Below are 57,671 nucleotides of genomic sequence, written 5' to 3'. Positions count from 1 at the left end.
GCGACGCTGAACGCCACCGACATGTTCGCTGCCGTGACGCTGCTTTCCATCGTCGGCATCGTGCTGGTCTATGCGGTCACCTGGATTGAGCGCAAACTATTGCACTGGGCGCCCGAATTCCGCGACTGATTCACTCTCGACCATGAACACCCCTGTTGCCTCTCAAGCTTACCTGCAACATTTCTCCCTGGCCGGCCAGGTTGCCCTGATCACGGGATCCGCCCGCGGCCTGGGTCTCTGCATGGCACGCGCCATGGCTGGCTGCGGCGCCCACGTTCTCATCAATGGCCGCAACGCCGAGGCCACCGAAACTGCTGCACAGGCCCTGCGCGCACAGGGCCTGGCCGCATCCGCCCTGGCCTTCGATGTCGCTGATGACAACGCGATGGCACGCGCCTTCGATCACATTGACCGCGAACACGGTCGCCTGGACATCCTGGTCAATAACGTCGGCGCCCGTAACCGCAAGACGCTGCAGGCCATCACCGCCGCAGAAATCCGTGCGCTGATCGACACCGATCTCATCGCCAGCATGTTGCTGTCCAAGTACGCCTCGGAACGCATGGTGCGCCAGGGTTCCGGGCGTCTCATCACCATCACCTCCATCGCCGGCGAGCTCGCGCGCTCGGGCGACGCCGTCTATCCGGCCGCTAAACAGGGACTGACGGGAATGATGCGCGCCCTGGCCGCCGAACTGGGCCCCCTGGGCATCACCAGCAACGCCATCGCCCCCGGAACCTTCGCCACCGAAACCAACGCGGCCATGGTCACCGACCCGGCTGTTTACGAAAAACTAGCCTCACGCAATCCCATGGGACGCTGGGGCCAACCTGAAGAAATCGCCGGCGCCGCCGTCTTTCTGGCGTCCCCCGCAGCCTCCTACATCAATGGTCAAGTACTCGCCGTCGATGGAGGACTATCCATTTTGTTTTAACTGCCCGGTACCCGCATACCCCGGCATTTCTGCAACGACATACTAGAGGCTCATTGGCATGAAGCAGCATTTCATTGACAACCGCTCCGTACCTGGCAACTCGGGTGAAGCCATCCCCGTCATCGATCCATCGACGGGTCAAGAATACGACAGCATCCCGCGCGGCAACGCCGCCGACATCGACCTGGCCGTGCAGGCCGCACGCCGCGCCTACGACGAAGGCGCCTGGGGCAAACTCACGGCAGCCGAACGCGGTCGACTGATGTTGAAACTGTCGCTGAAAATCCTGGATCACATCGACGAGCTGACCGGCATCGAATCGCGCGATTGCGGCAAGCCCACCAAGCAGGCTTGTGCCGACGTCACCGCCATTGCGCGCTATTTCGAATACTACGGTGGCGCCGCGGACAAACTGCACGGCGAAACCCTACCCTACCAAAATGGCTATACCGTACTGACCTTGCGCGAGCCGCACGGCGTGACGGGTCATGTGGTCCCCTGGAACTACCCCTTGCAGATTTTTGGCCGCAGTGTGGGCGGCGCCTTGGCAGCCGGTAACGCGTGCGTCGTCAAACCCGCCGAAGACGCCTGCCTGTCATTGCTGCGCGTCGCCGAGCTGGCGGCAGACGTCGGCTTTCCCCCGGGCGCCATCAACATCATCACGGGCTACGGCCACGAAGCCGGTGATGCCTTGACGCGCCATCCCGGCATCGACCACATCTCGTTCACCGGCTCGCCCCGCATCGGCGTACTCGTCACCCAGACCGCCGCGGAGCGTCACATACCCGTCACGCTAGAACTGGGCGGCAAGTCGCCTCAAATTGTGTTCGGCGACGCCGACCTCGACGCGTTGATTCCCGTCGCCGTCAATGCAATCGTCCAGAACGCCGGCCAAACCTGCTCTGCCGGCAGCCGCCTGCTGATCGAACGCAGCGCCTACGATCGCGTCATGGATCGCCTCTCGCAAGCGTTCTCGGCTCTGCGCGCAGGACCCGCCACCATGGACCTGGACTGCGGCCCGCTCATCCGCAAAACACAGCAAGAACGCGTCCAGGGCTTCCTGCAAGCCGCTGCACAAGACGGCATTACCATGGCAGCCCAAGGAAAAATCGCAGACGGCGCCCCAGCCGAAGGCTATTACCAGGCCCCCACGCTGCTGCACAACGTACCGATCGACCATCGCATCGCCCAAGAAGAAGTCTTCGGCCCGGTATTGGCCGCCATCCCTTTCGATGACGAAGCCGACGCCATCCGCATCGCCAACGCCACAGAATACGGGCTCGCCGCCAGCATCTGGACCCGCGACGGCTCACGCCAATTGCGCCTGGCCCGCAAGGTTCGCAGCGGCCAAGTCTTCATCAACAACTACGGGGCGGGGGGCGGCATCGAACTCCCGTTCGGTGGCGTCAAAGCCAGCGGCCATGGGCGCGAAAAAGGTTTCGAAGCGTTGTACGGATTTACCGTGTTGAAGACTATCTCCATTAAGCACGATTGAGTGCTTAAGACGCCGTTGCGCCGGTGTTAAAGGCNNCGCCGGCGTAATCGCGTCGGCTCGGCCCAACCAGGGGCCTCGGCNCGCGNTGCNCGNGAGCCGAGGCCCCTGGTTGGGCCGAGCCGACGCNANNACGCCGGCGGTGCCTTTAACACCGACGCAACGGCTCACAATGCCTTCAATTCACGGGGGCTTTGAGGCAGGGCTCACTGATACTGGCCATTGCATTGTTGATTGCAACATCGTGACCTATTGCCTTCGGCATGCCACTACTGTGAGTCCCTGTGGCGNGGCNGCGCGTGGAGCCAGCCTNNTNAACCTCGGGCAGTCCCGCGCAGCGGGACCGAGGCCCGTGGTCATGGGCCGAGCCGGGCTGATTACGCCGGCGCGACGCTCAAGCGCGTGACAGGCACGCCGCAATAGAAACACCCGTGGCTAAGACTAAAAGCGAGGCCCAAGACATTGCAGCTACCCCAGCAGCAACGCATCATCCGAGAGCGTCTCCCCCCGCACGCGCTCAAACATCGCCAGCAAATCCGGCACTTCCATGCCCTTGCGCTCGTCGCCAGAAACATCCAGCACGACCTGACCCTGATGCAACATCACCGTGCGGTCACCCACATCCAGCGCCTGTCGCATACTGTGCGTCACCATCATCGTCGTCAGTTTGTTCTCCGCGACAATGCGCGCCGTCAACCGCAGCACAAAATCCGCCGTCCGCGGGTCCAGGGCCGCCGTATGCTCATCCAACAGCAAAATACGCGACGGCTGCAATGCCGCCATCAACAGACTCACCGCCTGCCGCTGCCCGCCTGAAAGCAAACCAATGCGATCGGACAAACGCCCCTCAAGGCCCAGCCCCAACCGCGCGAGCTGTGCCCGGAACCCCTCTCGCATACTGGCCTTGACCGCGCGACCAAAACCCCGGCGCTCGCCACGCAACTGCGCCAGCGCCATGTTCTCTTCGATCGTCAGGTCCTCGCAGGTCCCCGCCATCGGGTCCTGAAACACCCGAGCCACCCGGTCCGCGCGTGCCCAGACCGACTTACCCGTTACGTCCTCGCCATTAATCTCAATGCGCCCCGAATCGATCGGCAGATCGCCAGACACCGCATTCAAAAACGTCGACTTGCCGGCGCCGTTCGAACCAATCACCGTGACAAACTGGCCACTCGGGATCTCCAGCGACAATCCGCGCAGCGCCCGCGTCTCGATCGGCGTACCCGCGTTGAACGTCATATTGATGTCTTGTGCACGCAGCATGATCAGCCCCCCCTCTTGCCGAGCAAACGGCGCTTCAGCATAGGGATCACCAGTGCAACCGTGACCAGCAACGCCGTCACCAGATTCAGGTCTTGCGCCTTCAGGCCGATCAAATCGCTATTGAGCGCCAGCGCAATAAAGAACCGGTAAACCAACGCGCCCAGGACAACTGCCAGTGTCGCCAGGACCAACTTGCGCGACGGCAAAATACTCTCGCCGACAATCACCGCGGCCAGGCCAATCACAATCGTGCCGATACCCATCGAGATATCCGCTCCGCCTTGGGTTTGTGCAAACAGCGCTCCCGCCAGACCGACCATCGCGTTGGACAAGGCCATGCCCGCCAAAATCATGCCACCGGTATTGACGCCCTGAGCACGTGCCATGCGACCGTTCGATCCCGTGGCACGCATTGCCAAACCAGACTGAGTCCCCAGAAACCAATCGAGTGCCAATTTAACGACAAACACCACGCCCACCAAAATCAGCGGGCGCGCCACATAGTCGCTTAGCCACTCAGGCTGCAAAATCGTAAAAACCGTCGGCTCGGTAATCAACGGGACGTTGGGTCGTCCCATGACCCGCAGATTCACGGAATACAGCGCAATCATCATGAGAATGCTGGCCAGCAAATCCATGATGCGCAGCTTCACATTCAACCAACCGGTGATAAACCCCGCCGCAGCCCCGGCAACCGTGGCCGCCACCGTCGCCGAAAACGGATCTGCACCGCCGGAAATCAGCGTTGCCGCCACCGCGCCGCCCAGCGGAAAGCTACCGTCCACCGTCAGATCGGGAAAGCGCAGCAAACGAAAAGAAATAAACACCCCTAGCGCGACCAGACTGAAAATCAGACCAATTTCCAGCGCGCCAAGTAACGAAAATAAAGACATAAATGAAATCCCGCCGGCGATTACTTAATGACTTCGGCGGCGGATTTCACCAGGTCCTCAGGCAATGTGATGCCTTGCGCCTTCGCAGCGCCCGGATTCACAAACAACTGGAGATTCGTGCTGGTTTCCGAGGCAATGGCGCCAGGTTTTTCACCCTTGAGAATGCGCACAACGATTTTGCCCGTTTGCACGCCCAAGTCGTAGTAGTTGATACCCAGCGCCGCGATCGCACCGCGCTTGACGCTGTCGGTATCCGACGCGATCAGCGGAATATCGGCATCGTTGCCCACCTTCACCAGGGACTCGTACGCCGACACCACGTTGTTGTCGGTGTTGGTATAAATGACATCGACCTTGTCGATCAGACTGCGCGCGGCCGATCCGACGTCAACCGAACGCGGCGCGGCGGCTTCGACCAGGCTCATGCCGACCTTGGGCAACAGCGCTTGCAGTTGCTTGACCACCACGACCGAGTTTGCCTCGCCCGGGTTATAGACAATCCCCACCCGCTTGGCGTCGGGTACGATTTTCTTGATGAGCTCGATCTGCTTGTCCAGCGCCAGCAAATCCGATACGCCGGTCACGTTGGTGCCAGAGGGTCCCATGCTGGGCACCAGTTGCGCGGCAACCGGATCCGTCACTGCGGAATACACCACCGGAACATCTTTCGTCGCGGCAACGACAGACTGCGCCGAAGGCGTCGCGATGGCCACAATGGCATCGGGACGGTTACCAATGAACTGACGGGCGATCTGTGCCGCGGTACCGGTATTGCCCTGCGCACTTTGATACTGCCATTTCAGATTTTTACCAGGCTCGTAGCCAGCTTTTTCTAACGCGTCTTTCACGCCGTCGCGCACTGAATCCAGCGCGGGATGCTCAACGATGGCTGTCACGGCCACTGATTTTTGTTTTGCCGCAGCAGGGGTTCCGTAGATAGCCAGCGCCACTGCTACTGCCCCCATCGCCAGAAAATGTTTTTTTCCGATTCGCATTGGGTTTGCTCCTTGCACCGTTTGGGTGTTATTGGTGGTACACACTGGGCATCGTCGGCTTGTTGCCAATCTGCCCGCCCGTGTGTTGCTTAGTTTAATGGTTCGTGTGCCATTAGTTTAAGCTGTGAATATACCGTCTTAAGCCCATCTCCGCCCAGGCAAGAAAACAAAACGGCTGACGTGCGCGACGCGCACGTCAGCCGCACCTACCATCAATCCAGTGTAACGCCGGAGTCCTTGGCGACTTTGCCCCAGCGGATGACTTCGCTATCCACAAACTCACCGAACTTTGCACCGGTGAGATCGGGTGTGGCAGACCCGTTGCCGGCCCAGGTTTGTTTGACCTTGGGGTTGTTCAGCGCCTTGGTGACCTCGGCGATCATTTTGTCCACGATGGGCTGCGGGGTACCTGCGGGCGCCCACATGGCGTACCAGGTCGACACCTCGTAATTGGGCACACCCGCTTCGGCGGCCGTCGGCACATCCGGGAAGGACGGCGAACGCTGTGCGGCCGCCATCGCCAGCGGTTTGATCGTGCCAGAGCGAATGTGCCCGGCCGACGAACCCAAACCGTCAAACGCCATATCGACCTGGCCGCCGATCAATGCCGACAGCATAGGCCCCGCTCCCTGATACGGCACGTCCACGATTTTGATGCCCGTCTGCATGGCGAACATCTCGCCCGCCAGATGGTGAGTACTGCCCTTGCCCGCAGTGCCGAAGTTGATCTCGCCCGGTCGTTTACGCGCATACTCAATGAGCTCTTGCAACGTGTTGACTGGCAGTTTGGACGTATTGATCACCACGACTTGCGGTGGTTGCGCCAACAACGCCACGGGCACGAAGTCCTTTTGGATGTCATAGGTCAGATTTTTATACAAGGCAGGTGCCACCACATGATGGGCGCCACCCATAAAAAAGGTATAGCCATCCGGTTTGGCTTTCGCCGCGACGGACGCACCCACTGTGCCGCCCGCCCCGCCCTTGTTGTCCACCACCACGGTTTGACCGAGCTGCATGCTGAGTTGCTGTGCCAGTGGCCGGGCAAAGGTATCGGTCCCCCCACCCGCCGGAAACGGCACAATGAGGTTAATAGGATGATCGGGCCAATCTGCCATCGCGGCAGTCGGCGCCAGTGCCGCGCAGGCTCCCAGCGCAGTTGCCAAACTCAATGCACGAATCATGGAATGCTTCATTTCGTCTCCTCGATTGAAACAGCGCCGCGGCGCCGCCCGTATTTGTTCTATATGAATGCATCAATACTTCCGCCGCGCGTCCCGGTGTTTCTCACCTCCTGCGAGCGCGGTTGTGGTAGCCATTATCCTGGTAGGGTGCGGGCCTCCTGTCTGGAACAGTTAATCAAAATCNCGCGGCCGTGTATGACTCGCGCAGGACGTTTTTTTGTACTTTACCCATGGTGTTGCGCGGCAGTTGCCCAATCAAATGCAATTGTTTGGGAACCTTGAAATTGGCGATGCGGGTTTTCAATTCATCCTGCATCGCAGCGGTATCCAGCACGGCGCCGTCACGCGCCACCACCACCGCAACGACGGCCTCACCGAAATCGGGATGCGGCACGCCAATGACGGCCGACTCCAGCACACCCGGCATTTCATCGATGATCAACTCGATTTCCTTGGGGTAAACGTTGTAGCCGCCCGAAATAATCAAGTCTTTGCTGCGGCCGACGATAGACAGATAATCGGCAGGGACGTCAGCCCCGCCCGATTCGCCGCCCCAGCGGCCGACGTCTCCGGTGCGGAACCAACCATCCGCGGTGAACTCCTCGCGGGTTTTCTCAGGCATGCGCCAATAGCCGGAAAACACATTCGGGCCACGCACCTGCACATTGCCGATCTCCCCCGCGCCCAGCGTCGCGCCGCGATCATCGACCACGCGCACCTGCACGCCCGGCAACGCCTTGCCCACTGTGCCGCCCCGGCGTTCACCATTGGCCGAATCGTACGGATTCGAGGTGAGCATGACCGTTTCGCTCATGCCATAACGTTCAAGGATCGTGTGGCCGGTACGCTCGCGAAAATCGTCGAACGTTTCCATTAACAGCGGCGCCGAGCCGGAAATAAACAAGCGCATGCGCTGGCACACCTGGCGCGTAAACCGTGCATCGGCCAACAGGCGCACGTAATACGTGGGTACCCCCATCATTACCGTGCAGCGCGGCAGATAACGCAATGCCTGCTCCATATCCAGCTTGGGCAACCAGACCATGCGCGCACCGGCCAGCAAAGCACCATGCGAGGCCACAAATAAGCCGTGTACATGAAAGATCGGCAACATGTGCAACAACACATCATCCGAACGCCAGCCCCAATACTGCTTTAATACCTGCGCATTGGAGGCTAGATTGCCATGCGACAACATGGCGCCCTTGCTGCGGCCCGTGGTCCCCGAGGTATAGAGAATGGCCGCCAGGTCATCGGTCCCGCGTTCCACGGCCTCGAACGACTGGCTCAATCCTGCCGCGGCATCCAGCAAGGACCCCGTACGATTCTCGTCCAGGGTGTATACATGGGCCGTACCGGCCTGCTCGGCCACTTTGCTGACCCAGCCCAGATTTTTACTGGAACACACCACGACGGCCGGCTCGGCATCCCCTAGGAAATAAGCGATTTCCGACTCGCGATAGGCGGTGTTCAAGGGCAGATATACCAGGCCCGCACGCAGCGTGGCCAAATACAGCAGCAGGGCTTCAGGTGACTTTTCAACTTGTACCGCGACGCGTGAGCCATCGGGCAAATCGAGCGAGCTCAACAAATTGGCCAGGCATGCGCTGGCATGATCGATGTCGTCCCAGGTGTAGAGCTGCTCGGGAGTTTCCAGAGCCACTTGACGACGATCCGCGGGAAAACCGCTAGCCAGCACAGTGTACAAATTGGCGTTATTCACCTTATTTAGTCTCCTGTAAATACCGGCGCCCGCCCTGCCAGAAAGGCGGAGACGCCTTCACGGTGGTCCTGGCTTTCGGCGTAAGAAAAAAAATCTTGATAGTGTGATTCTTCCAGCGGCGCGCCTTGCTGCAAATGGCGTGACTGGCGTTTATTAATACGTGCAGCCAACGGGGCGCCGCGCATAATGCGATCCGCGCTGGCGCGAGCCTGAGCGGCCACTTCGGTATCCGGGACGACACGGGTCAGCAAGCCCAGCGACCGGGCTTCGGCAGCGTCGAATACACGCCCCTCCAGCAAAATCGCCAACGTGGTGGCACGCCCTACCAGCGCCAACAATCCCCGCATTTCGTCAGGCGCCATGGGAAAACCCAGTTTGTTAATGGGCACGCCAAAACGCGCTGATTCGCCGGCAATACGCAGATCGCATTGACAGGCGATTTCCAGGCCACCACCCACGCACACCCCGTCGATCTGGGCCACGACAGGATGAGGACAATTGGCGACGGCCATCAGTGCCGGGGCCAGGATATGCTGGTGATAGCGGCGCACCTGTGCCATGTTTCCACGCTGCTGTGCAAACTCACGAATGTCGGCGCCCGCGGCAAACTGCCCCCCCTCTCCACGCACAATGACGCAACGCACGGACGTGTCTGCCGACAAAGCGTCGAACACGCTGCGCAGTTGTTCCCACATGGAAATGGTGATGGCATTCAGACGCCCGGGATGCGATAGCGTCACCCATGCCAAGCCCTCTTCGCGCGTCATGGCGACACTACCCTGCCCGTACCCTTGATCCGGTCCCTGACCCTGGTCAGGGACCGATACGTTCTGTTCGCTCATGACGTCCTTATCCGATACGCGCGATACCGCGACTGATGCGAGGTTTACCCTCGCCTAACCGCACAAGATTCGCGTCCAGTTCTTCCAGTTCATACAGATAGTTGACCATCATGCCGCAAGACTGCGCCAAGCCCTTGGCCGAGATATCCGCGGCCCAATTCAGGCGTTCGATGCGTGCGCCGTTACCCAAGTGAAAGCGGGCAACAGGATCAATCGGTTGGCCGTTTTTCATCGTCAAGAGATACTGCGTCACCAGCCGCATCGCGGCGCGCTGCACAACCTCCGATGGCTTGCCCGTTGCGGCCTTGGTCAGCCGCGCGGCCCAGCGCGCGCCATCAGGCGCCCCGGCGCGTGTGCGTTGCTTATCGCGCACGATAGACTCGACCTCGGCGGCGCTCAGGCGCGATAGCCAATCGACCAGGCCTGGGATAGGCGATAGCGTGGCAAAGGAACGCAGCTTGGGCAATTCCTCGAGCAAGCGATCAATCACGCGCTTGAGCAGGAAGTTGCCAAAACTGATGCCGCGCAGTCCCGGCTGTGTATTCGAAATGGAATAAAAGATCGCCCATCGGGCTTTGTCCAAATCTTGTACCGGCGAGGTGGTGTCCAACAAGACCTGCACGTTGTCGGCCATCTGCGCCGAAAAGGCCACCTCGACAAAAATCAGAGGCACGTCCGGCATTTGCGGATGAAAGTAGGCATAACAGCGGCGATCGGGAGACACGCGATGACGCAAGTCGTCCCACGATTTAATTTCATGCACGGCCTCGTAGATGATCAGCTTTTCCAGCAATGAGGCCGGTGAATCCCAGGTCAAGGGGCGCAGTTCCAGCAAGCCCACATCAAACCAGGCGGACAGCAGGCTTTCCAGGTCTTTGTCCAGGGCCTGCAAACCCGCCACCTGCTTGCGCCAACGCAGCATGTCGGCCCGCAAATCCACCAGAAAGCGCAAGCCATCGGGCAACGCGTTCAAGCGCTTGAAAAGAATCAGACCACGATCTCCGCGCGGCTGCAGTCCGGCATCGACCTGTGCCAACCCGGCCAGCAACTCGCGCCGGCGCTTGCCATCGGCGGCGGTATACGACGCACACCAGGTACGCGCCAGTTTATTGGCCGCCACATCGGTCAGCCGGGCCTGGAACAGCGGCAGAATTTCAGCCGTGCCGGGCAACCGGTCCCGGTCCCACAAGCGACCAAGGCGTGTGATCAGGCTGGCGCTTTCGACGACCGTTTTTTCATCCGACATGGGATCGGCCTCAGGCGGCCGAGCGCCGCGAGCGAGCGGGTTGGAGTCTAGGGCGGGCATGGGTAGTCTCCTGTGTAGCGGACATACTGGGGGACGAAAGTGGATCGACAGGGTTGGCCGCGGCAGTGGCCGCCTCGGCCTGCCGGGCCAGCAAACGCAGCGCATCCAATTGGCGAAGCAAATGTTTGCGGGCCAACGCCTCGGCAGCATCGGGGTCGCGCGCCTTCAGCGCCGCGAAAATAGCCATGTGTTCGGCGCAGGACTCATGAATGCGGCCGGGCACCACCAGACTCTTGTGACGAAACAGGCCGAGCACCTTGCGCAGATTACCCACCATGTCGGATAGCCAGCGGTTATTGGCCAGGGCCTGAACCGCCTCGTGAATTTGCGCATTCGTGTCGTAATACGCGTCGATCTGCCCCGCTGACGCATGGGCTTGCAATGCCTGATGCAGGCCATCCAGGTCGGCCAACTCGCTGCCTGTGGCTTTCAATGTGGCCTCGTATGCACAGCGCCCCTCGAGCATAGCCATCAAGGGGAAAATGTCTTCCAGATCCTGCAGTGACAGCTCATTCACAAAGCAGCCGCGACGCGGCTCCAGACGCACCAGCCCCTCGGTGGCCAATACCTTGAGGGCCTCGCGTAGCGGCGTACGTGAAATGCCCAACTCACGGGTCAGGCGTACCTCGTCGATCCATTCACCGCTGGCCAACGCCTGTGACCGGATCATGCCCCGCAAGCGGTCGGCGACCTCGAGATACAACGCTTGACGAACGATGCGTATAGTCATGGAGAACCCGTTCAGGCTTTCTATAATTCATAATTATAGGAATTCACATCATAGTAGTTATCGCGGCCGTACGAAAGCCTGCCATTACCTAGGGCAATCCCTTAGTCAAGAGAAAATTGCGCGGAGAAACGCCTGCATCAGAAATGCAGAATGCCGTTCACCGTGTGGCGGGTCAGCGCGCGCGCCCAGCGACGAGCGGGCAAGCCATATTGGCTTTCCACCTCTTCCGCCCGGGCAAGGAGTTGCGCCGGGGTGATGCCCAGTGACGGGCCGCTAAAGGCCAACACGATCTGATTGCCGGCGTCAATCTCGGGTAACAGCACGATACGATCGTCAAATGCCACGCGCAGGTTTTCGATATTGCGGTCAAAGCTCTCGTGCTGGCCAAATAGATTGACCGACAGGACCCCGACCTCGCCCAAAACTCGGCGGCAATGTCGATAAAAAGTCACCGAGTCGCGCACCGGACCGCGCGCCGAGGCATCGTACAGGTCCACCATGAGCACGGGGCAGCTCCCCGCGCGTTGCGGATCGGCCACCCAGACCGCCGCATCGTCATGGTGCACGCTCAGGCGCGAGGAGGCAGGCAAGCGAAAGAACATCTGGCACACCGCGGTGACCTGGGGATTCCATTCCACCACGGCCAGGGGGCTGCGCGTGTGCTTCAGACAAAAGCGTGTCAGCGAACCCGCACCCAGACCAAGCAAACCAATCGACTCTTCTTTCGGTGGCGCCAGAAAGAGCAACCAGGCCATCATCTGGGCGGTGTACTCCAGCACCAGCTCGCCGGGCGCCTTGATGCGCATGGCGCCCTGAATCCACTCCGTTCCAAAGTGCAGATACCGGATACCGTCGGATTCGGACAGATTGGGTTGGTCAGCAGCGGCGGGCGTAGTACGGGTGGGCATCAGAATGGCTCAGACAATAACCGCGTGATTGTAGCCAGACCGCAACGATGGCCAGCCCAAACGCCACAACGGCCCGGGTGCCTGAACGAAGTTCAAACACCCGGGCCGTGATGAGGACTTGCTTTAGACGCGCTCGAAGATGGCGGCAATGCCCTGCCCGCCGCCAATGCACATCGTCACCAAGGCATAACGTCCCTGGATACGCTGCAGTTCGTACAGCGCCTTGACGGTAATGATGGCCCCGGTCGCGCCAATGGGGTGCCCCAGGCCGATACCGCTGCCGTTGGGATTGACCTTGGCCGGGTCCAGCCCCAACTCGCGGGCCACTGCGCACGCCTGCGCGGCAAAGGCTTCGTTGGCCTCGATGACGTCCAATTGATCCACCGTAAGACCGGCGCGCTTCAAGACGGCCTGGGTGGCGGGTATCGGCCCAATGCCCATGATGCTGGGGTCAACCCCCGCGTGGGCATAAGCGACCAGCCTCGCCAATGGCTTGACGCCGCGTTTTTCAGCGGTTGCGGCATTCATCAGCACGACTGCACCCGCACCGTCATTCAAGCCCGAGGCGTTACCCGCCGTAACCGTGCCGTTTTCCTTCTGGAACACGGTTTTCAGCCCAGCCAGGTTCTCGACGGTCACATCACGCCGCACGTGCTCGTCCGTATCAAAGACGACATCGCCTTTACGCGTCTTTTGCACAATAGGCACGATTTGGTCGCGGAAATAACCCGCATCGATAGCGGCGGCCGCACGACGATGAGACTCAGCCGCCAGGGCATCCTGATCCTCGCGGCTGATACCGAACTTGGCCGCGACGTTCTCGGCGGTCACACCCATATGGATACCGGCGAACGGATCCGACAACGCGCCCGTCATCATATCCAGCATCTTCGCGTCCCCCATGCGCGCGCCCCAGCGCTGCGCCGGCGCGATATAGGGTGCGCGGCTCATGCTTTCCGCCCCTGCCCCAATGGCGATTTCGGCATCGCCCAGCAAGATCGTCTGTGCCGCCGACACGATGGCCTGCAGCCCCGAGCCGCACAAGCGGTTGACGTTAAACGCAGGCGTTTCTTTGGCAATGCCGGCATTCATGGCGGCGACCCGCGACAAATACATGTCACGTGGTTCGGTATTGATAACGTGGCCCACCGCGACATGGCCGACCTCGTCGCCCCCGACCCCGGCACGCACCAGGGCCTCTTTGATAACGGCGGCCCCCAGATCGATAGGCGGCACGTCTTTCAACGCGCCGCCAAAATCGCCGATGGCAGTCCGGGTAGCAGCAGCGATGATGACTTCGTTCATGCAATATTCTCCTGGAGTCCGGCATGCCGGCACCATACCGGCAACAATAACCTCATCATACCGCCGCACAAGCCGAAGGGTCGGCGCACGACAATTTCGATACGCAATAGATATCAACCAACCTTCAAAAAAATATTAGTAATAGCCGCGCCTAGTAACCATACTTCCTTATTGACCTGTGTACGCATGCTCGACCTGACCGTACATGCGTATCGTTTGCACGCGTATCGGCCACTGCGCCAATCCCCTGGTAAACCCTTATCGCGGAGACTTTTCATGTCGAGTGCTGTACGCATTATCGCCTTGCACGTCCGGCTTGCCACGATCCCTCTTCCACGCCCTCTCAAAACCTCTATCCACGAAATTGCGGACGTCTGCTGCCTGCTGGTTTCTATCGAGACCGATGCGGGTGTCACGGGCGAAGGCTATGGCTTTTGCTTCAATGCACAAAGACTGGAGGCCATCGCACAATTCACTCGATCGCTCGAACCGTTGTTAATAGGTCGTGATCCGCATGATGTCGAGGCACTCTGGACAGACTTTCTTCGTAGTTGCAATTTCTACGGCCAGAGCGGCATAGCCATCCTGGCCTACAACCCGATCGACATTGCGTGCTGGGATTGCATCGGCAAACTGGCGAATCGCCCCTTGTATAAGCTATTCGGCGCACACCGGGACCGCGTCCCCGTGTACGCCAGCGCTGGACTTTGGCTATCGTCCAGCCGCGACGAATTGCGCGCAGAAGCGCGTGCGTTCCTGGACCAGGGATTCAAGGCCATGAAGATGCGGCTGGGTTCGCCCGACTGGAAAGAAGACATCGCCCGCGTCCAGGCCGTGCGTGACGTTATAGGAGATCAGATCACCTTGATGGCAGATGCCAATCAGGGATTGGATCTGAGTCGGGCATTGCGCCTGGGCCGTGAGCTCGCCCCCTACGATTTGGCCTGGTTCGAAGAGCCCGTTCCCACATGGGATGACGACAGCGCCGCCGAGATTGTCCGCCGCCTGCCCATGCCCATCGCCAGCGGCGAAACGGAATATACGCGCTATGGCATTCGCCGCATGGCGCGCGAACGCGCAGCCAGTGTGTTCATGCCCGACCTGCAGCGCATGGGCGGCTATACCGAAATGCTCAAAGCCGTCAGGTATCTCGCTACGCACGATCTCCCTGTTGCACCCCACATTTTCACGGAGCACAGCTTGCATATCGTCGCCGCCGCGGGCAATGCAACGTGGGCCGAACACATGCCGTGGTTCGAACCCCTCTTCCATGAGCGTATGACGGTCGACGCCGACGGCTGCGTGGCGGTCCCCGATCGTCCCGGCACAGGCTTTACCTTCGACTGGGAAAGCATTGACCCCTATCTGATTTCCCCACGCGCGGCCAGCGGCAGCTGAGTGTGGATTCGCACGCGCCGACCGCTCGTGCACAACCTTGCCGAAAAACCCAGGATCAGAACTGGGTAAAAACAGACGGAGACAAACATGATCATTTTCAAGAAACTTGCAGCGCCTATATTTTGCTTGGCCACGATGGCCACGGCCGCTCTGCCCGCTCACGCGGCAGAGGAAAGCGGACCCATCCGGATAGGCTGGCTATCCTCATTGACCGGTCCGCTCTCTTCTGCCGCCATCGCCGAGAACCAGGGCGTGCAATTCGCAGTCGAAGAGATCAATAACGCGGGCGGCATCAACGGCCGTAAACTGGAACTGCTCACCCGTGACACGGCGGGCGACCCCACCAAGGCCGTCAGCTATGCCAAACAACTGGCCTACGACGACAAAGTGTCGTTTATCATCGGGCCGGTCAACTCCGGCGAGTCGCTGGCGACCGTGCCTATCCTGTCAAAAGCCGGCGTGCCCAACCTCATCATCGGGACCGTCGACTCGCTGACCAACGCCAAAAAATATCCCCTGGCTTTTCGGGTGATCAATACGAACGACCAGTGGATTTCCTCTGCCAATAAATACACCCTGGAAACGCTGAAGCTCAAGAAAATCGCCGTGATTGGCGACACCAGCGGCTATGGCGCATCCTCGGCAAAGCGTGCCGCAGCCCTGCTTGAAGAACTGGATATCAAGCCGGTGTACTCCGTCCTGATCGATCCCAATAAGACCAGCGTCACCGACGAAATCCAGAAAGCGCGCGAAGCCGGTGCGGACGTCATCATGCCCTGGTCGGCCGCTACGGGCCTGCTGGCCCGCATCCTCAATGCGCGTGGAAACATGCAGTGGGACGTCCCGGTCGTGGGTCACCCCGCGCTCATGGGCCTGCCCATTCGGGACTTGCTGAACAAGCCCTCGTATTGGGATAACACCTATGGGGCCGGCTATGTCAGCACGACCTACGACGCCTCGGGCAAACTCCCCGAGCGCACGCAAGCGCTGATGGATGCCATGCGACCGAAACTGGGCGGGAAAATTGACTTTACATTCTGGTGGGTCGCGCTCGGCTACGACACCGTCAAGATCATCGAGCACGCAGTCAAAAAGAATGGCAGCACCGATGCCGAGGCCTTTCGCAAGACACTCGAAAGCACGAGCGACTTTCCGGGCGTTTATGCCACCTATACCTGGACGGCAGAAAATCGCAACGGCTTTCCCGACTCCGGCATGGTCATGAATCTGGCGAACACCTTCAAGGATGGCAGCTTCAAGATCGCTCCTCAGTAAGGCGATCCCCAATACATCGAGGAGTTTTCCATGCTGACTGTCCTTGTGACAGGCTTGGCGATCGGCGCGCTCTATGCCGCCGCCGCGCTAGCCTATAACGTGATGTATTCCACCTCCAAGGTGCTGAGCATCACGACCGGCCACATTTTCATGGTGAGCAGCGTCGTAGGCGCCTGGCTGATCGGCGACCTGGGCTTGCCCACCGTGGTCGGTCTGGCGGGCTCAGTGGCGGCGGCCATCGTGTTTGGCCTGGTCACCGAAGCGGTGGCCATCCGGCGCATTCTGGCCCGTTCAGATGAACACCTATGGCTGCTCAGCACGCTGGCGTTGGCGACGATCGTCCAGCAAGCGATCGGGCTATGGTGGGGAACGGAACCGCGCGCCTTTCCGCGCCTGATCCCGCAGGACTACACCGCCGGCATCTGGGATCAAAAATATTGGCTGCCGATCGGCTGCGTGGTATTGCTGGCCCTGGGGCTGGATCTCTTCTACCGGCGCACCCTATTCGGAAAAGTATTCCTGGCTGTCGCCGAGGATGCTTATGCCGCGCGCGCACGCGGCATTTCCACCGAAAGAGTGCGCGCCTTTTCTTACGCACTCTCCGGATTGCTGGGTGGCGTGGTCGGATTTGCCGCGGGCCAATTGACCTTTGCCTACTTTGCCCTCGGACTCACGCTGACACTCTATGGGTTTATCGCGTTGGCCGCGGGTGGCCTGGGCAGCAATGTCGGGGCGATCGTGGGGGGAATTACGTTGGGGCTGCTCAGCACCTTTGCCACCTACTTCTTTGGCGGCGAGTATCAACAGACCATCGCAGTGGGGTTGTTGATGCTCTTTCTCTTAATCAAACCCGAAGGCTTGTTCGGCAATAAGCAGGTGCGGCAAGTATGAAAACCACACAAAAAATCCATTGGCCGCTATTCATCGGCGTGCTCCTGCTCGCAGCACTACCGTTGTTGACCAGCAATGGCTACCACCTGCATGTGGCTACGCTGATCGGCACTTATTGGATCCTGATTGCCAGCCTGAATCTGGTCGTGGGATATACCGGCCTGCTTTCTATCGGGCATGTCGGCCTGCTGGCGATCGGCGCCTATACCTTCGCCATCCTGACAGGAAATTATGCGGTCAGCCCCTGGGCCGCAATGGGCATGTCGGCCGTGCTTTGCGGCGCATGCGGCTTTCTGCTGGGGCTGCCATCGCTGCGCCTGCCCGGGTTTTACTTCGCGATGGCAACCATGGCCTTTGCCCTGATGGTCACGGAGTTCTCGTTGGCCCTGGACGATCTGACGGGCGGCGGCGCTGGTATCAGCGTGGCCTCTTTTGATGCGCCGTTCGATAGCCCTGCCGGCCTATATTGGCTGGTCGCCGCCATCGCTGGTGTCGTCAGTTGGCTGGTATGGAATTTGGCCCGCTTTTCATGGGGACGCGCCATGATCGCGCTGCGCGACAGCACCGTGACGGCAGCTGCGGTCGGGGTACCGATCTTTCGCATCAAACTGGCCATCTATACGTTCAGCGGGGTCACGGCGGGTATTGCGGGCGCGCTCTTTGCCTCATTACAAAGCTACATCACACCAGAGACCTTTGTTTTCGAGCTCAGTCTGTTCTTCTTCGTTTGCATTGTGATTGGCGGACGCGGCGTCATCATGGGGCCGTTTGTCGGGACGCTGGTACTGGCCGCGCTGCCCGAGCTGGTTGCCCCGTTAGCGCGCTGGGGACAATTGTTCTATGGCATCCTGCTGTTGCTTGTCGTCCTATTGGTACCGGAAGGCATCGGCAGTATTGTGCGCGTGATACGCAACAAGCTTGCACCGCGCAAACCCGAAAAGCACGTGGTTTCTCCCGATCTACCGCGCCTGCTGAGCGCTATTCGCGGAGGCCGCCCCTCATGAGTCAACTTTGCGCCAGCACCGTCACCAAACGATTCGGCAGTATTACCGCCGTGGACGATGTCAGCCTTACGCTTGCCGAGGGCGAGATCCACGGGCTCATCGGCCCTAATGGCAGCGGAAAAACCACGCTGCTTAATCTGCTTTCCGGGTATTACCCCACCGATAGCGGCGCACTGACGCTGGACGATGCGCCGATCACTCAGGCGTCGGTACAACGTCGCGCCCTGCAAGGCATTGCCCGTACCTTTCAAAAACCACGTCTGCTGGGCAGCCTGAGCGCTTGGCAAAACGTGATGTTGGGAAGCTGGAAGCAAAGTAACGCGGGCTTTCTGCGCACCGTGCTGTCGCTGCCCGCCATGCGCCGGCGCGAGCGCGAGGCGCGCGACCTGGCCTACGAGATGCTGTGCGGTGTCGGGCTGGAACGCGTCGCCGAACGACCTGCGAACCTGCTGGATCACGCCGAACAACGCTTTCTGGAAATCGCGCGCTGCCTTGCCATGCGACCCCGCTTCATTTTGCTGGATGAACCCGCCGGCGGACTGACTGAACACGAGATCGAGCAATTGGCCCAGATCATTACCGTCCTGCGCCAGGCCGGACTGGGCGTGCTGATCGTTGAGCACCACACCGATTTTGTGTTTCGTTTATGCGATCGCGTGACCACGCTCAATCTGGGACGCATGATCGCGCACGGCACGCCGCAAGAGGTGCGTCACAACGCCGAAGTCATACGCGTCTACCTGGGAGCCTAATCATGCAGAACGATCAACGCACCCATGAATCGGCGCCGATCCTGCTGGACGTCTCGGGCCTACAAGTCGCCTACGGCAAAGCACAAGTCGTGCACGGCGTCGATCTGCGTGTGCATCAAGGCGAGTTTGTCGTCATGCTGGGCCGCAATGGCGCGGGCAAGACGTCCATGCTGCATGCCGTGGCGGGCTTGATTCCCAAGCAGGCTGGCCGCGTTACGTTTCGCGGCCAGGACATTTCCTCAGCCGATGCGCGCACCACGGTACGGGCTGGCATCAACGTCGTGCTGGAAGGGCACCGTGTCTTTACCGGACTCACGGTCGAAGACAATTTGCTGCTGGGCACTTATGCGACCCATCGGCATGGTGACCGTAGCCGCCTGCCTCGTATCTACGAGCTGTTTCCAGAGCTGGCGGAAAAACGCCTACAGCCCGCCTCTCGCTTGAGTGGCGGACAACAACAGATGCTGGCCGTTGCCCAAGGTGTCATCGCGGAACCCGCGCTGCTTATCCTGGACGAGCCCTCCGGCGGACTCGCCCCGATGGTGGTGGATCGCATCCTCACCGTCGCCAAGGATCTGACACGCACCGGCATGGCCGTATTACTGGTCGAGCAACTCGTGAAAGAAGCGCTGCGTTTTGCCGATTATTGCTACCTGGTCGAGACCGGCCACATCGGCGGCGAGGGCACACCCACCCAGGTGCAGGCGGGCGAACTGATTCAGCGCATCTATCTGGGTGGTCACGCCACCCCGCCCCCGTTTGCCGCCACCGGAGCCACATCATGAAGATCACCGCGATCGAGCCCATCGTCGTCTCCATCCCGTACCGGCACGACGGGCCGCTTACCGGTTTTGGCGGGACCGTGTGGTCGAAGCTGAACTATCTCCTCGTCAAGGTCAGCACCGACGATGGCCTGATCGGCTGGGGTGAGGCATTCGGCTACAACGCCATTCCAGCGACCGTGGCGGCCCTGGACAAGATCGTGAGCCCGCTCGCCATCGGCCGTGACGCCAACGACATCGTTCAGCTGATGGAGGACCTGAAGCGGCCCCTGCACATATTTGGCCGCAATGGGCCGGTCATCTATGCACTATCCGGGCTGGATATCGCCCTGTGGGACTTGGCTGGCAAACGCGCGGGTATGCCGGTCTGCCAACTACTGGGCGCAGGGTCGCGCCGTTCGGTAACAGCCTATACCAGCCTGATGCGCTTGCACGAAGCCGACATCATTGCCACGGCCTGCGAGCGCGCGCTGGAACGTGGCTTTCAACGCGTGAAGCTGCACGAAGTCACGATACCCGCGGTCGCCGCAGCCCGTCAGGCGTTGGGAGATGATGTCGAACTGATGCTGGATGTGAACTGCGCCTGGCCCGCGGATGAGGCACTGCGCATGGCGCATCGACTCGAGCCTTATGCACTTAAATGGCTGGAGGAGCCCGTCTGGCCTCCCGAAGACGTCGCGGGCCTGGCACGCTTGCAACGAGAGGCCAACATCCCGCTGGCCGCCGGGGAGAACGTCGGCAATGCCTGGGCGTTTCAGCCGTTGGCTGAATCTGGTGCGCTAGATTACTTTCAGCCCAGCATCACCAAAGTCGGCGGCATTACTGAGTTTCGTGCGGTAGCCGAATTGGCGCGCCGGCACGGCCGGGCTGTGGCCCCTCACTCTCCGTATTTTGGTCCCGGCCTGCTGGCGACACTGCAAATGGCCGCGGTGTATTCACACATCGGCGGTATCGAAATATTCGGTGTGCAACTCGAAGCCGGGTTATTCGGCGATGTCGGTTTACCCGGCCCCGATGGCGAAGTCGACATCCCGCAAAGTCCCGGTCTCGGTTGCGATCCCGACCCAGAAATCGTTGCACGCTACCGCGTCTAAAGACTGCTATGGCAACGAGATTGCTATGATGCCAAACACCCTACACTCTACTGAGCCCAAGCTCGCGTGACTCCTCAGGAACGACCATGCCCATACTGAACATCCAGATCATGCAAGGCCACAGCGCCGCCCAGAAAACCAACTTGTTGAAAAACAGCTCACAAGCTGTGGTCGACAGTATTGCGGCGCCGCTGCCCTCCGTGCGCGTGGTGCTGGAAGAAGTCGCCTCCGATCACGTCATCGTCGCGGGCGAACTCGCCAAACCCATGGCATTGGTACTGGCGCGCCTCATCGAAGGCCGCACCCCCGAAAAGAAAGCCGCGCTGATCGCCGCCCTGAGCCAGGCCATCCACAAAAGCATCGACATTTCGGAGCAAGATGTCCGCGTGATCATCACCGACATTCCCAAGACGGACATGGGTGTGGCCAACGGCATCACCGCGTTGGCAGCGGGACGCTAAGATCATCACACGGTGGCGGGCGCGACGGCCCGCCCACGCATTGCGACACAAAACGCGCTTTATTAACAACGCGATTGCCGCCCAATCTATTTTCTTACCGACAGCATCGTGTCGCGCAGCATCAATACGGGCGCGCACGAGGTATCACGATGCGCGACCAGTGACAACGCCAGCACGTCATGCGCCTCGGCATCCAACAAGTCCACAAAAGCTACATGCGGGTGGGAATATGCACGCGTCACGCCAGGGACCAACGCCACCCCTAAACCACTAGCGACCAGGCTGACGAGCGTCTGGACCTGGATAGCCTCCTGACTGATACGCGGAGAAAAACCCGCTTTGCGGCACAACTCGTGAGTAATCCCGTACAAACCAGGGACATGATCGGGCGCGTACATCACGAACGGTTCCGACTGCACGGCCTGTAAATGCACAGGACCATGCGCCAATGGATGCTCAGCCGGTACCGCAAGAATCAGACTGTCACGCTCGACCACCCACGCCGACAATGAAAAGTCCTCGGACAATGGGCCACGCACCAATCCCGCATCGATTTCATTGGCGCGCAGCATTTCCGCCAGACGTAGGGTGCTGTCTTCGCGCAACGCCAGTTCGACATCGGGGTAACAGCGCCGAAACTCGGGCAGGCAGCGTGGCAACAACATATACGTTGCCGAGCCAACGAATCCCAGACGCAATCGGCCCAGTTCGCCCAAGGCCACGCGCCGGGCAGACTGCCGCGCCTGTTCGGCGTGGAACAAGGCACGACGGGCGTCCGCCATCAATGCCGCGCCCGCAGGGGTCAGCGAGACGCCTTTGGCGCCCCGCTCCAGCAACTGTACGCCCACACCGTGCTCCAGTTTCTGTATCGATACCGACAGTGCCGGCTGAGCAATATGCAATACCTCGGCGGCCCGTCGATAGCTGCCCAGCTCCGCGATAGTGACAAACTGACGTAATTGCCGCAGGTCCATAGCCATAACAAATTCCATATCACGCTATACCAACGCCATATTAGACGTGTATGTCTCTGATCGTTAGCATTTGCCCATGACAGCACCTATCAATCCCGAACACAGCGCCCTGGCGGGCGTACGCGTACTTGACCTGACCACGGTGGTCTTTGGCCCCTACGCCTCATTGATACTGGCCGATTACGGCGCCGATATCATCAAGATCGAGTCGCCCGAGGGCGACTCGACTCGCCGCACGGGGCCTAGGCAAGAGCCCGATCTGGCAGCGATATTCCTGGGCATCAACCGTAACAAGCGCAGTATCGTCCTGAACCTGAAACAAGCCGACGCACGCGATGCGTTGCTGAAACTCGTAGACAGCGCCGATGTCCTCATGCACAGCATGCGTCCGGCCAAAATGGCGAAACTGGGGCTGGATCCGCAAACCTTGTGTGCCCGCAATCCACGCCTGATTTACGCCGGCCTGTATGGCTTTGGAGAAGGCGGTGCCTATGCGGGTCAGCCGGCTTATGACGATATCGTGCAAGGACTGGCCGGTATCGCCGACATTACCCAACGACAAGGCGGAGAACCGCGCTACCTGCCCACGATCGCTGCCGACAAGACCTGCGGCCAAGTCGCCGCCCACGCCATTCTGGCCGCCCTATTTCAACGCGAACGCACCGGACAGGGACAACAACTGGAAGTCCCCATGTTCGAATCCATGGCGTCGTATTTGCTGGTCGAGCATTTCTACGGCCGTCACCTGGAGGACACACCAGGCACTGCCGGGTATCCGCGTGTCCTGGCGCCATGGCGACGCCCCTATCAGACTACCGATGGCTATTTGTGCATGATGCCGTACACCGATGCCCATTGGCAGCGTTTTTTCAACGAGACGGGCCAACCGGAGCTGGCGACGGATGCGCGTTTTGCCGACATTACGGCACGTACCCAACATATCGAAGACCTGTACGCGCAAGTCGGCAGTATCGTCGCGCACCATGACACGGCGCACTGGCTGGCCTTGTGCCAGCGGCTGGAGATCCCGGCAGCACCCGTCAATCAGTTAGAGGACCTCGAACGCGATCCACACCTGCGCAGCGTGGACTTTTTCGTACCCCTGACTAGTGCCGCGGGACATCGTTACCGCTTTACACGCAATCCTGTCCGCCTGCAGCGCTCGGACGTCGCACCTGCCATGCCGCCTCGACTAGGTGAACATACGCGCGAAGTTCTGCAACAGGCGGGGCTATCGGCCGATCAGATCGAACAGCTCCTGGCTCAGGGCGGTGCGCACCAGAGCTCCCCTCCCAACCCATCGCCCCCTTTACCCAAGGAATCCTCATGACGAACAACCAGCCCCTTACCCTGCTTGGCCAAGGCTACTACTGGCAAGACCTGCAGGTCGGCCAACGTTTTCGCACGTTCCGTCGCACAATTACCGAGACGGACATCATCAATTTCATCAGCGCGACCGGCATGCTGGAAACGATTTTTATCGATGCCACCTTCGAGCACGGTGCCATACGCGGCCGCCCCGCCCCCGGCGCACTGACATATGGGTTGATCGAAGGGCTGCTCATGCAGGGCATGGTGCAAGGCACGGGCCTGGCACTGCTAGAGGTACACAAAAAAATGCTGGCGCCCGTCGTCGCGGGAGACACCATCTGGGCCACCGTAGAGGTGACCGGCATCCGCCCGACGTCACAGCACAATCGCGCCGTCGTCCACTCATCCGTCGATGTGCATAATCAGCGTGAACAAACCGTCATGACGTACACCGCCACCCGGTTGCTGGCGGGACGGCCCGACTGACAGGAGGTCTTGCCAGACGCCAAGCGCCTGGCAAGGTATGGTCGTACCGACCGGAACCGGGCCCGCCAGCATCGGCGAGCTCAGCGCACATCCGCAAAACCCCGCCATCACCAGCAGTCCTCAAGCAAACTAGCCGGATCACGCAACCTTGCCGAGTCAGGCCGTCGTTTCGGATTCCTTCTTGCCGACCGCAGAGTCGTCGGTGGAGGATACCGCTTGCGTCGAAGCCGTAGACGGCTCCACGCCGTCTGTTCCCTCTTGCAACGTGGGCGTCACCAAATCCACGACTTTTTTGCGCGACAGCATCCCGATAAACTCGTCATCGTCGCCCGTCACGGCCACCGGTTGATCGCTGTGCACCAGGCGGGCAAGCACTTCATCCAATCCTGCCGTTGCCGGCACCGACGCCAAATCCTCGACATACGCCGACACATCGCGGGCCCCCGCCTCGACGGCGCGCTGCGCATCAGTGGCGGTCAGCACGCCAGCTAAACGCTTGCCGTCAAGCACCGGGGCATATTCAAAGCTCAGCGCCTGCATGCGGTCCAGCGCATGGGTGGGACGCGAACGCATGGTCAGTGTCAGTCGCGGCGGGTTGACCGCGTGTGCCGCGTTGAGCACCTTGGTACGGTTCACATCCTGCAAGAAGGCCTGCACATAATCATTGGCTGGATTCAGCAAGATGTCTTCCGGCGTACCTTCCTGCACGAGCTCACCGTCCTTCAGGATCGCGATACGGTTACCCAGGCGCAGCGCCTCGTCCAGATCGTGCGTGATAAACACGATGGTCTTGTTCAGCTTGGCCTGCAACTGCAGCAGGTTATCTTGCATTTCGCGGCGAATTAGCGGATCCAGGGCCGAAAACGCCTCATCCATCAGCAGGATCTCGGCATCGGTGGCCAGTGCCCGCGCGAGACCCACACGTTGCTGCATCCCACCGGAGAGTTGATGCGGATACTGTTTCTCGAAACCATTAAGACCCACTTGGTCCAGCCAGTGCAGGGCACGCTTTTCGCGCTCGGCCTTGGGAACCCCTTGCACGGTCAAGCCATACGCCGCGTTGTCCAGCACCGTGCGGTGCGGAAACAAGCCAAAGCGCTGAAACACCATGCTCATGGTCTTTTGGCGAAAGACTTCCAGCTCGCGCTTGCCGAGGCTGACCACATCGACACCGTCGACCAGGATCTGGCCCGCGCTCGGTTCGATCAAGCGATTGAAATGGCGGATCAATGTCGACTTGCCCGAGCCCGACAGGCCCATGATGACGTAGATGGAGCCCTCCTCAATCGACAGGCTGATGTCGCGCAGCCCCAGCGTGTGGCCGCTTTTGGCCAACAGATCTTCCTTGGAAATACCATCTCGGGCGGCAGGCAGCCACTTGGCCGAGTGCGGGCCGAAGATCTTGAAAATATTTTTGACTTCGATCTTGCTCATCGATGGGCTCCCTGACGAACGCGGTGTCCATACGATTGCGTGATGCGGTCAAACAGCACCGCCAGCACCACAATCCCCAGACCTGCCAGCAGACCACGACCGACTTCCAGGCGATTGATGCCTAACAGCACTTCGTAACCCAGGCCACGTGCACCGATCATCGAGGCGATGACCACCATCGAGAGCGCCATCATGGTCGTCTGATTGACACCCGCCATGATGTTCGGCAACGCCAGCGGCAGTTGCACGCCAAACAATTGCTGGCGGGCGTTCGCCCCAAAGGCGCGCGAAGCTTCGAGGACCTCACGATCGACCAGGCGAATACCCAGATCCGTCAGACGAATCAGCGGCGGCACGGCATAAATCACCGTCGCGATGATCGCAGGGATTTTGCCCAGTCCGAACAACATCACAACCGGAATCAAATACACGAAACTGGGCATCGTCTGCATGATGTCCAGCAGTGGCAGCATGATGGAGCGCAGCCAGTTGACGCGCGCCATCAGTATCCCGAGTGGAATACCAATCATGACGGACAGGCCGGCTGCCATGATCATCAGGGCCAGCGTCTGCATGCCCGCGTCCCACAAACCCAGCACGCCAATGACGCACAACAGCGCGCCCATCGCCAGGCTCAAGCCAATGCGACGGCTCACGCCCCATGCGATCGCGATCGTGACCAGCACGACGACCCACCAGGGGGTGCTGCGCAGCAGGTGCTCCAGCCAGACCAATACGCTCAGGAACGGCTGCGACATAGCCTCCAGCGTGTCGGCATAGCGGGTAACTAGTTGATCGACAAATGCGTCGATCGCGCCACGCACAGCACGTGGCGGAATGATTTCTGGAAACATCAAGAACTCCTTACGGGCATGCCGCAGGGGATGCGGCCGACAATCTACCGTCAGCCGCATGACCCTCGTCACGCAAGCGATCTGCGCCCACGTGAGGCGACGTTATCGCTGATTTACAGCGCACCCTGGACGCGCGTCGCGACCTCGGCAGGCACCCACTTGGTCCAGATATCAGCCTTGTTTTTCAAGAACCACTCGGCAACGGCTGCCGAGTCGTCGCCGGACTCTTCCATGTGGGCCAGGGTCTTATCAACCTCGGGCAGAGGTATCGACACCTTGGACAGGAACTCGGTCAGTTGAGGGGCTTCTTTGGAAAACTCGGTGCTGACCGCAGTAAATACGGGATTATCAGGATAGGCGCTTGGCTTCGGATCCTTGCATGTCGTCGAGGTCAGGCACTTATGGGTTTCGGCGTCATAGGGCGGCAACTCCAGCTTGACCAGATCCAGCGCCCCCACCAACGGCGTGGGATACCAGTAATAAAACACCACGTCCTGCTTACGTTTGTAGGCGGACGTCAGTGCTGCTTTTTGGGCCGCGCCCGTTCCCGGGGAATACAGCGTATAGGTATCGTCGAGCTTCAGGGCATGGAAAAGATTGGTGCTGGTTACTTCGCAGCCCCAACCGGCCGGGCAGCCATAGAAACGGCCTTTCGAGGGCTCTTCCGGGTCTTTGAACTCGTCCTTGAACTTAGGCAGGTCTGCGGCGGACTTGAGTTCGGGCAAACGCTCGGCGGTGTAGCGGGGGATGAACCAGGCCTCGCCGCCCATGTAGACATCGCCAATGCGCTTGACCTTGCCGGTCTTCTCGGCTTTGTCCCAAGGATCAGCCACACTGTTGAGCCAGATTTCGCTATTGATATCCAGATCACCACGTTCTAGCGCGGCCAGTGCCGGCAAAGTCTCCGTGGGCAGGGTTTCGGTCTTGCAACCATAACCCTTTTCCATGATGAAGCGCTCGACATCGACCAGGACCAGATTAGATTCCCAGTTCATACCACCGAATTTGACTGTGCGATCAAGCTCGCACTTGGCATCCGCGGCTTGGACGGACCCGGCGAACGCAAAAAATACCGCTGCGGCGGCCAGGGTTTTGACAGGATTTAAATGCATTGGATTTTGCCTCCATAGGTTCAGGGACATATGCAAACTCGTCGAGTTGCTTAATGCCGTGGAGCTAAGGGGGTTGTGCGGAAGACGGGCAGAACCGCCAATACAAACCGACACTAGCAGCAGGACCAAGCGCCGAAGGTGGCGACGGCCTTGTCAGACAGTAAACCCGAGCACCTCTATTAAAGGGGTGTCGAGCTGACAGAATTTTGAATACAACTAAATGAAGAAGACGGCATCTTAGCCGATTTTGTCTCGCACACCAAGAACTGAGCCGAAACAATTAGATGCACAAAGCCCAAAAACAGCTAGGGTCATTACTAAGAGATCGAGTGGAAAGCCCCTGTTTACGTGGTGCGGCAGTGCAACATCATAAAGAACCATTTAGATAATTATTGTTTCTAATAGTCTCGTTTATACGGGTAAACGCCAGTCCGCCAAGCCAGGTCATGCGTATTGATGCCCGACGATGGCAGGCTGGCAGTCGCTCACACATCAAGCGTCGGTGTACATATACGTACGCCGCCACGGATAAGCCAAGTCAGACGGGTTATCCAACTCGTCAGAGCGTCCGTCGGACAGGCCCGTCGCCAGGATCTGATGCAGCGCAATCCAGCCGTGCTCGAACGCCATCGCGCAACCCGCCAGATACAGACGGTAGGCACGCAGCGAGCGGGCCCCCTCTTCGCCCTGCAGCACTCGGCTGGCCTCGGGCAATCGAGCCTCCAGCGCATCACTCCATGCCCATAGTGTGCGGGCGTAGTGCGGGCGCAAGTTTTCCACGTCCACGGCTTCGAGGCCGCCCTGGGTCAGAGCGCCCATCACACTGCTGATGTGCGTCAACTCACCGCCCGGAAATATGTATTTTTCGATGAATTCGCCCATGCCGCTACTGAGTTCGGCGTTATAGAGGCCGGCCGCGGTAATACCATGGTTCATGATCAGCCCGCCCGGCTTGACCAGCCTGCGCAGCTTGGCGAAATAGTCGGGCAATTGCGCCCGGCCCACGTGCTCAAACATCCCCACGGACCCCAGCTTGTCGAACGGCGTGGACTCGTCGAGTTTGCGGTAGTCGAGCAACTCCATGCGCACCCGGCCCGAAAGTCCTTTTTCCTGGATCAGTTTGTTGACATAGGCATGCTGGTTGCGCGACAAAGTAATCCCGGTCGCATCGACGCCGTAATTTTCGGCAGCCCACAGCAACAGTCCGCCCCAGCCGGCGCCCACATCCAGGAACCGCTCGCCGGCCTGCAGGCGCAATTTGCGGCAAATGTGATCCAGCTTGGCTTCTTGGGCCTGCGCCAGATTCATGTCCGGCGTACGAAAATATGCGCAAGAATAGACGCGGCGCGGATCGAGCCACAGTGCATAAAAATCATCGGACAGGTCGTAATGAAATTCGATTTGTTTGGCATCGCGCTCGACGGAATGGCGCCAGACGGACACGACCTTGCGTACCAATTCGGTCAGCCAGCCGCCGCGCGCGGCGTCGACCGGTGAGCCTGGCAACAGCGCCGCGGAGGCCGCCATCACATCCCGCATATTGCCCTGAATATCGATGCGACCCTCGACGTAGTCTTGGCCCAGCACACCGACGGCACCTTCGGCCAAGTGCGCCAGTGCCCCCTTGTCGCGTGCCACAAACCGGACCTTGGGGTCGGTAGGGCCCACGATGGCGCCATCAGGCATCTCTAGCTGTACGGCGACTGGCAATGACTGCAACTTGCGTTCCACAACAGACAGCAACGGATTCACAGTTTCTCCCCGACATGAAAGACGCAGTAACTCTATCCGAAAATCACTGGAAAGGGCCAGCCTTTGGCGCCGCGCCCTGCCCTGCGCGCCGTAGTGTGGCGGACAGCCCACGGGCCTGGCGGAACAGGCTATTGATTTTTCTGGCATTTCTGTATTAGAATAGCGAGCTTAGTATGAAGTTTTCCCGTGAGTAGCCAACTATGCTTTGTTGCTACCACTTTCGACCAGCACCCCGTGTATAGGTACAGCGGGCGGCAGGTAGCGGGTAATAAGCACGGGCGCAAGCCCATACCTGACTTTCCTTCCCCAGCTTCGCCATACGCGGCCAGAAATACTTAGAGGTAAAAATCATGGCACGCGTATGCCAAGTAACTGGCAAAGGCCCGATGACGGGCAACAACGTTTCGCACGCTAACAACAAGACCAAGCGTCGCTTCCTCCCCAACCTGCAAACGCGCCGGTTCTGGGTTGAGAGCGAAAACCGCTGGGTTCGCCTGCGCGTTTCCACCAAGGCCATCCGCATCATCGACAAGAACGGCATCGACGCTGTTCTGGCCGACATGCGCGCCCGCGGCGAACAGGCCTAATCAGGCCCCATCACAATCTAGGAGCACGAAATGGCCAAAGGTATCCGCGAAAAGATCAAGCTCGAGTCCACTGCCGGCACGGGCCACTTTTACACCACTACCAAAAACAAGCGCAACATGCCCGAGAAGATGCTGATCAAGAAATTTGATCCCGTCGCTCGCAAGCATGTCGACTACAAAGAAACCAAGCTGAAGTAATTCCGCTGGTTTTGCGTCAATTAAAAAGCCTCGCATGCATGCGAGGCTTTTTTTTTCGACTGTCATTCGGTTATTTCGATCCTGACGGTCGGGTGAGCGGCTCTGGAACGGGTTGCAAATGCAGTTGATCTCGACCCGACATGAGGTCCCCTTGTACTTGCTCGGATAGCCGCTGGGCATCCCGCTGACGAATGCCCTCGGCCGCCTCCTCAATATCCAGTTCGGCAAAACCCAACGCTCGCAGACCCTGCGCTCCCATTAAATAGGCGGATTCAACCGTCTCTCGAATCTCATATTCGACACCCGCGCGGATCAGTTCCATCGAATGTCCACGGTCATAGCTTCGCACCAGAAGCTTCGCCTGTGGAAATTCGTGCTGCGCCAGCTCCACAATCTGCAACGCGGCCTTAGGGGCATCTATGCAGACCATGATGGCATCGGCCTCACTCGCACCGGAGTGGCGCAAGGTGTCGAGTCGAGTGCCATCGCCGAAAAAAACCTTGAATCCGTATCGCCCCGCATCGCGGATGCGGTCGGGCTCTTTATCGATGACGATCAGTTCGACCCCTTTGGATAGCAAAATCTGGGAAGCAATCTGACCGAAGCGGCCAAAGCCGATGACAAGTATTCGCCCCTTCAGATCGCAAGCGACATCGACGCCGTCCATCGATGCTTCGGTACGCAGCAGGCGGTCGGCCACGATCATGAGCAAAGGAGTCAGCGCCATCGACAAAATCACAACGGTGGCGAAAAGCGCATTTTCCCGTGCATCGATCACGCCGCCCGACGTCGCCGCGGCATAAAGCACAAAGGCGAATTCCCCTCCCTGCAAGAACATGGACGTCCGGTGCAACGCCTGGTGGTTGGAGCCGCCGAACAGGCGCGCGACCACATAGACCACGGCACCCTTCACGACTGTGAACGCAACCAACAAGGACAGCAGAAGCTGCCATTCGGCCGCGACAACGGAAAAATCGAGCGACATGCCGACGGCCAAAAAGAACAGCCCCATGAGCAGCCCACGAAACGGCTCGATGTCACTCTCGATCTGATGCCTGTAGCTTGAGCTCGACAGCATCACCCCGGCGAGGAACGCACCCATCGCCATCGAGAGGCCGGCGACGTCCATCAGCAGCGCCGCGCCAAGCACCACCAGTAACGCGCCTGCCGTCAACACTTCGCGCGCCCGCGTTTGTGCCAGCAGGGCGAAGAACGGATTCAGGCACCAGCGCGACACCACCAACAGCGCCAGCAGCGCGGCGAATGCCAGAAGAATATCGGTCCATCCTGCCTGTCCGTGCGACAGTGGGGACAGGAAGGCGACCACCGCCAGAAGCGGCACGATCATCAGGTCCTCGAACAGAAGGATCGCAACCGATTTCTGACCCTCCGTACTCGAAATCTCGCCCCGATCCTGCAGCACCGACATGATGACGGCGGTCGAGGAAAGGACGAAGCCCGCCCCGGCGATGAAAGCCACCGGCGCAGAAAGGCCGAAGATCACCATGGCTGTCAACGCAAGAGCCGTGATCGCGGCGGCAACTTGAGCAAGGCCCAGTCCGAAGATCTGACCGCGCATCGCCCACAGCTTGTGCGGTCGCAGTTCCAATCCGATCACGAACAGGAACATCACCACGCCAATTTCCGAGAAATGCAGGATGGACTGGGCGTCGGTGAATAACCCAAGCACCGATGGGCCCACCAGCACGCCGGCGGCAAAATAGCCCAGAACCGACCCGAGGCCGAGCCGCCGAAACAATGGCACCGCAACCACAGCCGCTCCCATCAGGACGACCGCAGGTCCAATCATTTGTCCCAGGCTCGCTTCAGCCATCAAGTCACCTTTCTAATATTGAAGAATTCAACGACGAAAGGCCGGCATACGGGCTCGTCACCGAGGAACACGACAGTTGGGGATCAGAACGTTTCCCATGACATTTTCCTCGATTTTTGAAAGCGGAGAATATCATTGCCATACTCGGCGAGCTAGTCTCGACCCTTATCAAACTGTGTGGCGCAAAGTGGAACACCGCTTCGCCCACGCCAAGGCCTTCGAGACACAGACCGCCCTTCTAGCGGTCTTTGCCAGAGGATTGAGTTCGGCTATTTTCTATCTGCTTTCACGCGGCCGACGATTTGTCACCACACGTCGCGGACGGCTGCCCCGCGTAGCCCGGCGGCCCGCACTCACGAAATATGCGAGCCGTACAGCCTTTGCAGATATCCGGATTCAAGCGTTGGTAGATCCGCGCAATCGCGGTCGCCTTGTCCGGAAAGAGGTGGTCTTCGCCCAAGTCATCAACGAACCCAGAGCGGCGCCACATTTGCATCACCCCAGGTCGCGGGCGATGAAAATACAGATCGCCCCCCATCTCGCGCCGCTTGCGCAACTCGTATTCCCACACTACGGCGCCGGCATGGTCGATGAAATTCATGCTTTTGGTCATGACCAGCAGATGCCGGGGCGCATCAGGCTCCATCCGCAGGGCCTGCAGACGATCCGCCACATGCGCCACCGCACCAAAATAGACCGAGCCCTCCATGCGCAACAGCTTGAGTTGGGGACATTCGGGCAGTGCATCAGGCGTATCATCCAGCACCGCAAAATGACGGTCCGGATCGTCAGCCCTGAACCCCATCGTACGCATGGCGGGATGCGAGGTACGGTGCAAGTACGTCATCAATGACAGCAGCGTGCCCAGCAAAATCGCGATTTCCATGCGGATCATCACCGTGGCGGCCATCGTCGCCAGCGCAATCAGAAACTCGCTGCGCTGTACCTGAGCGAGGCGGCGCCAGTGCGGCAAGTCCAGCAGATTCCAGGCCACCACGAGCAGCAGCCCGGCAATCGCCGCATCCGGGATGCTTGCCAACAACGGGGCGCTGACGGTCACCAGCAACACCAGCAGCACCGCCGCGAAAACGGCCGCCATGGGGGTGCGCGCCCCCGCCTCGTAGTTGGGAATGGAGCGATTCAGCGAGCCGCAGGATAAATAGGACGAAAAAAATCCGCCCACCATGTTCGACAAACCCTGTCCGATGAACTCGCGATTGGCGTCAATCGCCTGCCCCGATCGCGACGCCACGACCTTGGCAATCGAGATGGATTGCGCCAGCGCCACAATGGACAGGGCAAATGCCAGCCCCAATAGCTCCGGCAGCGAACGCCATGGGATATCGGGTACATGAAAGGGCGGCCAAGGCTGCGACAGCGAACCCAGCACCGGGATGCGCTCGGCATTACCCAAAAAAACCCAGGCATTCAGCATCGCCGCCACCGCCGTACCAGCCACCAGCCCTATCAATAGGTGAGGCTTGCGGCGATCCCAGCGGCGTACCGCGATCGATATGGCGATCGTGACCAGCGCCACTAAGAAGGCCCCCCAGTGCAGCGCGGGCAACCCTTGCGCGACGCCCAGCAGCACCGCTCCCGCCCCATGCGCCTCGATGCCATGTATACCCAACGCGTCTTTAAGCGCATGCACCGCAATCAGCAAGGCCGCACCGCTGGTAAAACCGAACAATGCCGATGGGGAAATGAAGTTCGCCAGCGCACCCAATCTGAGGATGCCGACCAGCCATTGCAAGACACCCACCAAAATCGTGACGGCCAGGGCCATCTGGATATACTCGTGACTGCCCGCTACGGCCAGCGGCGCCAACACCGCATAGAGAGCCAGCGAATTGGCATTCGTGGGGCCGGACATGACATGTCGGCTGGAGCCAAACAGCGCGGCCACCACACAGGGCACAATCGCGGAATACAACCCATATTGAGGGGGTAGCCCGGCCAGCGTGGCAAACGCCACCCCTTGCGGCAATACCAGCAACGCCCCCAGCAGCCCCGCGACCGCATCGGCTCGCAACGAGGCGGGCCCAACATCATGGACCCATGTCCCCAACAAGCGGCTTAACACCTTGCCCACGCGCTGCATCATCCTAATGTCATGCGGTTATTAGCCAATTCGGATCGCGGTCGACCATTGACAGGCCGGTCGCCGGTACGATGCCGACGCATTGCTGTCTCCCAGCGGGTATCTAGGGTAGCCGTATGCACCGATGCGCGCAACGCAGGATCACCTGACAAACCAGATCACGGCACCCCTCACGTTCGGTATTGACAGGCGCCTCATCGTGTCTATCATCACGCTGTGTCCCGGGAGTCCTCAGCTCGCGCCGCCGCCACGCCGTGCCCGCATCGCTCGGCTCATGTCGGACAGCGCCAAATCGTCCAGTAGCCGGCCTGCCATCGGCAACAACTCGTCCTCTTCCCGCTGAATATGCGCCGCATACATCGCACAAAACCGCTCGACAAGAGACGAGTCCAAGTTCGCGGACTGTCCCGCGTTCAACGCCGCCAATGGCTCGTGCAAACGATGCCAAAGGGCCTCTAACTGACGATGCTCTTGTGTGAGCCCATCGACCATTGCATGCAGACACACCGCATCCGAGCCCGCCATGGACTCGATCAAGGCGGGAAATAGGTCGTCCTCCTCGTCACGGTGATGCAGCAAGGCCGCGGTATCAAAGTAACGCAAGACACTGGCCGCCGCGGTCTGTGCCACGGTATCGGCGCCATGTTGCGCCACATGCGCGGCCAAGCGGGTGAGAGTCGCGCATTGCCGCCCCATCCGATCATGACAGGCCGAAAGCAATTCCAACGGTGTATCCAGCCCGACGGCTGGCGATGAAAAACCCGAAATATCGACTGCCATGATCGTATCCTTATTGAACGGCCCGGCTCACCTCTACCCGATAGTCCCTACTGAGGGTCGACCGAACGTCGACGCGCACCGCGCCAGCGAAAATATGCGGTGCGCTCACGCTCGTCCCGCAGTCGGCCGGCCCGCACACGCAGCAAGTCTTTGCGGCCCACCAGCCCCACCAGGCGACCCGTCGCACGCTCGACAATCGGCACGCGGCCGCCCCCCGTCAAGGCCATGCGATCCGCCACTTGGCTGGCTAGCTCGTCAGGATAACCCACGAAAAGCTCACGACCCGCCAATATCTCGCCTAACGGCCGCGCAGCGTCTTCGTCTTCCAAGGTCCAGGCCAGACTATCGGCGCGCGTCATTTCCCCAACCACTTTACCTTGCGTATCCACCACGGGATAGGCGGTATGGCGCCGCTCCGCGGTCGTAAAGTGCTCGATCGCCTCAGCGACACACAATGAGGCGGGCAGCGTCTGAACCGAGGTCGTCATCACTGCCGACACCCGCACCAAATCGAAAGGATCGACGTGATATTCACGCGTAATGTGATGGCCGCGACGCGCGATTTTCTCGGTCAGGATAGAGCGTTTCAACAGCAACACGGTCAGCCCATAGGCAAACGCACACGCTGTCAAGACGGGCAACAACACACTGAAATTACCGGTCAACTCTACCGCGAACAAGGTCGCGGTCAGTGGCGCGCGCATCGTGCCCCCCATCATCGCCGCCATGCCCAATAGGGCCCAGAAACCCGGACTGGCCTGCGGCAACAGCGGCGCCGCCAGCGCCCCCAACGCACCGCCAAAAATCAGCAGCGGGGCCAACACGCCCCCCGATGTTCCGGACCCCAACGCGACGGACCAGATCACCACTTTCACCAATAACAGCAGCAATACGGCCTGAATCGCCAGTTTGCCCGCCAGCAAATCAGCAATGTTGTCATAGCCGACCCCTAACGCAGATGGCTCGATCAAGCCACCCAGACCGATGACCAAGCCGCCTATGGCCGGCCACCACATCCAATGGATAGGGAGTTTCTCAAACCAGTCTTCAAACAAATAAACCAGCGACGTCAGCACCCCTGACCCCAGGCCCGCCAACACACCTAAACCTGCCCAGGCCAGCACATGCGGCAGTGAGGGCTCGCCCAATCCGGCATACGGAAAAATCGGCGCGCTATGTAATAACAGGGGCCGCGCCGAGGCCGAGACGATGGCAGCCACGGCCACCGGCAAAAAGCTACGCGGCTTCCATTCAAACAACAGCAGCTCTACCGCCAGCAAAATCGCGGCAATGGGCGTTCCAAATACGGCCGTCATACCCGCCGCCGCTCCTGCGACAAGCAACGTCTTGCGTTCGCTGGAACTCATATGCACCATCTGCGCCAACAACGAGCCAATCGCGCCGCCCGTCATGATGATGGGCCCCTCCGCGCCAAACGGACCGCCTGTACCGATTGATACCGCCGAGGACAATGGCTTGAGCACCGCAACCTTGGGTTGAATACGGCTCTTGCCGATCAAGATGGCTTCCATTGCTTCTGGAATACCGTGGCCGCGGATTTTTTCCGACCCGTAACGTGCCATGAACCCAATGATGATGCACCCTACCACCGGCACGGCAACGGACGCCCAACCCAAGGTATGGCTCGCTATCGGTATCTCCTCTAGTGATAAACGGCCGAAATACGCCAAATTGGTGCACAGCGTGATCAAGCGCAGCAACACCCATGCAGCACCGACGCCCGCCAAGCCGACCAACGCGGCCATCAACATCAACAAGAGAACGCGACGATCCGTCGTGAAATCGCCTAATCGCGACGTGCCCGGTGTACGGGTGGGAGACAAAGAAGCAAGAGGGGCCATAGGGCAAACACAGGGTTAAAGAACAAAGACAATGTCTAGAAAACAAAACGGGATCGGCAGTGTGCCGACCCCAAAAATATCGTATCACGACGCAAATTACAGCTAACTGAGAGCGCGGCCGATGAGACCACGCAGACACACGGCCATATCAACATACCTCTCTCTTTTGTCACGAAAACAACATGTTTTAAGGCCTTAACGCACAGAAATGCGCCCGTACGCGCGAAGTTCCGCTATCATCGGGCGCGAGGTGCCAAGTGCCGATCTTCGGTACCGAGCTATCTCGTGTTCTCAACATACGGATTTCGACCATGGCTACCAAAGCACAAGCTCCCGCCAAGAAAGTTAGCAAAACTGCTGCCAAAGCCCCTGCCACCAAGGTTGCGGCCAAGAAAGCACCCGCTAAAAAAGCACCTGCTAAAAAGGCAACCGTCGCCAAGACCGCTGCAGTAAAGAAAACGGTTTCGGCTCCCGTCATCAAACAAGCACTGAACAAGTCGCAATTGATTGCTCACCTGGTCGAGCAGACCGGCGTAGAAGCCAAATCGGTCAAGGCCGTGCTGGCTAGCTTGGAAAGCGCCGTTCTGGGTTCGGTCAACAAGCGCGGCGTCGGCGAGTTCGCCATGCCCGGCCTGCTCAAAGTGACCGTGCAAAAGATCGCCGCCAAGGCCAAGCGCTTCGGCAAAGACCCGTTCACCGGCCAAGAGCGCTGGTTCCCGGCCAAGCCCGCTTCGGTCAAGGTCAAGGTTCGCCCGCTCAAGAAACTGAAAGACGCCGCTCAGTAATTTCGAGCCCGCTCCTCAGTTTCAACGACAAGGCCCGTCTCGCAAGAGGCGGGCCTTGTCGTTTTGATCCCTGCCGTCGCCCGAAAATCGGCCTTCGGCGCCCCAAACGCAGGGACTCTCTATAATTAGCGGTTTGACCGTCCGTGGCATTGCGCCGGACGGCCCTTATTCTTTTTCTAGATACGCGCACGAGCCCATGCAGGAACGTTACAGCCCCACCGCCGTCGAAGCCGCCGCCCAGCAAGACTGGCAGGCGCGCGACGCCTACCGTGTCACCGAACACGCCCAGAACGCCGATGGCACCCCAAAGCCAAAGTTCTACGCATGTTCCATGCTGCCCTACCCCAGCGGCAAGCTACACATGGGTCACGTCCGCAACTACACCATCAACGACATGATGGCGCGCCAGTTGCGTATGCGCGGCTACAACGTGCTCATGCCCATGGGCTGGGATGCGTTTGGCATGCCCGCCGAAAACGCCGCCATCAAGTCCAAAGTGCCACCGGCCAAATGGACCTACGACAACATCGCCTACATGAAGAAACAAATGAAGGCGATGGGGTTGGCGATCGACTGGTCGCGCGAAATGTGCGCCTGCGATCCGCAATACTACAAATGGAACCAATGGCTGTTCCTGAAGATGCTCGAAAAAGGCATCGCCTATCGTAAGACCCAAGTCGTCAACTGGGATCCGGTCGACAACACCGTACTGGCCAACGAACAGGTCATCGACGGTCGTGGCTGGCGTTCGGGCGCGCTCGTCGAAAAACGCGAGATTCCCGGGTACTACCTGCGCATTACGGATTACGCCGACGAATTGCTCGACCAAGTGCGCACGGGCTTGCCTGGCTGGCCCGAACGCGTTCGCATCATGCAAGAAAACTGGATCGGCAAATCCGAGGGCCTGCGTTTTGCCTTCCCGCACCAGATCACCGGCGCGGACGGCCAACTGATCCAGGACGGCAAGCTCTACGTCTTTACGACCCGTGCCGACACCATCATGGGTGTCACATTCTGCGCCGTCGCGCCCGAGCATCCGCTGGCCACGCACGCCGCCCGGTCCAACCCCGAGCTGGCCGCATTCATCGAGCAATGCAAGCTCGGCGGTACGACCGAAGCCGAAATCGCCACCCGCGAAAAAGCCGGTATGCGAGCCGACCTGACTGTCACGCACCCCTTGACGGGCGCGCCTGTCGACGTCTGGGTCGGCAATTACGTGCTCATGAGCTACGGCGACGGTGCGGTCATGGGCGTGCCTGCCCATGACGAACGCGATTTCGCTTTTGCCAAAAAGTACCAATTGCCCATCCAGCAAGTCGTCGCAGTCGAGGGCAAGACGTACTCTACCGACGCTTGGCAAGAATGGTATGGCGACAAGCAACAGGGTCGCACCGTCAATTCCGGCAAATACGACGGCCTGTCATTCAAGCAGGCCGTCGATGCGATCGCCGCCGACCTGGCTCCGCAAGGCTTGGGAGAAAAGCAAACCACGTGGCGCCTGCGCGACTGGGGAATTTCGCGTCAACGCTACTGGGGCACCCCCATCCCCATCATTCACTGCGCCGACTGCGGCCCGGTACCGGTCCCTGAAAAAGACCTGCCGGTGGTGCTGCCCGACGACCTGATCCCCGATGGCAGCGGCAATCCGCTGACCAAAAACGAGGCTTTCTTGTCATGCTCGTGCCCGAGCTGCGGCAAGCCCGCGCGGCGCGAGACCGACACGATGGACACCTTTGTGGACTCGTCCTGGTACTTTATGCGCTATACCTCGCCCGGCAACGATCAGGCCATGGTGGATAGCCGTAACGATTACTGGATGCCCATGGACCAGTACATCGGTGGCATCGAACATGCCGTGCTGCACCTGTTGTACGCCAGATTCTGGACACGAGTGATGCGTGACCTGGGCCTGTTGAACTTTAGCGAGCCGTTCACCAAGCTGCTGTGCCAGGGCATGGTGCTCAACCATATCTACTCTCGCAAAACCGAACAGGGCGGCGTCGAGTACTTCTGGCCCGAAGACGTCGAAAACCAGTACGACGCCAAGGGCGCCATCACTGGCGCCAAGCTCAAGTCCGATGGCTCCGACATACAGTACGGCGGCGTGGGCACCATGTCCAAGTCCAAGAACAATGGGGTCGATCCGCAAGCGCTCATCGACACCCTGGGCGCCGACACCGCTCGCCTGTTCGTCATGTTCGCCAGTCCGCCCGAGCAAACGCTGGAATGGTCGGACTCCGGTGTGGACGGCGCCAATCGGTTCTTGCGCCGCCTCTGGTCGCTGGGCCNCGCCCNGCACGAAACCGTCGCGCGTGGCCTGACGGCCAGCCCTGATTGGTCGCAAGCACCCACCCCCGTCAAAGACCTGCGTCGCGAAGTCTATAACCTACTCAAGCAGGCCGACTACGATTACCAGCGCATTCAGTACAACACCGTCGTGTCGGCATGCATGAAAATGCTGAACGCCATCGACGGCGCCGAACTGCCCGACGGCGTGATGGCGGATGCTGCGCGTGCCGAGACCCTCGGCATCTTGCTGCGCGTGCTGTACCCGGTCGTCCCGCACGTCACTTGGCTCCTGTGGCGCGACCTGGGCTACGCGGACGTCCTGGGCGATCTGCTGGACGCGCCCTGGCCGCAGATCGACGAGGCAGCCCTGGTGGCCGACGAAATCGAACTTATGCTCCAGGTCAACGGCAAATTGCGTGGCTCGATCCGCGTCGCGGCCCAGGCCTCCAAAGCGGACATCGAGCAAATCGCCGCCGGCCAGGACGAGGTCGCCCGCTTCCTCGAAGGTCGCCCGCCCAAGCGCGTCATTGTCGTGCCGGGCAAGCTGGTCAACGTCGTCGGTTAAAAGAGGTCACGCATGCACTCTGCCCCATCCCGCCCGCAACACTGCTCCCGCTGGTGGCTGCGTGCCGTCAGCTTGGCGACCGTCATGCTGCTGGCGGCGTGCGGCTTTACCATGCGCGGCGTCACCCCCCTGCCCTTTGAAACGCTCTATGTCGGCATTCCCGACAACACCCGCTTTGGCGCCGACGTCCGCCGCGCCATCCGGGCGTCGTCCCCCGACACAAAGCTGGTCGGCACACCCAAAGAGGCGGCCGCCATTTTGCAACTGGTGGCTAACGACCGATCGTTGCGCGAGGTCTCCCTCAATGCACAAGGCCGCGTCGAAGAATACGAACTCGGTATCATCTTTACCTTTCGTCTGATCACCAACAAGGGCATCGCCATCCTGCCCGATACCACTTTGTCGGTCTATCGCGAAATGCCCTACGACGACCAAGTCGTCCAGGCCAAGCAAGCACAAATGGAAACCCTGTACGAATCCATGCAGGAGTCTCTCGTCAGCCGGCTGCTACGACGCCTGACCGCGCCTGAGGTCCATACGGCCTACGCCGCAGCCCAACGCGGCGACATTAATCCCGATAACCCGGTCTACGATCCCAATTTCGCGCCTTCGAACGAGCGGCCTGAAACCTGGCAGACGCCCGGGTCGCCCGGTACGGGCAATTGGTGACGCATGGGGCAACAGCTGGACGCTGATCGCCTGGCCGATCATCTACAGCGCGCCGGGCAAAGCCTGGCGCCGCTGTACGTGCTGTCCGGCGACGAACCCCTGCTGGTTATCGAAACCACCGACGCGCTGCGTGCCGCCGCGCGCCAGGCGGGCTATACCGACCGTACGTCCATGATCATGGATGCGCGTAGTGACTGGAGCGCCGTCTTTGCCGCTACTCAAAGCGTCTCGCTATTTGGCGACCGGCGCATTCTGGAAATTAAGCTCCCCACCGGCAAACCAGGCAAGACCGGTGCGGATACGCTGACCAAACTGGCCACCCAGGCCGCCGCGCAGCCCGACCCCGATACCATGATTGTGGTGGCGTTGCCCCGTCTGGACAAAGCCACCCGCGACACCAAATGGGCGCAAGCGCTGGCGCAAAACGGCATCATGGTAGAGCTGCCCGCCATCGAGCGCGGCCGCCTGCCCGCCTGGATCGGGGNGCGCCNCGCGCGCCAAAACCAGCGTACCGACAGTACGACGTTGCAATGGATCGCCGATAAAGTCGAAGGTAACCTGCTGGCGGCCCACCAGGAAATCCAGAAGCTCGCACTGCTCTATCCCGAGGGTCAATTGGCTGCCGAGGACGTCGAGCGCGCCGTGCTCAACGTAGCCCGCTACGATGTATTCGGTTTGCGAGATGCCATGCTGGCGGGCGATGCCTCACGCACCGTTCGCATGCTCGAAGGCCTGCGCGCCGAGGGCGAAGCCCTGCCTTTGGTGCTCTGGGCCGTCGGCGACGAGATCCGTCTCCTGGCGCGTGTGGCCGAGGCACGCGCCAACGGCCAGGATACCGGCGCCCTGATGCGCCGTCTGCGAATTTTCGGCGCCCATGAAAAACTGGCCCTGCAGGCCCTGGGACGCATCCCGGCCAAAGCCTGGCCCGTCGCCGTCCAGCACGCCCACGAGGTCGACCGCCTGATCAAGGGCCTGACCGTCCCCGGCCGCCTATCCGATCCTTGGGAAGAAATGACCCGGCTGGCTCTGCGCGTGGCCGCTGCCGGCAGGCGTGCCTGATTCGTGAAGAGGGCCACCACGGGTACCAGTGCCGTTGGTTCGCCTGCCGACGCCTGGTTTTCCGCGGCGCCCCAGTGTGCTCCCTCAGCAGCCCATCAGGGCGCAACAGGTACACTTAACCCTATCTGCTGGTGCACAACGCGGCGCCACTTACAAAATCTTGCTAGACACGTTCATGTCCTTTTCTGATCTCGATTCCGCCATGCTGGCCTTGGGCGAGAACGCCAGACGCGCATCGCGTGCCATGATGCGCGCCACCGGCGCGGCGAAAAACCGGGCCTTGCTCGCCATGGCCGACGCCCTGCTCGAGCGCGGCGACACGCTCAAGGCCGCCAATGCCAAAGACCTCGAGGCCGCGCGCGCCAACGGTCTGGAACCCGCCCTGCTCGATCGCCTGACCCTGTCGGACAAATCGCTCGCCCAGATGGCCGAGGGTCTGCGTCAAATCACGAGCCTACCAGACCCCGTCGGCAGCACCACGGCAGGCAGCACCCGCCCCAACGGGATGAGGGTCGCCCAGATGCGGGTCCCGCTGGGTGTCATCGGCATCATCTATGAATCTCGCCCCAACGTCACCATCGACGCCGCTGCGCTGTGCTTGAAATCCGGCAATGCCACGATTTTGCGTGGGGGTAGCGAGGCCTTTCACTCCAACGTCGCGCTCGGCGAGATCGTACAAACCGGCCTGCAGGCCGCGGGTCTGCCTGCCGAGGCTGTTCAAGTCGTCGGCACGACCGACCGCGCGGCCGTCGGCAAGCTCATCACGATGACCGAGCACATCGATGTCATCGTTCCGCGCGGCGGCAAAGGCCTGATTGCACGCCTGGCACGCGAGGCACGCGTCCCCTTGATCAAACACCTGGACGGCAACTGCCACGTCTACATCGACGCGGCCGCCGATCCGGAAAAAGCCCACACCATCGCCTTTAATGCAAAAACCTATCGCTATGGGATTTGCGGCACGATGGAAACCCTGCTGATCGATGCCGGCGCCGCCATTTCCATCCTGCCCCGACTGGCCACGGCCTTTACCGCACACGGCGTCGAACTGCGCGGCTGTCCTCGTACCTGTGACATCGTGCCGGCCGCCAAACCCGCCACCGAGCAAGACTGGGCCACGGAATATCTGGCGCCCATCCTGGCGGTGCGTATCGTCGACTCGCTCGACGAAGCCATAGAGCACATCGCCCGATGGAGCTCCGGCCACACCGAATCAATCGTGACCGAAGACCTCTCCGCGGCTCAGCGTTTTCAGCGTGAAGTCGACTCCAGCTCCGTCTATGTCAATCTGCCCACCTGCTTTGCCGATGGCTTCGAATACGGCCTGGGCGCAGAAATCGGCATTTCGACCAACCGCCTGCACGCACGCGGTCCAGTCGGCCTCGAAGGCCTCACCACCCTAAAATGGATACTGAACGGCGAAGGGCAGACACGGGGTTAGATACCACCCAGCTCCGCCACGCCCGACCCGTCGCCCACTCGTTACCAATTAAATATTATGCCCACGCAAGTACTCGCCTACGCTTTCAGTCTCGTCACGTTATGTTTTGTCGTCTGCTGCTTGTGCGGCCTCGTGCTGTTTTTCTTTCGCACAGAACGCATTAATGCCACGCTCAAGCACCCGCTGCTCGAGCACGGATCCTTTCGCCGTTTTCCGCTCGTCATCAAAACCACGATTTTTCAAGATTACTTCTTTCGCCTGGCCTTCCCCGGATTCAATTTCGGTATGTTTGCACATGCCAACAAACAGCTCAGCCACGTCGATCCCAAGCGCGTCCCCTTCGGCATCAAAGTCCCTATCGTCGGATTCTGGATGTCATGCTGGGTGGGCTTGATCGCCATGATCGCAGTCTGGGTCATGCTGCTGCTCTATCGTTGATCTCACAGGCCGTTGATCTCACGCACCCTATGTCCGACACCCCAATTGCCATTACGCACGACGAAGCACAAGGTCGCTTTCAAGCCGACGTGGATGGGCACCTTTGCGTGCTGGATTACCAACTGCGTGGCAACACCATGATCATCCAGCACACGGGCGTACCTGGCGCGATTGGCGGCCGGGGAATCGCCGCGGCGCTGACCCGCCATGCCCTGGACACGGCCCGCAAACGTGGCTGGCTCGTCCTGCCGGTATGCTCCTATGCCGCGGCCTACATCGCTCGGCACCCCGATTATCAAGACCTGGTAGCCTGATCCATGCCGTCATGCCCGTGCGAAAGCGGCCTGACTTATGCACGATGCTGCGAGCCATGGCATCGTGGCTCGCAACGTCTGCAGGCCCCCACCGCAGAGGCCTTGATGCGTTCGCGTTACAGCGCGTTTGTCCTGGACGAACTGTCGTATTTACGCGATACGTGGCACCCAGATACGCGACCAACACAACTCGACCCCAATCCCGCGGACTTGAAATGGCTGGGGCTGCAAATCAAGCAGCACATCCAGCAGGATGCCGAGCACGCCAGTGTTGAATTCGTCGCACGTTACCGTCAGGCGGGCCGAGCCACGCGCCTGCACGAAATCAGCCGATTCCTGCGCGTCGACGGCCACTGGCTCTACCTGGATGGCGAACACCGCTGATTCGCCTACACTGGACGTTACGCTTGGCATCGGCTATCGGCCGGCGCCAAGCCTACCCCTCAAAATACGCGACATAGCGGTGTAGCTGACAAAAATGTCAGCGTATCGTCAGCGCGGTGACCCACACGCCTACGTAGACTGATTTCCCGTGGTACGAGTTGTTTCCCCCTTGTACAAGAGCGATCCCACCTCATGCGTGTACTTGTCGTTGAAGACGAAGCAAAGACATCCTCTTATATTCTGCGGGGGCTGACCGAGCTCGGCTATACCGTTGATGTCGCTGACACGGGCGTGGATGGCCTGCATTTGGCCCTGGAATTCGACTACGACGCCATCGTGCTCGATCTGATGCTGCCCGGCCTGGATGGCCACGGCGTACTGACCCAACTGCGCCGCCAGAAATCCACTCCCATCATCATGTTGTCCGCCCGTGGCGCCGTCGATGATCGTGTCATCGGGTTACGCAAAGGGGCCGACGACTATCTGCCCAAGCCCTTCTCCTTTACGGAATTGGTCGCGCGCCTGCAAGCCCAGACACGACGCCGCACCGAGGCACGAGAACCCACCACGCTACAAATTGACGATCTGCATATCGACCTCCTGGCACGCAAAGTCGCCCGCGCCGGGCAGCGACTGGAGCTTACTGCCAAGGAATTCTCACTGCTCAGTCTGCTGGCGCGCCACGAGGGAGAGATTCTGTCCAAACTCACGATCGCCGAGCAAATCTGGGACATGAATTTCGATAGCGACATTAATGTCGTCGAAGTCGCCGTCAAACGACTGCGCGCCAAAGTTGACGCGCCTTACTCGCGAAAACTGCTGCATACCGTGCGCGGTATGGGGTATGTGCTCGAGGACCGACACGGTGACCAACCGGACGACACCGCATGATAGGCATGAGCCGCCGCACGTCCATTGCATGGCGATTGGCTACGATGTTCGCCATCACCGCCGCGGTGGTGTTTTCAGGGGTGGCGTTCTTTCTGTATTGTTTCCTGACGGAGTCCGTACGCGAGCAAGTGCGTGGCGAGCTCGAGTTTCATCACACGTTGCTTGACCCCATGATCGAGGCACGTCACACCGAACCTCAATGGGAGCTCGTGCGCCGCAAACTCGATGGTTTTTCCCAAGAAGGCGCCCGTGTTCGCTACTGGATACGGAGCGCTGACGACCGGTTTGCTTACGGTGGCCCATTCCTGCTGGAAAACGGCCAGGCGATGCCCAAAGCGCCATTCGGTTTCGTCAAAGTCCGTGATCCTGCCAACGTCTGGGCCGTCATGAGCCGCGCGATTCCGGCCTCTGGCGATCGCCCCGAAGTCGAGTTCATTGTGGCGCTGGATGCCTCGGCCCATATCGATACCAAAGAGAAATTCACCCAGGTCATGAGCATTGCGTCAGCGCTGGGTATTTTGCTGGTTGCGATATTGGGCTACTGGATAGCCAAACTGGGGCTATGTCCCGTCCGTAAGCTGAGCCGGCAAGCCAACCTCCTGCCGCCCAACAACCCACGTGAACGCCTGGATACCGTCGGACTGCCCCCCGAAATCCGCGAGTTGGCCGTGTCCTTCAACAACGCTCTGGAACGTCGCGAAGCCGCCTGGCTGCAACTCGAGGGCTTTAACGCTGACGTCGCCCATGAGCTACGCACACCACTGACCAATTTGATCGGCCAGACCCAGGTCGCTCTCGTGCGCGAACGCGACCTCGGTGCATTGCAAGATCTCCTTGAGTCCAATCTGGAAGAGCTCGAACGCATGAGCAGCATCGTCAACGATATGCTGTTCCTGTCCTGCGCCGACAACGGGCATCGTGCCGCGGAACTCAGCGACATTTCTTTATTGACCGAATCGCGCAAGACAGTGGAATACGTCGAAGACACCTTCTCCGAACGCCATCTCGTCGTGCGCGTCGAGGGCGATGCTCAGGTACACGCCGACAAGCGTCTCTTTCATCGCGCGCTGGCTAATCTGCTGTCCAACAGCGCGCGTTATGCCTATACCGGCACCGATGTCATCGTCGCCATTGAAACGCGCGGCGATCATGCGTGGATTTCCGTTTCCAACCATGGCGACCCGATCCCCCCTGACCTGCAGTCTCGTCTATTCGAACGCTTTTATCGTGGCGATGTCGCGCGCACCCAGAGTGGCATTCACCACGGGCTGGGTTTATCCATCGTACGCGCGATTGCTTCCATGCATGGTGGCGCCGTCTTTATTCGTAGCGAACACGGTATCAACACCTTCGGCTTCTCTTTGCTGAAGTCGATTTAGTCCCCATCGTTTCACCCGCCATGCTGGCGGTCGATTGTCCAGAACCTGACAAATTCATGAACAGCCCTTCCCAGCACAGTACGGACTCCCTTGCCCTCCCGACCGCGCCACGGGTGTCATCACCCACGTCACGATCCGAGACAGCATCGGCCAAACCCGTCAGCACGCTATCGGTCTTTGACGCCGTCATCATCATGGTGGGCATCGTCATCGGCATAGGCATCTTTCGAACTCCATCCATCGTGGCCGCCAATGTCAACTCTGAATGGGCGTTTATCATGGTGTGGGTCGCGGGCGGCCTGGTCACATTGATGGGCGCACTGTGTTATGCCGAGCTCTCGGCCGCGCACCCTCATGCCGGTGGCGAATATCATTTTCTATCGCGCGCCTACGGTCGCCCCGTCGCCATGTTGTTTGGCTGGGCACGAGGTACCGTCATTCAAACGGGCGCCATCGCAGGCGTGGCATTTGTGCTGGGGGATTATGTTTCCCAGCTATTCCCGCTCGGACGCTACGGCCCCGCGCTCTACGCGGCACTGGCCGTCATGCTGTTCACCGGCATCAACGTCATCGGCACCGCGCAAAGCAAGACCCTCCAGGTTGTCGTGACCTTGATCGAAATCGGCGCACTGGCCGCGGTAATTCTTTTTGGATTATTCGGCTCACCCGCCGAAACGGCACCAGCAACACCGACCGCCCCAACAGAAACCGCCGCCCTGGGCGTAGCCATGATCTTTGTCCTGTTGACCTTCGGCGGCTGGAACGAGGCAGCCTATCTGACGGGCGAACTCAAAGACGCCCCACGCAACATCGCAAAAGTGCTAGTAGCCGGCACCCTGATTCTGGTCATTCTGTATGTGCTGGCCAATGTGGCCTTGCTGTCGATACTCGGCCTGGACGGACTGCGCAGTTCGGATGCGGTGGCCGCCGACATGATGCGGCGCGTCGCCGGCGGCACCGGCGAAATCGTCGTCACCCTGGCCATCATCGTGGCCGCGGTATCCACACTGAACGCCACCATCTTTACCGGCGCGCGGGTCTTTTATGCCATGGCGCAAGATCTGTCCGTCATGCGCTGGATGGGCGTCTGGAACGGCCGCGGCAAAACCCCCGCCAATGGACAACTCGTCCAAGGCGCCATCGCCCTGACCTTGATCGCCATGGGCGCGGTCACCCGCGATGGCTTCAAGGCCATGGTGGACTACACCGCGCCCGTTTTCTGGGGGTTTCTGTTATTGATCGGCCTTGCCGTGTTCGTGCTGCGCTGGAGACATCCCGGGCGTGAACTCCCCTACCGCGTGCCGCTGTATCCCATCACCCCGATTGTGTTCTGCCTGACCTGCCTGTACATGCTGTACGCCAGTACGCTGCACACCGGCGCAGCGGCCTGGGTAGGTATCGCCGTACTAGCCGCAGGCACTCCCCTCTTGTTGCTCAGGAACAAAGCCGTTGAACCCACTGTCGCCGCCGATCCGAGCGACGACAACGCCCACTGACTTACCTTCTTAACAAGGAGAACGTCCATGCAAACGTTGCAAAAATCCTTAGTGTCCGCGGCGCTCTGCGCCATGGCCTGGCATGCCAACCTTGCCGCCCAAACCGCGACCACCGAGACCTCGACCTACGAGCCTACCGTTGGTCAATCCGGTAAAGACGTGGTCTGGGTGCCTACGCCCCAAGCGCTGGTCGATCGTATGCTGGAAATGGCCGAACTCACCCCTGAAGATCGCCTGGTCGACCTCGGCTCGGGTGACGGTCGCACCGTTATCACCGCCGCCAAACGCGGCGCTACGGCACGCGGCATCGAATTCAACCCCGACATGGTCGCCTTGGCGAAACAGGCGGCAAAAGCCGAAGGCGTCGCCGACAAGGCAAAATTTGAACAAGCCGATATTTTCAAGTCGGATTTCTCCGAGGCGACGGTCTTGACGTTGTTCTTGTTGCCCAGTCTGAACGAGCGCTTACGCCCGATCATCCTGGAAATGAAACCCGGCACGCGCGTTGTCTCCAACTCATTCACCATGGGTGATTGGCAACCTGATGAATCCGACCAAGTCAACGAAAACTGCTCCGCCTATTGCAACGCTCACAAATGGATCGTCCCCGCCAAAGTCGCCGGCACCTGGAAGCTCGGTGACAAGGAGCTGGTACTCAACCAACGCTATCAAATGCTGAGTGGATCGCTGCGCGACGGCACCAACGTCATACCGATTACCGAAGCACGCCTCAATGGCGAAGCGATTCAGTTCACCGCGGGAGACCAGCAATACACAGGCCAAGTATCAGGCAAGCGCATGGAGGGCGCGACGCAAGACAACACAGCCTGGCAAGCATCGCGCGAGTAGCACGGAGTACTCGGTCAACGCATGCTGGACAGCGGGCCTCGTTAATATCGCCTCATGTACATGCAGGTAGGGTGCGCAGTGGGCGGTACAGCAGAAAGTACTTTCAACTTACAGCAGCCACTCTATAGGCAACACGGACAGAAACGCGACATAGGCACGTTTGAACAGGCTAGTTTCAGGTTCCGTGTCGTGATAAATCTGCTGACCGCCCAGGGTCTCTACCCAAACTATCTTGCCGGACTCCGACAGGCGAACCTCGTATGAGCTCTCGGGTATTTCTTTGTCGAAGGAGCTCCCGATCTGGCGTGCCATGATCGGGCTTTCAATGACGAAGCCCAACTCTGTATTCAAGTGCGCCGAACGCGGATCGAAGTTGAATGAGCCCACGAATGCCCGCTTCTGATCCACGGCAAAAGTCTTGGCGTGCAAACTGGAACCTGAGCTACCAAAGGGCCCGCCTTTTTCTTTATCCTTATCTTTCCGATCGGTCTCTGGCAATCTGCTGCGCATCTCGTACAGCGTGACGCCGGCTTCGAGCAGGTCTTTGCGCCGCTTGGCATAGCCCGCATGAACCACGGCGACGTCTGTCGCATCTAATGAGTTGGTCAACACGCGCAGCTTGATGCCGCTTTTCGCCATTTTCGTAAACACTTCCACACCAGCCGCGGTGGGCACAAAATACGGCGAAATCAGATCAACGTTGTGAGTTGGACGTCCCAGGAGTTCGGTCAATTGATACGTCAGCATGGCATCAGAGGCAGCCTTGCCCAGGCCTTTGGCCGGATCGTCGCTGACCAGGCGCGTGTCGGCCCATTCGTAGACGAGAGTCCCTTGCAGCATTTGGCTAATGAACGCAGACTCTTTAATCGCCCGCATATACTCCGCCGCGGGCCGGGATTCAGCCACGCTTTTCGCAGTCGATGCCAGTGTCTGCAAGACCGCCGCATCGACCTTGGGCAGAATCAGGTCGACCGGGTAGGCTGATTCACTCGCCCAATAACGATCAAAGTCGGCGGATACGTCATTGACCACCGCTCCAATAGCCATGACATCCAGATCCGCGAACAGCACTGCCTCTGCGGCCCCGAAGTACTCGTCGCCTACATTGCGTCCGCCCACAATCGTCGCTTGATTGTCAGCGGTGAATGACTTGTTGTGCATGCGGCGATTCGAACGCATGAAGTCGGTCACAAAACCGAGGATCTTGGGCTGTCGCACCACAAAGGGGTTGAACAAGCGGATCTCGATGTTGGGATGCATGTGCAACGCCGCCAACTCGCTGTCCAGCCCTGAGGTGCCGTTATCGTCCAGCAGCAAACGGACACGTACGCCTCGATCCGCTGCCGCGCGCAACTCTTCGAGCAGCAGAGTACCGGTGACGTCGCCACGCCAAATGTAGTACTGCACATCCAGCGTCTTTTGCGCGGACCGTGCCAGCAATGCGCGGGCGGCAAAAGCATCGTGCGCGTCGGGCAGCGCATAGATACCACTTTTCCCGGGGTGCTGTCGGGCTTGCGGCGCAATAGCGCGGCCCAACGCGGTGTCCTGCGCTTCGGTTTGACTCAGCGCGACGCTGGGGGTGCGCGCCGAGAGATCAGGCAAGGAGCAGCCTCCAAGCAAACCGAGGCACAAGCAAAGGACAAGCGCAAAACGGGTACACGCCATACAGACAGAGGAAAGGAAAGCCCAACTTTACACTGGCGCACGATGACGCATCGTGACATGCCAGAACTGCCCCGATACCGGATTTCAAAGAATCGCGAGGCATTCAAAGGAATCACCGCCTTGACAGCAGATCGGAACATTGAATAGTATTTCTATTAGAATAAATTAAATTCTATTAGATAAAATATCAAATAACCTGACTACTTCGTTTTGGAGAGCATGTGACCGTTCCTATTAACCATCAGGATTACCCCCTCGGCTTGCGTCAACCAACCGGTAGAAATGCAGCGCTAAGACGTCGGCTTGCCGCGCAGAACGTGCTGGTCGCGCCGGGTGTCTACGACTGCATCGGCGCACGACTGGTGGAGCAGGCCGGATTCGAAGCGACGTACTTGACCGGATCCGGCATGTCGATGTCCGCACTGGGCGCGCCGGACGTCGGTCTTATGTCCTTTTCCGAGGTCCTAGATCGTGCATCTCGCGTGGCCGACGTCGTATCGGTGCCCGTCATCGTTGACGCGGATACGGGCTATGGCGGCCCGCTGAATGTCATCCGTACTGTCAGAGCATTCGAACGAGCAGGTGTGTCCGGTATCCAAATAGAAGACCAGGCCTGGCCCAAAAAGTGCGGACACGAAGGCGGAAGAAACCTCGTGTCCACCAATGAAATGGTCGGTCGCATCAAAGCCGCCGTCGACGCACGGATCGACCCCGATCTCGTCATTGTGGCGCGCACCGATGCACGAACCGACCAGGGCCTCGATGCTGCGCTAGAGCGTGCGGCTCTATATGCAGAAGCGGGCGCGGACGTGCTGTTTGTGGAGAGTCCTGAGAATAAAGACGAATTGGCCGAAGTCGCTCGGCGATTGAATGTCCCGGTATTGGCCAACATGGTCGAAGGCGGCCGCACACCGATCCTGCCTGCGGATGTATTGACGCAACTGGGGTTCTCGCTCGCGATCTATCCCAATGCCGTAACCCGCTGCTTTACCTACGCGGGGCAGCAAATGCTGAAAGAGTTGGCCAGCACAGGAACGACGGCCGGCGCAGCCGATCGCATGCTGTCGCATCGTCAGCTGTGGTCCCTGTTCGAATACGAAAAATGGACCGCGACCGAAGATCGTTTGCGTCACGACTAAGCGAGTTTTATCGCGCGCTGGTATTGCGCTGGCGCGCCAAACACACAGAAGTCACGACACGTTACCTCCCAATCTTTCCGTTAATTTCCTAGCCTCTTCGCACACAATTTGAATATGCGTCGGGGCGTATCGCTGGGCAGGCATGGTGAGCACGAGCGCGCCGCGAAGACCGCCTTGCGCATCAAACACTGGAGCCGATATGCCAGCGAGGTCCGGTGACCGGTCGCTGATCGGCGATGCCTTGAATCCTGCCTGGCGTATTTCATCGTATTGGCGTCCTGTTGCACCGGCGAAGGCGAGCAACACGTGTCCGCCAGAACCCCGCTCCAGCGGCAAAAGGTCACCGGCCTGGCTTTGATCGGATAACGATTGTGGTGAATTGACGCGAAACAGCACCAAACGGTGATCTCCCTGCCTCACGTGTAAAGAAGCGCTCTCCTGGCTACGGGCAACCAACTGCTCAAGCGCGGGCAAAACGAGATCTTGCAGATTGAACGAGGAGGCATACACGCGATAAAGCTGTGCCGCCCCATGACCCAATGCATAGCGGCCATCGTTGCGCTTCGTGACGAGATTGAAATGCAGCAGCGACGCAAGGAGACGAAGCACGGTGCTGGGAACAAGTTGCACCCGCTCGGACAGCTCGCTCAGCGTAAGCCCGTGATCCGTATCTCGAAAAGCAGCCAGGATAGTCAAGGCTCGATCAACTGCGGTTACCCCGCCTTCGGAAGCATGGGCGGCATTTTGCGGGCGTACGGGATATCTGGGCATGGCTTTATATGTCGTGCTGACTGGAATCATTTTAATTTTATTATAAAGAATTTAATTCTATTTAATAAAATTCAATATGCAAGTCAGTCATTTAGTAACATCCACCGGATACCCCTTAAGTCATGCGCAGTTCATGAGAATCATTCACCATCGAGTACCATACGCGGTGGTGCGCAAATCGCCTTATGCCCGGCGAAGCCCAGCACTGCCCTCCCCGTCCGTCTTAAAACCCTTGCATGACGAATTCGACCGCGAAGCCTCTGGGTAAAACCAAGAAAAAACGTTATCTCTGGATCGCAATAGCCTTGGTGGCCATGCTGCTGCTGGGCAAGATGCTGTTCTTCAGCGTACCACCCAAGCCCGACTACGTCACTGCAGAGGCCCGCCTGGCCGACATGGAAGACAGCGTGCTGGCCTCCGGTACGCTGGAAGCCGTGCGGCAGGTCAGCGTCGGCGCTCAGGTGTCGGGCCAACTAAAATCGCTGAAAGTACAGTTGGGCGACGAAGTCGAGCAGGGCCAATTGGTGGCCGAGATCGATGACATGACCCAGCAGAACGACCTGCGCAACGTCCAGGCCGCGCTGGCTACGCGCAAGGCCGAGCGGCAGGCCAAGCAAGCCACGCTGAAACAGGCCGAGCTGGCCTACGCGCGCCAACGCCAGATGCTGGCGCGCGATGCCAGTTCGCGCGAAGACTTCGAACAAGCCGAGGCCACACTGAACGTCACGCGCGCCGACATCGTAGCCCTGGATGCGCAAATCGCCCAGGCCGAGATCGAGGTCGACACGGCGCGCGTCAACCTCGGCTACACCCGCATCTCGTCACCGATGAGCGGCAAGGTGGTGGCCATCGTCACCAAAGAAGGCCAGACGGTGAACTCGATCCAGACCGCGCCCACCATCATCAAAGTGGCACAGGTCGACACCATGACCGTCAAAGCGCAGATCTCGGAAGCCGACGTCACACGCGTGCGACCGGGTCAGAAAGTGTATTTCACGATTCTGGGCGAACCCGACAAACGCTACTACGGTACCCTGCGCGCCATTGAACCCGCGCCCGACTCAATCCAGCGCGACGAAAGCACCAGCACGCTGACAGGTGGCGGAACTGCCGCCAGCGGGACCAGCGAGGCGGTTTATTACAACGGCCTCTTCGACGTGCCCAACCCGGACGAGACACTGCGCATTTCGATGACGGCGCAAGTCTTCATTGTGCTGGGCGAGGCCAAGCAGACCCTGATCATCCCATCGTCCGCGCTGGGCAAGCGCGGCGAAGATGGCCGCTACACCGTGCAGGTGGTAGGCACGGACAACGAGCCGACCAAGCGCCAGATCAAGGTGGGCATGAACAACAATGTCAACGCCCAGGTGCTGGAAGGTCTGTCGGCGGGCGAACGCGTGGTGTCTGCCGAGGCCGCTGCCCCCGCGGTGGCGCAATGACGCTGCCGACCATGCGGGACACCCCGGACGAACATCCGCTGGTCAGCCTGCGCGGCGTCTGGCGCGAATTCGCCGCCGGAGACCAGGTCGTGGCAGTGCTGCGCGAGGTGGACCTGCGCATCGACGCAGGCGAAATGGTGGCCATCGTGGGCGCGTCCGGCTCGGGAAAATCCACGCTGATGAATATCCTGGGCTGCCTTGACCGGCCCAGCCGCGGTGTATACGAGGTCGATGGCCGCGCGACCGATACGATGACCCCGGACGAACTGGCCGAACTGCGGCGCGAACATTTCGGTTTCATCTTCCAGCGCTACCATCTACTGGCCGACCTGACTGCGCAGGGCAACGTAGAGATGCCGGCGATCTATGCCGGCACGCCACGCGGCATTCGACGCGATCGGGCCCAGGCCCTGTTGCGCCGCCTGGGGCTGGACCAGCGCCTGGACTACCGCCCCGGCCAACTGTCAGGTGGTCAGCAGCAGCGCGTCAGCATCGCGCGAGCCCTGACAAACGGCGGACGCATCATCCTGGCCGACGAGCCGACCGGCGCGCTGGACACGCATACCGGCCAGGAGGTACTGCGCATCCTGGAAGAACTCAACGACGCAGGCCACACTGTCGTCATCGTCACGCACGACATGAACGTCGCACACCATGCGCGCCGCATCATTGAAATCAGTGACGGCCAGATCGTGGCGGACCGCCGCAACACCGCCCCGCCACCGGCGCCGCCCGCCGCGCCCGCGGCGTCCACCGACCCGGTGCGAGCCGACCCACCACGCGAGCGCGCGCGCCCCTGGCTGGCCGAGGTAGAGCGTGTCGGCGAGGCGATGCGCATGGCATTGCTGGCCATGAACGCGCACCGGCTGCGCACCTTCTTGACCATGTTGGGCATCGTGATCGGTATCGCCGCGGTGGTGTCGGTAGTGGCGTTGGGCGAGGGTTCACGGCAGAAGATCCTGGCCGACATCAGCGAGATCGGCACCAACACTGTAGACATTTATCCGGGCAAGGACTTCGGTGACGAAAAAGCCGCCACTATTCGCACCCTGATGCCAGCCGATGCCGACGCGCTGGCGCGCCAAGCCTATGTGGACAGCGCCACCCCCCAGGTGTCGACCACCGCCTCGCTGCGCTACCGTAACGTGTCGGTCAATGGCTCGATCCAGGGGGTGGGCGAGCAGTTCTTTCGCGTGCGAGGCCTGCAGCCGGCCTTAGGCCAATTCTTCGATGCCGAAGCCGTGACGCGGCGTGCCCAGGAAGTCGTGATCGACGAGAACACACGCAAGGCGCTGTTCGGCAATCACACCGAACCGATTGGACAGGTGATTTTCCTGGGCGCCGTGCCGGCGCGTGTCATCGGCGTAACGGTCCGCAAAGAAAGCATGTTCGGCGATGGCCAGACGCTCAATGTCTGGATCCCATACACCACCGCGCTCAGCCGTGTACTGGGCCAGCAGCATCTGCGCGGCATTACCGTGCGGGTCAAGGACACCGTGCCCACCGAGATCGCCGCACAAGCCGTCACGCAGCTCATGCTGCAGCGCCACCGCACCAAGGATTTCTTCGTTTTCAACAGCGACACCATCCGGCAGACCATCGAGCGCACCACGGCCACGATGACGCTGCTGGTGTCGGCGATTGCCATCATTTCGCTGGTGGTGGGCGGCATTGGCGTGATGAACATCATGCTGGTGTCAGTCACCGAGCGCACCCGCGAGATCGGTGTACGGATGGCGGTCGGCGCGCGGCGCAGCGATATCATGCAGCAGTTCCTGATCGAGGCCGTGTTGGTCTGCCTGATCGGTGGCTTGCTGGGCATCCTGCTATCGCTAGGCCTGGGCGTGCTGGTGGCGCAGGCTTCCGGCGGCAGTTTCCGCTTGATCTATTCCGGCGCGTCGATGGTGGCCGCCTTTGTGTGCGCCACGCTGATCGGCGTGGGCTTCGGCTACCTGCCGGCACGCAACGCCGCCCGGCTCGACCCGGTCGAATCTCTGGCTCGAGAATGAACACTCCTTTCATCCGCGCGCGCCACATCGCCACTGCGCTGCTGCTGGCATTACCGCTAGCGCTAGTCGGCTGCGGCCTGATGCGCACCCCCTACGAACGCCCGGCGGTACAAAATCCGCCGACCTGGACGCAAGCCACGGCGCAGGACACGGCCAACGCCGGCGGCACCTGGTGGCGCAACTTCGACGACCCGGTACTCACGCAACTGATCGACTTGGCGCTGTCGCGCAACAACGACCTGGCCGCCGCCGCCGTGCGCGTGCGCATGGCGCAGCTACGGGCCGGCCTGGCGCGCTCGGACCAATTTCCCACGCTCGGCGGCGCTGTCGATATCAGCCGCCAGCGCAACCTGGATGGCGACCGGACGATCCTGCGCAATAACAATGCCAACCTGACCGTCAGCTACGAGCTTGATCTGTGGGACCGCCTGCAGGCCCAAACTGACGCTGCCGAATGGGAAGCCGCCGCCACAGAGCAAGATCGCGCCAGCGCTGCCCTGTCACTAGTAGGCACCACCGCCACACTGTACTGGCAGACAGCCTTCATCAACCAGCGCCTGGCCAGTGCCGACGAAAGCATCGCCTACGCACAGCGCACGCTGGAACTGGTGCAAGTGCAATACGACGCAGGCGGCACCTCGGCGCTGGAAGTGGCCGAAGCGCGCCAGAACCTGGCCAGCCAGCAGGCTGCCCGGACCCTGATGGCACAGCAGCGTGTCGAGACGGTCAATGCGCTGACGATCTTGTTCGATGGCCCGCCAAACCGCACCATGGCCGATCCGCCGCGGCTACCGCCGACCACTCTGCCGACCGTGCCGATTGGGGTGCCAGCCGATTTGCTCGCGCGCCGACCCGACCTGCGTGCCGCCGAATTGCGGTTGCGCCAAGCTCTGGCACAGACGGACGCCACGCGCTCGAGCTTCTATCCACCTATCACGCTGACCGGCGCCTTGGGTAGCGCCAGCACGGCACTGAGCAATCTGCTGCAAAATCCGGTCGGCACGCTGGGAGCGGGACTGACGCTGCCGTTTCTGAATTGGAACCAGATGCGCCTGAGCATCCAGGTATCCGAGGAGGAATACGCACTGCGCGTGCTGCTGTTCCGTCAAGCGCTATACCAGGCCATGACCGATGTCGAAAACGCCCTGTCGGCGCGCACCCAACTCCGCGCACAGGGCGAACTGCTAGCGCAATCCCTGGCCGCGGCGCAGCAAGCAGAAGATATGTACGAGGTACGCTATCGCAGCGGCGCCGTCGCGTTGCGATTCTGGCTCGACGCTCAAGAAAAACGCCGTACCGCCGAGATCGAACGAGATCAGAACACGCTGGACCGGCTACTCAACCAGGTTCAGTTGTACCAGGCGCTAGGCGGCGATACCCGCCAAGCGGACAGTGAGGATTGAGCGCCACAGGGTGGGTTGTAAGCCTCTGGCCGGAGGCGGCGGGCGTGGCGATCCCGCGGGGATTGCCCTGGCGCCACAGGGTGTGGGCGTTGGAGACCTCAGGCCACGAGACGGTGAGCACGGCGACTGCGTCCTGGCAACGGGCGGGGGTCGCGTGGGCCGGTAGGAT

At 60.2% G+C, this 57,671-nt stretch carries 52 protein-coding genes and 2 pseudogenes (1 of these 54 running past the window's edge); 33 read left to right on the top strand and 21 right to left on the bottom strand.

What is annotated here, in order from left to right; genetic code table 11:
• The 3 genes in view from ACNAZS_RS05905 to ACNAZS_RS05895 are tightly spaced (at most 58 nt apart) and all read left to right on the top strand, a layout consistent with a single transcriptional unit that may run on beyond the window.
• Nucleotides 1-129 carry the 3' end of an ABC transporter permease gene (locus ACNAZS_RS05905; RefSeq protein ID WP_415787196.1) on the top strand. 723 nt of this gene lie to the left of the window's left edge, so 129 of the gene's 852 nt are visible here — the last part of the coding sequence; its start codon lies off the left edge, out of view; its stop codon occupies nucleotides 127-129.
• 13 nt (nucleotides 130-142) lie between these two features.
• Nucleotides 143-934 (top strand): SDR family oxidoreductase, encoded by a 792-nt coding sequence (locus ACNAZS_RS05900; RefSeq protein WP_415787194.1) that lies wholly within the window; start codon nucleotides 143-145, stop codon nucleotides 932-934.
• Nucleotides 935-992: 58 nt separating this feature from the next.
• On the top strand, nucleotides 993-2,429 hold the full coding sequence (locus tag ACNAZS_RS05895; RefSeq protein ID WP_415787192.1) for an aldehyde dehydrogenase family protein: 1,437 nt from the start codon (nucleotides 993-995) through the stop codon (nucleotides 2,427-2,429).
• 465 nt (nucleotides 2,430-2,894) lie between these two features.
• On the opposite strand, the gene ACNAZS_RS05890 is transcribed toward ACNAZS_RS05895, so the two are convergent.
• From ACNAZS_RS05890 to bktB, 10 genes are all read right to left on the bottom strand, one after another.
• Entirely contained in the window at nucleotides 2,895-3,689 is a 795-nt protein-coding gene (locus tag ACNAZS_RS05890) for an ABC transporter ATP-binding protein (protein ID WP_415787190.1), read from the bottom strand.
• Nucleotides 3,690-3,691: 2 nt separating this feature from the next.
• A complete protein-coding gene (locus ACNAZS_RS05885) occupies nucleotides 3,692-4,582 on the bottom strand; it encodes an ABC transporter permease (RefSeq protein WP_415787188.1) in 891 nt (296 codons plus the stop codon).
• Between the two features lie 20 nt (nucleotides 4,583-4,602).
• The gene (locus ACNAZS_RS05880) at nucleotides 4,603-5,577 is read right to left on the bottom strand and encodes an ABC transporter substrate-binding protein (protein WP_415787186.1); all 975 of its coding nucleotides are present in this window, start codon (nucleotides 5,575-5,577) and stop codon (nucleotides 4,603-4,605) included.
• A 212-nt stretch (nucleotides 5,578-5,789) separates the two neighbouring features.
• Complete coding sequence (locus ACNAZS_RS05875) at nucleotides 5,790-6,773, bottom strand: Bug family tripartite tricarboxylate transporter substrate binding protein (RefSeq protein WP_415787184.1); 984 nt, start codon at nucleotides 6,771-6,773, stop codon at nucleotides 5,790-5,792.
• A 172-nt stretch (nucleotides 6,774-6,945) separates the two neighbouring features.
• Nucleotides 6,946-8,484: malonate--CoA ligase (locus ACNAZS_RS05870; protein ID WP_415787182.1), on the bottom strand; the 1,539-nt coding region annotated here is incomplete at its 3' end.
• 5 nt (nucleotides 8,485-8,489) lie between these two features.
• Entirely contained in the window at nucleotides 8,490-9,251 is a 762-nt protein-coding gene (locus ACNAZS_RS05865; RefSeq protein WP_415788821.1) for an enoyl-CoA hydratase/isomerase family protein, read from the bottom strand.
• 82 nt (nucleotides 9,252-9,333) lie between these two features.
• On the bottom strand, nucleotides 9,334-10,632 hold the full coding sequence (locus ACNAZS_RS05860; RefSeq protein ID WP_415787180.1) for a malonyl-CoA decarboxylase domain-containing protein: 1,299 nt from the start codon (nucleotides 10,630-10,632) through the stop codon (nucleotides 9,334-9,336).
• A complete protein-coding gene (locus tag ACNAZS_RS05855; RefSeq protein ID WP_415787178.1) occupies nucleotides 10,583-11,362 on the bottom strand; it encodes a GntR family transcriptional regulator in 780 nt (259 codons plus the stop codon). The genes ACNAZS_RS05860 and ACNAZS_RS05855 overlap by 50 nt, the downstream gene beginning before the upstream one ends.
• A 137-nt stretch (nucleotides 11,363-11,499) precedes the next feature.
• A complete protein-coding gene (locus tag ACNAZS_RS05850) occupies nucleotides 11,500-12,270 on the bottom strand; it encodes a class I SAM-dependent methyltransferase (protein ID WP_415787176.1) in 771 nt (256 codons plus the stop codon).
• 123 nt (nucleotides 12,271-12,393) lie between these two features.
• Complete coding sequence (gene bktB / locus ACNAZS_RS05845) at nucleotides 12,394-13,575, bottom strand: beta-ketothiolase BktB (protein ID WP_415787174.1); 1,182 nt, start codon at nucleotides 13,573-13,575, stop codon at nucleotides 12,394-12,396.
• 276 nt (nucleotides 13,576-13,851) lie between these two features.
• On the opposite strand from bktB, the gene ACNAZS_RS05840 reads away from it, so the two are divergent.
• The 8 genes from ACNAZS_RS05840 (at nucleotide 13,852) to ACNAZS_RS05805 (ending at nucleotide 21,232) form a co-directional block, all read left to right on the top strand.
• Nucleotides 13,852-14,973 carry a mandelate racemase/muconate lactonizing enzyme family protein gene (locus ACNAZS_RS05840; protein WP_415787172.1) on the top strand — a complete coding sequence of 374 codons (1,122 nt, stop codon included), beginning with the start codon at nucleotides 13,852-13,854 and terminating at the stop codon, nucleotides 14,971-14,973.
• Nucleotides 14,974-15,060: 87 nt separating this feature from the next.
• Nucleotides 15,061-16,248 carry an ABC transporter substrate-binding protein gene (locus tag ACNAZS_RS05835; RefSeq protein WP_415787170.1) on the top strand — a complete coding sequence of 396 codons (1,188 nt, stop codon included), beginning with the start codon at nucleotides 15,061-15,063 and terminating at the stop codon, nucleotides 16,246-16,248.
• A 30-nt stretch (nucleotides 16,249-16,278) separates the two neighbouring features.
• Nucleotides 16,279-17,139 carry a branched-chain amino acid ABC transporter permease gene (locus tag ACNAZS_RS05830; protein WP_415787168.1) on the top strand — a complete coding sequence of 287 codons (861 nt, stop codon included), beginning with the start codon at nucleotides 16,279-16,281 and terminating at the stop codon, nucleotides 17,137-17,139.
• Entirely contained in the window at nucleotides 17,136-18,143 is a 1,008-nt protein-coding gene (locus ACNAZS_RS05825) for a branched-chain amino acid ABC transporter permease (protein ID WP_415787166.1), read from the top strand. The genes ACNAZS_RS05830 and ACNAZS_RS05825 overlap by 4 nt, the downstream gene beginning before the upstream one ends.
• Nucleotides 18,140-18,895, top strand: a complete 756-nt coding sequence (locus ACNAZS_RS05820; protein ID WP_415787164.1) for an ABC transporter ATP-binding protein — start codon at nucleotides 18,140-18,142, stop codon at nucleotides 18,893-18,895. Before ACNAZS_RS05825 ends, ACNAZS_RS05820 begins: the two co-directional genes overlap by 4 nt.
• 2 nt (nucleotides 18,896-18,897) lie before the next feature.
• Nucleotides 18,898-19,680: an ABC transporter ATP-binding protein gene (locus ACNAZS_RS05815; RefSeq protein WP_415787162.1), complete on the top strand. Its 783-nt coding sequence runs from the start codon at nucleotides 18,898-18,900 to the stop codon at nucleotides 19,678-19,680.
• On the top strand, nucleotides 19,677-20,771 hold the full coding sequence (locus tag ACNAZS_RS05810) for a mandelate racemase/muconate lactonizing enzyme family protein (protein ID WP_415787160.1): 1,095 nt from the start codon (nucleotides 19,677-19,679) through the stop codon (nucleotides 20,769-20,771). Before ACNAZS_RS05815 ends, ACNAZS_RS05810 begins: the two co-directional genes overlap by 4 nt.
• 86 nt (nucleotides 20,772-20,857) lie before the next feature.
• The gene (locus ACNAZS_RS05805; protein ID WP_415787158.1) at nucleotides 20,858-21,232 is read left to right on the top strand and encodes a tautomerase family protein; all 375 of its coding nucleotides are present in this window, start codon (nucleotides 20,858-20,860) and stop codon (nucleotides 21,230-21,232) included.
• Nucleotides 21,233-21,318: 86 nt separating this feature from the next.
• On the opposite strand, the gene ACNAZS_RS05800 is transcribed toward ACNAZS_RS05805, so the two are convergent.
• Entirely contained in the window at nucleotides 21,319-22,212 is an 894-nt protein-coding gene (locus ACNAZS_RS05800; protein WP_415787156.1) for a LysR family transcriptional regulator, read from the bottom strand.
• Nucleotides 22,213-22,282: 70 nt separating this feature from the next.
• Here ACNAZS_RS05800 and ACNAZS_RS05795 point away from each other — a divergent pair, with 70 nt between their 5' ends.
• Both ACNAZS_RS05795 and ACNAZS_RS05790 read left to right on the top strand, forming a co-directional pair.
• Nucleotides 22,283-23,536 (top strand): CaiB/BaiF CoA transferase family protein, encoded by a 1,254-nt coding sequence (locus ACNAZS_RS05795; protein WP_415787154.1) that lies wholly within the window; start codon nucleotides 22,283-22,285, stop codon nucleotides 23,534-23,536.
• Nucleotides 23,533-24,003: a MaoC family dehydratase gene (locus ACNAZS_RS05790; protein ID WP_415787152.1), complete on the top strand. Its 471-nt coding sequence runs from the start codon at nucleotides 23,533-23,535 to the stop codon at nucleotides 24,001-24,003. Before ACNAZS_RS05795 ends, ACNAZS_RS05790 begins: the two co-directional genes overlap by 4 nt.
• A 156-nt stretch (nucleotides 24,004-24,159) precedes the next feature.
• On the opposite strand, the gene ACNAZS_RS05785 is transcribed toward ACNAZS_RS05790, so the two are convergent.
• From ACNAZS_RS05785 to ACNAZS_RS05770, 4 genes are all read right to left on the bottom strand, one after another.
• Entirely contained in the window at nucleotides 24,160-25,437 is a 1,278-nt protein-coding gene (locus ACNAZS_RS05785) for a quaternary amine ABC transporter ATP-binding protein (RefSeq protein ID WP_415787150.1), read from the bottom strand.
• Entirely contained in the window at nucleotides 25,434-26,291 is an 858-nt protein-coding gene (locus tag ACNAZS_RS05780) for an ABC transporter permease (protein ID WP_415787148.1), read from the bottom strand. Before ACNAZS_RS05780 ends, ACNAZS_RS05785 begins: the two co-directional genes overlap by 4 nt.
• Nucleotides 26,292-26,404: 113 nt before the next feature.
• Nucleotides 26,405-27,403 carry an ABC transporter substrate-binding protein gene (locus ACNAZS_RS05775; protein ID WP_415787146.1) on the bottom strand — a complete coding sequence of 333 codons (999 nt, stop codon included), beginning with the start codon at nucleotides 27,401-27,403 and terminating at the stop codon, nucleotides 26,405-26,407.
• Nucleotides 27,404-27,895: 492 nt separating this feature from the next.
• Nucleotides 27,896-29,155 (bottom strand): class I SAM-dependent methyltransferase, encoded by a 1,260-nt coding sequence (locus ACNAZS_RS05770; protein WP_415787144.1) that lies wholly within the window; start codon nucleotides 29,153-29,155, stop codon nucleotides 27,896-27,898.
• Nucleotides 29,156-29,505: 350 nt separating this feature from the next.
• Here ACNAZS_RS05770 and rpmB point away from each other — a divergent pair, with 350 nt between their 5' ends.
• Both rpmB and rpmG read left to right on the top strand, forming a co-directional pair.
• A complete protein-coding gene (gene rpmB, locus ACNAZS_RS05765; protein ID WP_415787142.1) occupies nucleotides 29,506-29,742 on the top strand; it encodes a 50S ribosomal protein L28 in 237 nt (78 codons plus the stop codon).
• A 30-nt stretch (nucleotides 29,743-29,772) separates the two neighbouring features.
• Nucleotides 29,773-29,940, top strand: a complete 168-nt coding sequence (gene rpmG, locus ACNAZS_RS05760) for a 50S ribosomal protein L33 (RefSeq protein ID WP_003810296.1) — start codon at nucleotides 29,773-29,775, stop codon at nucleotides 29,938-29,940.
• 70 nt (nucleotides 29,941-30,010) lie between these two features.
• Here the strand turns inward: rpmG and ACNAZS_RS05755 are convergent, their stop codons facing one another.
• From ACNAZS_RS05755 to ACNAZS_RS05740, 4 genes are all read right to left on the bottom strand, one after another.
• Entirely contained in the window at nucleotides 30,011-31,774 is a 1,764-nt protein-coding gene (locus tag ACNAZS_RS05755) for a monovalent cation:proton antiporter-2 (CPA2) family protein (protein WP_415787139.1), read from the bottom strand.
• A gap of 286 nt (nucleotides 31,775-32,060) precedes the next feature.
• Nucleotides 32,061-33,878: a SulP family inorganic anion transporter gene (locus tag ACNAZS_RS05750; RefSeq protein WP_415787137.1), complete on the bottom strand. Its 1,818-nt coding sequence runs from the start codon at nucleotides 33,876-33,878 to the stop codon at nucleotides 32,061-32,063.
• Between the two features lie 228 nt (nucleotides 33,879-34,106).
• Nucleotides 34,107-34,655, bottom strand: coding sequence for a hemerythrin domain-containing protein (locus ACNAZS_RS05745; RefSeq protein ID WP_415787135.1), 549 nt, complete (start codon nucleotides 34,653-34,655; stop codon nucleotides 34,107-34,109).
• 47 nt (nucleotides 34,656-34,702) lie between these two features.
• Nucleotides 34,703-36,517, bottom strand: coding sequence for a chloride channel protein (locus ACNAZS_RS05740; RefSeq protein WP_415787133.1), 1,815 nt, complete (start codon nucleotides 36,515-36,517; stop codon nucleotides 34,703-34,705).
• A gap of 311 nt (nucleotides 36,518-36,828) precedes the next feature.
• Here ACNAZS_RS05740 and ACNAZS_RS05735 point away from each other — a divergent pair, with 311 nt between their 5' ends.
• The 14 genes and pseudogenes from ACNAZS_RS05735 to ACNAZS_RS05670 all read left to right on the top strand — a co-directional run bounded on the left by ACNAZS_RS05735 (nucleotide 36,829) and on the right by ACNAZS_RS05670 (nucleotide 49,076).
• Complete coding sequence (locus ACNAZS_RS05735) at nucleotides 36,829-37,302, top strand: HU family DNA-binding protein (RefSeq protein WP_415787131.1); 474 nt, start codon at nucleotides 36,829-36,831, stop codon at nucleotides 37,300-37,302.
• Nucleotides 37,303-37,498: 196 nt separating this feature from the next.
• A pseudogene (leuS, locus tag ACNAZS_RS05730) lies at nucleotides 37,499-39,590 on the top strand (leucine--tRNA ligase); the annotation flags it as partial.
• Between the two features lie 7 nt (nucleotides 39,591-39,597).
• The coding region (locus ACNAZS_RS05725; RefSeq protein ID WP_415787129.1) for a class I tRNA ligase family protein at nucleotides 39,598-40,156 on the top strand (559 nt) is incomplete at its 5' end.
• Between the two features lie 12 nt (nucleotides 40,157-40,168).
• A complete protein-coding gene (locus tag ACNAZS_RS05720) occupies nucleotides 40,169-40,825 on the top strand; it encodes an LPS-assembly lipoprotein LptE (protein ID WP_415787127.1) in 657 nt (218 codons plus the stop codon).
• Between the two features lie 3 nt (nucleotides 40,826-40,828).
• Nucleotides 40,829-41,309, top strand: a pseudogene (gene holA / locus ACNAZS_RS05715) (DNA polymerase III subunit delta); the annotation flags it as partial.
• 7 nt (nucleotides 41,310-41,316) lie between these two features.
• Nucleotides 41,317-41,884: DNA polymerase III subunit delta (holA, locus tag ACNAZS_RS05710; protein WP_415787125.1), on the top strand; the 568-nt coding region annotated here is incomplete at its 5' end.
• Between the two features lie 175 nt (nucleotides 41,885-42,059).
• Nucleotides 42,060-43,325 (top strand): glutamate-5-semialdehyde dehydrogenase, encoded by a 1,266-nt coding sequence (locus ACNAZS_RS05705; RefSeq protein WP_415787123.1) that lies wholly within the window; start codon nucleotides 42,060-42,062, stop codon nucleotides 43,323-43,325.
• A 57-nt stretch (nucleotides 43,326-43,382) separates the two neighbouring features.
• Nucleotides 43,383-43,763 (top strand): hypothetical protein, encoded by a 381-nt coding sequence (locus tag ACNAZS_RS05700; RefSeq protein WP_415787121.1) that lies wholly within the window; start codon nucleotides 43,383-43,385, stop codon nucleotides 43,761-43,763.
• A 29-nt stretch (nucleotides 43,764-43,792) separates the two neighbouring features.
• Entirely contained in the window at nucleotides 43,793-44,077 is a 285-nt protein-coding gene (locus tag ACNAZS_RS05695) for a GNAT family N-acetyltransferase (protein ID WP_415787119.1), read from the top strand.
• 3 nt (nucleotides 44,078-44,080) lie between these two features.
• Nucleotides 44,081-44,461, top strand: coding sequence for a YchJ family protein (locus tag ACNAZS_RS05690; RefSeq protein WP_415787117.1), 381 nt, complete (start codon nucleotides 44,081-44,083; stop codon nucleotides 44,459-44,461).
• Nucleotides 44,462-44,653: 192 nt separating this feature from the next.
• Nucleotides 44,654-45,352 (top strand): heavy metal response regulator transcription factor, encoded by a 699-nt coding sequence (locus ACNAZS_RS05685; protein WP_415787115.1) that lies wholly within the window; start codon nucleotides 44,654-44,656, stop codon nucleotides 45,350-45,352.
• 5 nt (nucleotides 45,353-45,357) lie between these two features.
• Nucleotides 45,358-46,731, top strand: a complete 1,374-nt coding sequence (locus tag ACNAZS_RS05680; RefSeq protein WP_415787113.1) for a heavy metal sensor histidine kinase — start codon at nucleotides 45,358-45,360, stop codon at nucleotides 46,729-46,731.
• 56 nt (nucleotides 46,732-46,787) lie between these two features.
• Nucleotides 46,788-48,227 (top strand): APC family permease, encoded by a 1,440-nt coding sequence (locus ACNAZS_RS05675; protein WP_415787111.1) that lies wholly within the window; start codon nucleotides 46,788-46,790, stop codon nucleotides 48,225-48,227.
• A gap of 27 nt (nucleotides 48,228-48,254) precedes the next feature.
• The gene (locus ACNAZS_RS05670) at nucleotides 48,255-49,076 is read left to right on the top strand and encodes an SAM-dependent methyltransferase (RefSeq protein ID WP_415787109.1); all 822 of its coding nucleotides are present in this window, start codon (nucleotides 48,255-48,257) and stop codon (nucleotides 49,074-49,076) included.
• A 108-nt stretch (nucleotides 49,077-49,184) separates the two neighbouring features.
• On the opposite strand, the gene ACNAZS_RS05665 is transcribed toward ACNAZS_RS05670, so the two are convergent.
• The gene (locus ACNAZS_RS05665; protein ID WP_415787107.1) at nucleotides 49,185-50,741 is read right to left on the bottom strand and encodes a phospholipase D family protein; all 1,557 of its coding nucleotides are present in this window, start codon (nucleotides 50,739-50,741) and stop codon (nucleotides 49,185-49,187) included.
• Nucleotides 50,742-50,962: 221 nt separating this feature from the next.
• Here ACNAZS_RS05665 and ACNAZS_RS05660 point away from each other — a divergent pair, with 221 nt between their 5' ends.
• Nucleotides 50,963-51,880 (top strand): isocitrate lyase/PEP mutase family protein, encoded by a 918-nt coding sequence (locus tag ACNAZS_RS05660; protein ID WP_415787105.1) that lies wholly within the window; start codon nucleotides 50,963-50,965, stop codon nucleotides 51,878-51,880.
• A gap of 51 nt (nucleotides 51,881-51,931) precedes the next feature.
• Here the strand turns inward: ACNAZS_RS05660 and ACNAZS_RS05655 are convergent, their stop codons facing one another.
• Entirely contained in the window at nucleotides 51,932-52,651 is a 720-nt protein-coding gene (locus ACNAZS_RS05655) for an IclR family transcriptional regulator (RefSeq protein ID WP_415788819.1), read from the bottom strand.
• Between the two features lie 236 nt (nucleotides 52,652-52,887).
• On the opposite strand from ACNAZS_RS05655, the gene ACNAZS_RS05650 reads away from it, so the two are divergent.
• The 3 genes from ACNAZS_RS05650 to ACNAZS_RS05640 are packed head-to-tail and all read left to right on the top strand — an operon-like array spanning nucleotide 52,888 to nucleotide 57,502.
• Nucleotides 52,888-54,090, top strand: coding sequence for an efflux RND transporter periplasmic adaptor subunit (locus ACNAZS_RS05650; RefSeq protein WP_415787103.1), 1,203 nt, complete (start codon nucleotides 52,888-52,890; stop codon nucleotides 54,088-54,090).
• A complete protein-coding gene (locus tag ACNAZS_RS05645; protein WP_415787101.1) occupies nucleotides 54,087-56,099 on the top strand; it encodes a MacB family efflux pump subunit in 2,013 nt (670 codons plus the stop codon). Before ACNAZS_RS05650 ends, ACNAZS_RS05645 begins: the two co-directional genes overlap by 4 nt.
• Nucleotides 56,096-57,502, top strand: a complete 1,407-nt coding sequence (locus tag ACNAZS_RS05640) for an efflux transporter outer membrane subunit (RefSeq protein ID WP_415787099.1) — start codon at nucleotides 56,096-56,098, stop codon at nucleotides 57,500-57,502. Before ACNAZS_RS05645 ends, ACNAZS_RS05640 begins: the two co-directional genes overlap by 4 nt.
• The last annotated feature ends 169 nt before the right edge of the window (nucleotides 57,503-57,671 follow it).

It is taken from the genome of Bordetella tumulicola, from assembly GCF_965138755.1.
Classification (GTDB): domain Bacteria; phylum Pseudomonadota; class Gammaproteobacteria; order Burkholderiales; family Burkholderiaceae_B; genus Bordetella_A; species Bordetella_A tumulicola.
The sequence above is the reverse complement of the archived record's forward strand: the minus strand, read 5'-3'. Positions and strand labels throughout refer to the sequence as shown.

Coding starts and splice junctions, on each gene's coding strand:
- ACNAZS_RS05900 (WP_415787194.1), top strand. CDS start 143: ATGAACACCCCTGTTGCCTCTCAAGCTTACCTGCAACATTTCTCCCTG.
- ACNAZS_RS05895 (WP_415787192.1), top strand. CDS start 993: ATGAAGCAGCATTTCATTGACAACCGCTCCGTACCTGGCAACTCGGGT.
- ACNAZS_RS05890 (WP_415787190.1), bottom strand. CDS start 3,689: ATGCTGCGTGCACAAGACATCAATATGACGTTCAACGCGGGTACGCCG.
- ACNAZS_RS05885 (WP_415787188.1), bottom strand. CDS start 4,582: ATGTCTTTATTTTCGTTACTTGGCGCGCTGGAAATTGGTCTGATTTTC.
- ACNAZS_RS05880 (WP_415787186.1), bottom strand. CDS start 5,577: ATGCGAATCGGAAAAAAACATTTTCTGGCGATGGGGGCAGTAGCAGTG.
- ACNAZS_RS05875 (WP_415787184.1), bottom strand. CDS start 6,773: ATGAAGCATTCCATGATTCGTGCATTGAGTTTGGCAACTGCGCTGGGA.
- ACNAZS_RS05865 (WP_415788821.1), bottom strand. CDS start 9,251: ATGACGCGCGAAGAGGGCTTGGCATGGGTGACGCTATCGCATCCCGGG.
- ACNAZS_RS05860 (WP_415787180.1), bottom strand. CDS start 10,632: ATGCCCGCCCTAGACTCCAACCCGCTCGCTCGCGGCGCTCGGCCGCCT.
- ACNAZS_RS05855 (WP_415787178.1), bottom strand. CDS start 11,362: ATGACTATACGCATCGTTCGTCAAGCGTTGTATCTCGAGGTCGCCGAC.
- ACNAZS_RS05850 (WP_415787176.1), bottom strand. CDS start 12,270: ATGCCCACCCGTACTACGCCCGCCGCTGCTGACCAACCCAATCTGTCC.
- bktB (WP_415787174.1), bottom strand. CDS start 13,575: ATGAACGAAGTCATCATCGCTGCTGCTACCCGGACTGCCATCGGCGAT.
- ACNAZS_RS05840 (WP_415787172.1), top strand. CDS start 13,852: ATGTCGAGTGCTGTACGCATTATCGCCTTGCACGTCCGGCTTGCCACG.
- ACNAZS_RS05835 (WP_415787170.1), top strand. CDS start 15,061: ATGATCATTTTCAAGAAACTTGCAGCGCCTATATTTTGCTTGGCCACG.
- ACNAZS_RS05830 (WP_415787168.1), top strand. CDS start 16,279: ATGCTGACTGTCCTTGTGACAGGCTTGGCGATCGGCGCGCTCTATGCC.
- ACNAZS_RS05825 (WP_415787166.1), top strand. CDS start 17,136: ATGAAAACCACACAAAAAATCCATTGGCCGCTATTCATCGGCGTGCTC.
- ACNAZS_RS05820 (WP_415787164.1), top strand. CDS start 18,140: ATGAGTCAACTTTGCGCCAGCACCGTCACCAAACGATTCGGCAGTATT.
- ACNAZS_RS05815 (WP_415787162.1), top strand. CDS start 18,898: ATGCAGAACGATCAACGCACCCATGAATCGGCGCCGATCCTGCTGGAC.
- ACNAZS_RS05810 (WP_415787160.1), top strand. CDS start 19,677: ATGAAGATCACCGCGATCGAGCCCATCGTCGTCTCCATCCCGTACCGG.
- ACNAZS_RS05805 (WP_415787158.1), top strand. CDS start 20,858: ATGCCCATACTGAACATCCAGATCATGCAAGGCCACAGCGCCGCCCAG.
- ACNAZS_RS05800 (WP_415787156.1), bottom strand. CDS start 22,212: ATGGCTATGGACCTGCGGCAATTACGTCAGTTTGTCACTATCGCGGAG.
- ACNAZS_RS05795 (WP_415787154.1), top strand. CDS start 22,283: ATGACAGCACCTATCAATCCCGAACACAGCGCCCTGGCGGGCGTACGC.
- ACNAZS_RS05790 (WP_415787152.1), top strand. CDS start 23,533: ATGACGAACAACCAGCCCCTTACCCTGCTTGGCCAAGGCTACTACTGG.
- ACNAZS_RS05785 (WP_415787150.1), bottom strand. CDS start 25,437: ATGAGCAAGATCGAAGTCAAAAATATTTTCAAGATCTTCGGCCCGCAC.
- ACNAZS_RS05780 (WP_415787148.1), bottom strand. CDS start 26,291: ATGTTTCCAGAAATCATTCCGCCACGTGCTGTGCGTGGCGCGATCGAC.
- ACNAZS_RS05775 (WP_415787146.1), bottom strand. CDS start 27,403: ATGCATTTAAATCCTGTCAAAACCCTGGCCGCCGCAGCGGTATTTTTT.
- rpmB (WP_415787142.1), top strand. CDS start 29,506: ATGGCACGCGTATGCCAAGTAACTGGCAAAGGCCCGATGACGGGCAAC.
- rpmG (WP_003810296.1), top strand. CDS start 29,773: ATGGCCAAAGGTATCCGCGAAAAGATCAAGCTCGAGTCCACTGCCGGC.
- ACNAZS_RS05755 (WP_415787139.1), bottom strand. CDS start 31,774: ATGGCTGAAGCGAGCCTGGGACAAATGATTGGACCTGCGGTCGTCCTG.
- ACNAZS_RS05750 (WP_415787137.1), bottom strand. CDS start 33,878: ATGATGCAGCGCGTGGGCAAGGTGTTAAGCCGCTTGTTGGGGACATGG.
- ACNAZS_RS05745 (WP_415787135.1), bottom strand. CDS start 34,655: ATGGCAGTCGATATTTCGGGTTTTTCATCGCCAGCCGTCGGGCTGGAT.
- ACNAZS_RS05740 (WP_415787133.1), bottom strand. CDS start 36,517: ATGGCCCCTCTTGCTTCTTTGTCTCCCACCCGTACACCGGGCACGTCG.
- ACNAZS_RS05735 (WP_415787131.1), top strand. CDS start 36,829: ATGGCTACCAAAGCACAAGCTCCCGCCAAGAAAGTTAGCAAAACTGCT.
- ACNAZS_RS05720 (WP_415787127.1), top strand. CDS start 40,169: ATGCACTCTGCCCCATCCCGCCCGCAACACTGCTCCCGCTGGTGGCTG.
- ACNAZS_RS05705 (WP_415787123.1), top strand. CDS start 42,060: ATGTCCTTTTCTGATCTCGATTCCGCCATGCTGGCCTTGGGCGAGAAC.
- ACNAZS_RS05700 (WP_415787121.1), top strand. CDS start 43,383: ATGCCCACGCAAGTACTCGCCTACGCTTTCAGTCTCGTCACGTTATGT.
- ACNAZS_RS05695 (WP_415787119.1), top strand. CDS start 43,793: ATGTCCGACACCCCAATTGCCATTACGCACGACGAAGCACAAGGTCGC.
- ACNAZS_RS05690 (WP_415787117.1), top strand. CDS start 44,081: ATGCCGTCATGCCCGTGCGAAAGCGGCCTGACTTATGCACGATGCTGC.
- ACNAZS_RS05685 (WP_415787115.1), top strand. CDS start 44,654: ATGCGTGTACTTGTCGTTGAAGACGAAGCAAAGACATCCTCTTATATT.
- ACNAZS_RS05680 (WP_415787113.1), top strand. CDS start 45,358: ATGAGCCGCCGCACGTCCATTGCATGGCGATTGGCTACGATGTTCGCC.
- ACNAZS_RS05675 (WP_415787111.1), top strand. CDS start 46,788: ATGAACAGCCCTTCCCAGCACAGTACGGACTCCCTTGCCCTCCCGACC.
- ACNAZS_RS05670 (WP_415787109.1), top strand. CDS start 48,255: ATGCAAACGTTGCAAAAATCCTTAGTGTCCGCGGCGCTCTGCGCCATG.
- ACNAZS_RS05665 (WP_415787107.1), bottom strand. CDS start 50,741: ATGGCGTGTACCCGTTTTGCGCTTGTCCTTTGCTTGTGCCTCGGTTTG.
- ACNAZS_RS05655 (WP_415788819.1), bottom strand. CDS start 52,651: ATGCCCAGATATCCCGTACGCCCGCAAAATGCCGCCCATGCTTCCGAA.
- ACNAZS_RS05650 (WP_415787103.1), top strand. CDS start 52,888: ATGACGAATTCGACCGCGAAGCCTCTGGGTAAAACCAAGAAAAAACGT.
- ACNAZS_RS05645 (WP_415787101.1), top strand. CDS start 54,087: ATGACGCTGCCGACCATGCGGGACACCCCGGACGAACATCCGCTGGTC.
- ACNAZS_RS05640 (WP_415787099.1), top strand. CDS start 56,096: ATGAACACTCCTTTCATCCGCGCGCGCCACATCGCCACTGCGCTGCTG.